Genomic DNA, 57,671 nt, shown 5'->3' with positions numbered 1-57,671 from the left:
GAACTCCTATGACATATTCTAACGTTAGTAAAAAAGAAATTGCAAAACGTAATTTAGGCCAGGATATTCCTGTTTTATTAAACTATTTACCTTCAGTAATTTCTTCTTCTGATGCTGGAGCTGGAGTTGGATATACCTATATGCGAGTTAGAGGTTCTGATGCTTCTCGAATTAATGTTACAATTAACGGAATTCCATATAACGATGCTGAAAGTCAAGGTACATTTTGGGTAAACTTAGGAGATTTTGCTTCTTCAACACAAAGTTTACAATTACAAAGAGGTGTTGGAACATCAACAAATGGTTCTGGAGCATTCGGAGCTAGTTTAAATATTTTAACTGATGCTGTTTCTGAAGAAGCAGGCGGTGAAGTATCAAATTCATTTGGTTCTTTTGGTACAAGAAAACATACTGTAAAGTTTACTACTGGTTTATTAAATGATCATTTCGAACTTTCTGGTCGTTTGTCTAATATTTATTCAGACGGATACATTGACAGAGCTTTTACAGATTTAAAATCTTACTTTTTACAAGGAAGTTATATTGATGATAACACTTTAATAAAAGCTATTGTTTTTGGTGGAACTGAACAAACCTACCAAGCTTGGTTCGGAACTCCTGAAGCTCGTCTTACTGGAGATCAGCAAGGAATTGAAGATTTTATCGTAAATAACGGATTAACTCCAGAGCAAGCAAATAATCTTAGAAATTCAGATCGTAGATACAATCATTATTTATACGATAACGAAACTGATAATTATTGGCAAGATCATTATCAACTACATTGGAATGAAAAATTCAGCGATAAAATTTCAACTAATATTGGTTTAAATTACACTCGTGGTAAAGGATATTTTGAGCAGTTTAAAGAAAATGAAAATGCTGCTGATTTTAATAATCTTATTGCCGATAATAGTGATGTAATTGTTCGTAGATGGTTAGATAATCATTTTTATGTAGTTAATGCTTCTGCAACTTATACGTTAAAAGGATTAGAAATTATTGCTGGAGGATCTTATAGTAATTACAGCAACGATCATTATGGAGAAGTAATCTGGGGAAGTGATTTAGCTCCAGGCACAAATATTCGTGATCGTTATTATTTTAGTGATGCTAAAAAGCACGACTTAAGTTCTTTTGTAAAAGCAAATATTAGTATTAATGATAAACTTAATGCATACGTAGATTTACAAGGAAGATTTGTTAGTTACAGAACAAACGGATTAACTTCAGATCGTGATCCGTTAGATGTTGACAAAGATTTTAACTTTTTCAATCCGAAATTAGGTTTAACATATCAAGTAAACGATAATAATAGTCTTTATGCTTCTTATGCAAGAGCTAACAGAGAACCAAACAGAAACGATTTTGAAGGTGGTAATTCTCAACATGAAACTTTAGATGATTTCGAGTTAGGTTGGAGATTAAATACAGGTAGTATTAAAGTTAATACGAATGTATACTATATGGATTATAAAAATCAATTGGTATTATCAGGAGCAATTAACAATGTTGGTGAGCCGCTTAGAGAAACTAGTGGAAGTAGTTACAGATTAGGTTTAGAAATAGATGCTAGTGTTATTTTAACTGACTTTTTATCGATACAACCAAATGTAGCTTTTAGTGCTAACAAGAATCGTGATTTTAGAGTTCCAATAGATGGTACTATAGAAAACTTAGGAAACACAGATATTTCTTTTTCTCCAAACGTTATCTTTGGTAATGCTTTAAACTATAAACCTATTGAAAATTTACAGATTTCATTTTTATCAAAGTTTGTAGGCGAACAATTTATGGGGAATTTAAGCGGAAGAATTTCTGATAATGAAAGACTAGATAGTTATTTTACGAGTGACTTAAATGTTATTTATGAAATAAAAACTAATAAGATTTTTGATTCTATAGTATTAACAGGATTAGTAAATAATATTTTTGATAGAGAATATGTTGACAGAGGATATTATTTCTTCTTTGATGATACTTGGTCGAATCCTGGAGTTACAACAACAGTTGACGGGGCAGGATTTTATCCACAAGCAACTAGAAACTTTTTAATTGGAGCTACATTAAAGTTCTAAGCAATAAAAAAACCGAGTGAATTCACTCGGTTTTTTTATTTATTCTTTATTTGTATTGTTCATTATTTTTTTCTCCCAAGCTACATATCCACCTTTAACATTATAAACTTCGTAACCGTTATCAGCTAAAACTCCTGCAGCGATTTTACTCCTTCTACCAGATCTACAATACACATAAACTGGTTTTTCTTTATTTAAAACCTCCAAACTTTTTGTTTCAAAATTATTCGAAATTAAATTGACTTGAATCGCATTGAAGATAACTCCATCTGAAGTTTCGGAAGCTGTTCTTACATCTAAAATCTGAATGTTTCTATCTTCTCGTATTTTGAGTTTTAAATCATCTACGGTAATAGTTTTTACATTTTCATTACTACTAGCGCAAGAAAATAAAATGCAAATCCCAATTAAACCTAAAATGAATTTTCTCATGTTTCAATTACTTTGAAACACATAACGATTGATCTCTTTGAATATTGGTTTCTTTGATCGCTTTATATCCTCCAGCTACATCAATTACATTATGAAATCCTCTAGATTTTAATATAGAAGCTGCAATTACAGAACGATAACCGCCTGCACAATGAATATAAAAGTCGTTAGTGTTTGGAAACATACTAATATAATCATTTAAATAATCTAATGGCGTGTTTTCAACGTTTTTTATGTGATCCGAGTTATATTCCCCTGGTTTTCTAACATCAAAAACTGTAACTTTTTCTTGTAATGCTTTTTCTAAATGATTTGCAGAAACTGAACGTAACGTATCAAAATCTTTATTCGCATTTTTCCAACTATCAAAGCTTCCTTCTAGGTATCCTAAAACATTATCAAAACCAACTCTTGCTAATCTTGTAATTGCTTCTTCTTCTTTTCCTTCAGGTGTAATCAAAACAATTGGCTGTTCTGTATCTCTAATTAAAGCTCCCACCCAAGGTGCAAATGATCCGTTTAAACCAATAAAAATAGATTGTGGTATAAATCCTTGAATAAAATCGGATTGATGTCTTACATCTAATATTAAAGCTTCATACTTATTTGATACATACTCAAACTCATCTACAGAAAGCGCTTTAGTTCCTCGTTCTATAATACTATCGATAGAATCGTAACCTTCTTTATTCAATTTTACATTCAGAGGAAAATACTCTGGTGGTGGCAATAAACCATCTGTAACTTCTTTTACAAACTCTTCTTTAGTCATATCTGCTCTTAAAGCATAATTTGTTTTCTTTTGGTTTCCTAATGTACTTACAGTTTCTTTACTCAAATGCTTTCCACAAGCAGAACCAGCTCCATGAGCAGGATAAACGATGACATCATCATGTAAAGGCATTATTTTAGTTTGTAAGCTTTCATAAAGAAAGCCTGCTAAATCTTCTTGAGTAATGTCTCCTTTTTGAGCCAAATCTGGTCTTCCAACATCTCCAATAAATAAAGTATCTCCACTAAAAATTGCATGATCTTTGCCGTTTTCATCTTTTAGTAAATAAGTTGTACTTTCCATCGTATGACCTGGAGTATGCAAAGCAACGATTTCTATATTACCAATTTTGAAAACTTCAGAATCTTTAGCAATATGTGACTTAAAATTTGTTGTTGCAGTTGGTCCGTATACAATTGTAGCTCCTGTTTTTTCAGCAAGTGTTATATGTCCACTTACAAAGTCGGCATGAAAATGAGTTTCAAAGATATATTTAATTGTAGCTTCATCTTTTTTAGCCTTATCGATATATGATTGTACTTCACGTAACGGATCTATAATAGCTACTTCTCCGTTACTTTCTATATAATATGCTCCTTGCGATAGGCAATTCGTATAAATTTGTTCAATCTTCATAATTCAATGTCTTTTATTTGTACGCTTGATGAATGTACTGAGCGTATTTTTTTTGATTTGTATTATCTCCTGTTTTAAAAAATGTTACTGCGCCATTTGCACGCATAAAAAAATGATCTAAATTTATAATTTCTAATAAACCACCTCTGAACAAATCATCTCTAACCGGACCTTTTACACCGGCAAGATAAAATGTTATTCCTTTATTCATGTAAAATTGAACTTGTTGTTTTAACATTTCAATTCCTGTACTGTCTACTCGATTAATGCTTTCAGCATCTAAAACAATTAATTTTAAGCTCTCTCCTTTTTGATTCACCATATGCTCTAATCGTTCTCTAAAATAACTCGCATTTGCATAAAAAATTTGAGCATCGAAACGAAAAACAAGAACCTCATTATCTAGTAGAACTTCTTTAAATCGATTCTTATTTCTATAAAAGTCGGAATCTGGTACTTTTCCTAACTCTACAACATTGGGTCGGGATGTTCTATAAATTAAAACGATAAGTGATAAACTTACTCCTATTAAAATTCCATATTCTATTCCAAAAAATAATGTTGCTAAAAAAGTAGCTATTAATAACCAAAAATCTAGAATATTTGCTTTCCATAAGAATCGAGCTTCCTTAACATTTACCAATCTAAAAACTGCTACAATTATAATAGCGGCTAAAACTGTTTTAGGCAAATAATAAAACACAGGTGTTAAATATAATAGCGTAAGTACAACTAAACCTGCTGAAATAAATGCAGCTACTCCTGTTCTTGCTCCTGCATCAAAATTGATTGCAGATCTAGAAAAACTAGATGTAGATGGATACGATTTAAAAAATGATCCGAAAATATTACTTAGTCCTAAAGCTATTAGTTCTTGATTAGGATCTATTTTGTATTCATCTTGTTGAGATTCTAAGTACTTTCCAATAGAAATTGTTTCCAAATAACCTACCATTACTAAAGTAAACGCCATAGGTAACAACTCTCTTACTAAACCAAAGTTTAACTCAGGAACTGCAAAACTTGGTAAACCTGAAGGAATACTCTCAACAATAGCAACTCCAAAGAAAAAAGTTTCAAAAGCATACATTAAAACAATTCCTAAAACAACTACTATTAAAGCATTTGGTATTTTTTTATTAATTCCTCTTAATACAATGATTATGATACTTGTAACAATTCCAATAATTGTTGTTTTTGTTTCGAGTTCAGTAATTCTAGTTAATATATCTTCAAGTAAAATATGGATTTGATCACTTTGTAGAAAATCTACTCCAAAAAAATTTTTGAATTGATTTAAACCTATTGTTATGGCAACTGCTGAAGTAAATCCTGTAATTACTGGTCTTGATAAAAAATTAACAATAAAACCTAAGCGGAAAACTCCCATTAAGAACTGAATACTTCCAACTAACAAGGCTAAAAAGATTGCCATAGCAATATAACTTTCAGATCCCATAAGCGCTATTGTAGATATACTGGCAGCAACTATTAATGAATCTGTTGCTACTGGACCAATGGCTACTTGCCTAGAAGAACCGAATATTGCATAAATCACTTGAGGAATTAAAGCTGAATACAATCCGTAAATTGGTGGTAAACCTGCAATTAAAGCATAAGCAATACCTTGTGGTATTAAAACTGTTGCTACTGTTAATCCAGCAACAACATCTCCTTTAAATTGAGATTTCTTATACTTTGGTAACCACTCTAAAAGAGGGATGATTTTTTGTATTCTCACTTAAAATAATTCTCCTTGACTAGTTCCTTTTATTCTTCCTAGATGTTTATAAGCTAAATCTGTTACTTCTCTACCTCTAGGTGTTCGCATGATAAAACCTTGTTGAATTAAAAAAGGTTCATAAACTTCCTCAATCGTTTCTGCATTTTCTGCAACTGCTGTTGCTAATGTAGTAATACCTACTGGTCCACCTTTAAATTTATCGATAATGGTAGATAAAATTTTATTGTCCATTTCATCTAAACCATGCGCATCAACATTTAATGCCTTTAATGCATATTTTGCTATTTCTATAGTGATATTACCATCTCCTTTAATTTGTGCAAAATCACGTACTCTTCTCAATAGTGCATTTGCAATACGAGGCGTTCCTCTACTTCTACCTGCAATTTCTATCGCAGCTTCCATCGAAATTGGCACGCCTAAAATTGCAGAACTCCTTTGGATAATTGTAGTTAATAATTCCGTAGAATAATAATGTAAACGGCTACTGATTCCAAAACGAGCTCTCATCGGAGCTGTTAATAAACCAGATCTTGTTGTTGCTCCAACTAGAGTAAATGGTTCTAAATTAATCTGAACTGTTCTCGCATTCGGTCCAGATTCAATCATGATGTCTATTTTATAATCTTCCATTGCAGAATATAAGTACTCTTCTACAATTGGACTTAATCGATGAATTTCATCAATAAATAGCACATCACGTTCATCTAAATTTGTAAGTAAACCTGCTAAATCACCAGGTTTATCTAAAACAGGACCTGAAGTGACTTTAATTCCCACTCCAAGTTCATTTGCTAAAATGTGTGCTAAAGTGGTTTTTCCTAAACCAGGAGGACCATGAAATAAGGTGTGATCTAAAGCTTCATCTCTTTGATTTGCTGCTTCAACAAAAATTCTAAGATTTTCCAAAGCTTGATCTTGACCTGTAAAATCATCAAAGGATAACGGACGTAGTTTCTTTTCCACATCCATTTCTTCATGAGAATAATTAGTGTTTTCAGGGTTTAAATGCTCATTCATACATTAAAATCAAATTCAGTACTGCTAATATACTTATTAGTATTATAATATGGATAACAAAAAAGCCTTTCAATTATGAAAGGCTTTTGGTTTTTTATTTCTTACTTTTTTAAGATGGTTCTTCACCGTCTTTTAAAGGTACTGTTTGTAAAACGAAATCTTCTCCATGAATATAGTTTCCGTTGTCATCAACTTTACTATAGTCGTAAGCCCATCTATGAACTTCTGGAATTTTCCCTGGCCAGTTACCGTGGATATGTTCTACTGGAGTAGTCCATTCTAAAGTATTAGATTTCCATGGGTTTTGCGAAGCTTTTTGTCCTCTATACATAGAGATAAAGAAGTTTGCTAAGAAAATTAACTGGGCCACACCTCCAATGATTGCCATAAGAGTCATGAATACGTTGATGTCTGCTAAGTCATCGAACATTGGGAAGTTTGTATTTGTATAGTAACGTCTTGGTAAACCAGCTAACCCTATAAAGTGCATTGGGAAGAATACTCCATATGCAGATATAATAGTTAACCAAAAATGCCAATAACCCATTACTTTATTCATCATTCTACCATACATTTTAGGATACCAGTGATAAACACCAGCAAACATTCCAAATAAAGCAGATACACCCATTACTAAATGGAAGTGTGCTACTACGAAATATGTATCGTGTACGTTAATATCTAAAGCTGAATCTCCAAGTACTAATCCTGTTAAACCTCCAGTTACGAATGTAGAAACTAATCCGATAGAGAATAACATGGCTGGATTCAATTGTAGATTACCTTTCCATAAAGTTGTAATATAGTTAAATGCTTTTACAGCTGATGGAATTGCAATTAATACCGTTGTGAATGTAAATACAGATCCTAAGAATGGATTCATACCTGACACGAACATATGGTGACCCCATACAATTGTTGATAAGAATGCAATACCTAAGATTGATCCAATCATTGCACGGTAACCGAAGATAGGCTTTCTAGCATTTGTAGAAATTACTTCAGATGAAATACCTAATGCTGGTAATAAAATGATATATACTTCAGGGTGACCTAAGAACCAAAATAAGTGTTCAAATAAAACTGGAGATCCTCCTTGATAATGTAACACTTGACCTGATATGAATATATCTGACAAATAGAAAGAAGTTCCGAAACTTCTATCGAATATTAATAATAATGCCGCTGATAAAAGAACTGGGAAAGAGATTACACCAATAATAGCCGTTACAAAGAACGCCCACATTGTTAATGGTAATCTTGTCATCTTCATCCCTTTAGTTCTTAAGTTTAATACAGTTACAATATAGTTTAGAGATCCTATTAACGATGATGCAATGAAAATCGCCATAGAAACTAACCATAGAGTCATACCTAAACCAGAACCTGGTATCGCTTGTTTTAAAGCAGATAACGGCGGATAAATAGTCCAACCTGCTGATGCTGGTCCAGCTTCAACAAATAAAGACACTACCATTACAACTGAAGATAAGAAGAATAACCAATATGATACCATGTTTAAAAAACCTGATGCCATATCTCTTGCTCCAATCTGTAATGGAATTAATAAATTTGAAAATGTACCACTTAAACCTGCTGTTAATACAAAGAATACCATAATAGTACCATGTATTGTAACTAATGCCAGATATGTATCTGGATTCATTACACCGTCAGTTTGTTGGTGATCTCCTAAAAATGCTGTAATTATAGAAAACGATTTTTCTGGCCATGCAATTTGTAAACGGAATAACATTGACATAAATACCCCAATGATACCCATAAACATCCCTGTGATCAAGAATTGCTTCGAGATCATCTTGTGATCAGTACTAAAAATGTACTTCGTTACAAATGTTTCTTTGTGATGGTGATGTTCTCCTGACATAATTTATTTTTTCTTAATAAATTTTTACGATTAATCTTATTTAATAACTTGAGCTAATGTTTTTTGCTCTCCTAACCACTTTTTGTAATCAGCCTCTTCTACAACTGTAATTTTCATTTGCATGTTGTAGTGAGAAGCTCCACAAATCTTATTACATAATAATAAATAATCAAACACATAAGGTTCTTCACCTTTTGCTTGTCTTATTTTATTTATTCCTTTTGCTTTTGCAATTACTTCCTCGTTATTACGCATCTCTTCAGTAGTATACTTCGGAGTAAATGCAAATTGAGTAACCATACCTGGAACACAGTTCATTTGAGCTCTAAAGTGAGGCATGTATGCAGAGTGTAATACGTCTTGAGAACGGAATTTGAATAAAACCTTTTTCCCTTTTGGTAAGTATAACTCTGTAACTTGTTTATCATCTTGAGCTTTAGGATCAGACATATCAACACCCATTGTATTAGATTTATTGATATCGATAAAATTTACATTTCCTAATCCTAATTCATTATCTGAACCTGCATAACGAGCATCCCATCTGAACTGCTGCGAGTAAACTTCAATTACTATTGGATTCTCATCGTCTCCAACATACATTACGTTGTTCCACTGCCATAATCCATATCCGATTAATAATACAATTGTTACGGCTGGAATAACTGTCCAAATTAACTCTAACTTATGGCTATCTGCAAAGAATAAAGCTTTCTTATTTTTATTACCTCTGTACTTATAAGTAAAGAAGAAAATTAAAAATTGCATAATAAACTGTACAATACCTATCAATATAAACGTAATATTGAAAAGTCTGTCATCGTGTTCACCCTCAATAGATGCACTCTCTGGTAACATGATTACATTCATTGCTAATAAACAATAAATCATCATTGCGTATAAAAATACTAGGAAACCTAAAGCAATCTTACCTTGTTTGTTGTTATCATCATCATTAGCAATAACACTACGTAAATTCATTATACGCGTGATTTGCCAAAAACTCACTCCTACTGTTATTGCGATGAAAATATAAAATAAAGCTAGCATACTTATATACTTATTTTTTTAATACTTGTTATTAATGATGAGCGTTATCTTCTCCTCTGTGTTCTATAATATAATAGTGATGAATTTCACTTTCGTGTAAAAATGGATTTCCTTTTACTACTGGGTTTGCTTTAGCAAAAGCATTAAATGTTGCAAAAATGAATAATCCAAGGAAGAATAAGAAGGCACTAATCTCACCAATTCCGAATCCCCATTGTGCACCTACAGTACCTGGCATAATCATTACAAATAAATCAACATAATGACCTACTAAAATAAATACTCCAGCAATTACTATAACCCAAGGCACAGTTTTAAAATCACTGTTTATTAATAATAAAATTGGGAAAATAAAGTTTAATGCAATCATACCAATGAAAGGAACTACATACTCTTTGAAACGTAAAGCAAAATATGTTGTTTCCTCAGGCATATCTGCGTACCAAATTAACATGAATTGAGCAAACCATAAGTACGTCCAGAATACTGAAAAACCAAACATAAATTTAGCTAAATCATGGATGTGACTGTCATTGACAAATGGTAAATGACCTTTAGATCTTAAATATAGAGTAACTAAACAAATTACAGTTAATGCAGATACTAATAAAGTTGCTAATACGTACCATCCGAATAATGTAGAGAACCAGTGTGGATCAATTCCCATAATCCAGTCCCAAGACATCATACTTTCAGTAATCATGAATAATAATATGAAAACTACAGATACATTATAGATCTTTTTGTGTAAATCTAAATCTCCATTATCTTGCTCTATAGATTTCTTTCTAATATAAAAACGGAATCCATTCCATACTAATAAATAGAAAACACTTCTCATTACCCATCCTGGTAAATTCATAAACCATTTTTTTCCATCTATTATAGGATCATAGTTTTCGCTTAGTGGATCAAAAACTCCATCAGCCATCCATGGGAATAAGTGATTCATGTGCATTGCTGTTACAATAATAAAAACTAACATGATCGCACTTACATAATGTAAGTTAGCTGTAATAGCCTCCATCACTCTAAATAATACAACAGACCAACCTGCATGAGCAACTCTTTGTGCTGCATAGAATGCCATAACTAAAAGAGAAATTCCTAAAAAGAAAATTAAAGATACATAAATAGCAGACCATGGTTTGTTTTGCATTTGGTGAAAAGCATGTTTTGCATGCTCTTCGTGGTCATCTCCATGATGAGCTGTATCATGATCATTTCCTGCATGAGAAGATGGATCAACATGAGCTTTTTCAGCCACATGACCATTTAAACTATCAGTTAAACGTGTGTCCTCTGCATGATTTGCAGCTTCTTCTTTATGAGATAAAGAATCTGCTTTAACTTCCTTTTTGTGATCATTAGTATGAGCAACATCATTAGATTTTACTTCTTTATGATCACTTTTGTGAGTATCTGATTTATGCTCTGTGTTAGCATGATGATCATTTGTTGCTTCACCATGACCACCACCATGACTTCCATGATGAGATGCTTCTTGTTTCGCTAAAATGTCTTTTGCATCTTGTAATGTTTTAGGAGTATTCATGAAACTAATAGCAGTTCCAATCAGACCTATTACCATTAAACCAATAGCAAGCATTTTTAATTTTCCTGAAAACTGGTACATATCTTAACTATCTATTATAGACTTATTTTTTTAATTCGCTTCTTAATTTCTGAACATACTGAACAACTTGCCAACGCTCTTTGTAAGTAAGTTGTGAAGAATGAGATCCCATCATATTTTTACCATACATTAAAACATGGTAAATACTACCTTCTGTGATGTCTCTATCTTTGTAGTTTGGAATACCTAAGAATTTTTCTCTCTGCATTAAAATTCCATTTCCATCACCTTTAGTACCATGACAAACTGCACAGTAAATACCATACATTTTTTTACCGTTAGCTAAATTCTTATCATCATTCTTTAAAGGATTCTTTAACTCAGCCTTAGCTTTCTCATATCCTTCATTAGAATCAGGTATATCATAAGCTACAACACCATTTTTACTAACAGTACCAGCCACTGGTAATCTGTTCACTGGAACATCTCCAGCTGATGAAGCACCATTCGCATCGTAAGGTACAGATACATACATATCTGGCATATACTGTACTTGTCGTTCACGCTTGTTGTTACAAGAGGCAAATACTGCAACTACTAATAAAGTAATAACTATTTTTAAACTCTTCATAATCTTATATTAATGCTTATCTACTACTTTAATTTCAACAGCGCCTGTAGTCTCCAAAAGTGCTGTTAATTTTTCTTCGTTATTGTGTACTGGTATCTCCATTAAAAAATGATCATCAGTCGTTCTTGGATCTGGATTTTCAGCTTCTTTAAATGGCCAAATTCTACTACGCATATAAAATGTAATTACCATTAGATGCGCTGCAAAAAATACTGTTAACTCAAATAAAATTGGCACGAAAGCTGGCATATTCTCTAGCCAAGAAAAACTAGGCTTTCCTCCGATATCTTGTGGCCAATCTGCAATCATTGTATACCATGTTAACCATGTAGCGATTGAAGTACCTGTAATACCATATAAAAATGCAGTGATTGCTAAACGAGTAGGAGCTAACCCTAATGCTTTATCTAGTCCGTGAACAGGGAAAGGTGTGTAAACCTCTTCAATATGATGATGTTCTCCTTTTACTTTCTTAACGGCATCCATTAAGATATCATCATCATTATATAACGCGTGAATTACTTTATTAGTGCTCATTGTTCTCCTCTCTTTGTTTTTTGAAATTCTCTCCAGATGATTTTAATATCGTTTTAACCTCAGCTGTTGGAATTACTGGGAATGTTCTTGCGTATAATAAGAATAACACAAAGAAGAATCCGATTGTTCCAATAAATATACCAACGTCAACGAATGTTGGTTCAAAACGCCACCATGTAGATGGTAACTGACCTTTACTTAATACGATTGCGATAATATCAAAACGCTCGAACCACATACCAATGTTAATTGCGATAGAAACTAAGAAAGAAACAACAAAACTTCTTCTGAATTTCTTAATCCATAAAATCTGTGGAATAATGATATTGAAAATCATTAACGACCAGAATGCCCAACCATAAGCTCCAGCTTCTGCTCCGAATGATAAATATGTGTAATTCTCATAAGGAGATCCTGTATACCATGCAATAAAGAACTCAGTTGCATAAGCTACAGCTACAATACCTCCTGTTAAAATAATTACGATATTCATATACTCGATATGTAAACGAGTAATGTAAGCTTCTAAGTTTGTTACCTTACGCATCACTCCTAATAAAGTCTGTACCATTGCGAATCCTGAGAAGATCGCTCCAGCAACGAAGTAAGGAGGGAAAATTGTCGAGTGCCATCCTGGATTCACAGAAGTTGCGAAGTCAAAAGATACAATCGTATGTACCGAAAGTACTAAAGGAGTAGCTAAACCAGCTAAAACTAAAGACACTTCTTCAAAACGTTGCCAATCTTTTGCTCTACCAGACCATCCAAAAGACAATAAAGCATATATTTTCTTTTGGAAAGGTTTTACTGCTCTATCTCGTATAGTTGCGAAATCAGGTAATAAACCAGTCCACCAGAAAACTAATGATACCGATAAATATGTAGAAATCGCAAATACGTCCCATAAAAGTGGTGAATTAAAGTTTACCCATAATGAACCAAACTGGTTTGGAATAGGTAAAACCCAATATCCATTCCAAGGACGTCCCATGTGAATAATAGGGAATAAACCTGCCTGGAATACGGCAAAGATTGTCATTGCCTCTGCAGAACGGTTAATTGCCATTCTCCATTTCTGACGGAATAATAAAAGTACCGCAGAAATTAATGTTCCGGCGTGACCGATACCTACCCACCATACAAAGTTGGTGATATCCCATGCCCAACCAATATTCTTGCTAAGCCCCCATACTCCAATACCTGTTCCTACTGTGTAGAAAATACATCCAAATCCCCATAACATTGCTGCTAAAGAAATGTAGAATGCGATGTACCAATTTTTGTTGGCTTTACCTTCAATTGGTCTTGCTATATCCTCTGTAATATCGTGATAGCTCTTATCTCCTAATATTAAAGGTTCTCTATAAGACGATTCGTAATGACCCGACATAATCTATTTACTTATATTAATTGTTAAGCTTCGTTTGTATTTCTTACTTTCACTTGATACACTACGTTTGGTTTTGTACCAATGTAATCTAACACGTAGAAAGCTCTTCTATCTTCTTTTAATTTACTTACTGTATCCTCAGAGTTGTTTAAATCTCCGAAAGTCATTGCTCCTGTAGAACAAGCTTGAGAACATGCAGTTTGGAATTCATCCTTCTTCACTGCTCTTCCTTCTCTTTTCGCTTTTAAAATAGTAGCTTGAGTCATTTGGATACACATAGAACACTTCTCCATAACCCCACGAGAACGAACAGTAACATCTGGATTTAACACCATTTTACCGTAACCATTATTCATGTTGAAGTCGAATTCTTGATTATCTGCATAGTTAAACCAGTTGAAACGACGTACACGGTAAGGACAGTTATTTGCACAATAACGTGTTCCTACACAACGATTGTAAGCCATTTGGTTTTGACCTTGGCGACCGTGTGAAGTTGCCGCAACAGGACAAACTGTTTCACAAGGTGCGTGATTACAGTGCTGACACATCATTGGTTGGAAAGTAACCTGTGGATTATCAGCTGGATTCTCTAAAGCATCAAATAAATCACCTTTACTTAATCCTAATACCTCTGTAGCATATCTTCTTTCTAGCTCTTGATCTGCAAATTTATGGAATTCAGTTTCTGCATTCTTTTTTGCTTCATCTGCATTATTTCCAAGTGCTGTATATTTTTCTACTAATTTAGCTTTGAATTCTGCTTTGAATTCATCAATAGTAGCATCATTTTGTACCTTAGAAGAGTAATAACGATCAATACGTAACCAGTGCATATCTCTACCTACACGTACTTCATCTTTACCTACAACTGGAACGTTATTTTCTGCATGACAAGCAACAACACAAGCTCCACAACCTGTACATGAAGATAAGTCGATAGATAAGTTAAAGTGATGACCTAAACTTCTATCATGCTCATCCCATAAGTCAACTTTTCTAGCACTACCTTCTATCTCTTGGTGATCATAAGACACCATGAAAGGCTTATTCCAAGTATGTTTTGGATCTAGAGACCTGTCATTAACATCCTTTAAAGATGCTTCTCTTAAAATATCATGACGACCAGCTAAAGTATTTTGAACCTGTAAGCAAGCAAACTTATGCCATCCTCCTAAATTCTTAATTGCTACACCTAACTGAACGTTATTTCTATCTTTATATAATGGGTAAGCATTTACCCCAACTTGCATTTCTTCTTTTAAGTTTTGAGTTCTACCATAACCTAAAGCTAAACCAACAGAACCCTGCGCTTGGCCTGGTTGAATGATTACCGGAACTTTTAATGTTTGACCTCCTAAAGTAATTTCAGCAAAGTTACCATCAATAGCACCATTATCTTTAACAGGATTTTCAAAACCTAATGTTTTTGCATCTGCTGGAGAAACTGTTAAATAGTTATCCCAAGATGCACGTGTGATTGGATCTGGAAATTCTTGTAACCAAGGGTTGTTTGCTTGATTACCGTCTCCTAAAGCAACAGATGTATATAAATTTAACTCGAATTCTGATCCTTTTACTTTAGCTATAGTTCTAGCAGCTTCAGCAACGGACAATCCTTTAGTTTCCTCATCTCCTTCTTCTGTTGTAACTTCTTCATTAGCTACTACAGCTTCAGCAACTGGTGATGGGGCAATAAAAATACCATCGTGTAATGCTTGATTCCAAGAAGCTCCATTAAGTATATTTGTACTCCAGAACTCTTTTAATGTATCGTAATAATTTTTAGTTGCTCCAGACCACTTTAATAATACATCTTGTACTTGACGTGAGCTAAATATAGGAGCAATTGTTGGTTGCATTAAACTATATTTACCTTCAGTAGCCATTACATCACCCCAACTCTCTAAATTATGTGGAGCTGGTAATGTATATTGGGTAGTTACAGCAGTTTCATCATTTTGAGTAGATAACGCAACAGAGAAACCTAATTTTTTAACCGCATCTCCGAAACCAGCAATTGAATAAGCTGGATTTACATTATAAGTAATTAAACCTTTAGCCTTACCTGAAGTAATATCTTGTACTAATGCAGCAACTTTTGCATCGCTACCTTGACGTAATAAGTTTACATTTTCTGTATCGATAACTATACTTCCTAAAGCTTTATTAATAGCTAAAGCAATAGTCTGTGCATTTACATCATTGATACCAGCAAGAACCACAGCCTTTTTTCCTGCTTTCTTTAAATCTTTAGCTAACTTTTTAACTTGAGCATCAATTGGTGTTGCTTGTGTTGGCAAGCTAGCACCTGTAATTGCATTGTATAAAGTTACTAAAGCATGCATTTGTGCAGATGGTTTAGCAACTAATCGCTTATCTGCATTTGCACCAGCTAAAGACATATTTGCTTCAATCTGCACGTGGTAAGACATCTTACCTGAATCTACATTTCTTCCTTCTATGTATGATTTCTCATATCCACCTTGCCAATCTCCTAAGAAATCTGCACCAAAAGAAGCAATAACTTCTGCCTTACTTAAATCGTAATTTGGTAAAGCACGTTTACCGTACATTGCTTCAAAAGCATCTGCAGTTGCACTTTCTGAAACTGCATCATACACTACGTGTTTTACATTAGGATATTTAGCGATAAAATCCGAAATAACTTTTTCAGTTGAAGGACTCGCTAAAGTTCCTGTCATTAAATATACTAATCCGTTAGAAGCTTTTAAACTTTCTAACTTAGCTATAATTTCTTTGTCTGCGTCTGCCCAAGAAATTTGAGTTTCACCTTTTCTTGGTGCTTTAACTCTTAATTTCTCATCATATAAAGATAATACAGATGCTTGAACTCTCGCTGTAGTAGTTCCTCCTACCTCTTTGTTAGGCATGATTTGTATAGGACGACCTTCACGAGTTTTAACTAATACGTTGGCAAAATCGAAACCATCTGAAATCGTTGTCGCATACCAATCTGCTACACCAACAATAATGTCGTTAGGTTGAATTACATAAGGAATCGATTGTCTAACTGGACCTTCACATGCTGCTAAAGAAGCTGCTGCTGTTGTGAAACCTACATATTTCAAGAAATCTCTACGAGAAGTTGATGAATTTTCAAGAGTTTCTTGATCTCCTAAAAACTCGTCTGTAGGAAGCTCTTGAACAAACTCTTTACCACGTAACGTTTCAACAACTGAACTATCTTTTAGTTCTTCAACACTTTGCCAGTATTTTTTGTTTGAAGCCATTTATTTGTTTTTATTGAATGATTGAAAGCTTTTACACTCTCAATTATAGAATTCTTAATTAATTATTTTTTAGTAATGACACTTACCACATTCTTTACCACCTAGCTGAGCGATAGTAACTTTATCTACCCCATACTTCTTAGCTAATTCCGCGTGGATTTTAGCATAGTATTCATTACCCTTCAAGTTCACATTAGTTTCCTTGTGACAATCGATACACCATCCCATAGTTAATGGAGAGTGTTGATATAGCTCTTCCATTTCTTCTACTGGACCGTGACATTTTTGACATTTAACACCTGCAACTGTTACGTGTTGTGAGTGATTAAAATATGCAAAGTCTGGTAAGTTATGAATTCTAACCCAATCGATAGGCTTTTCTTCACCAGTATATTCTAATTTTTCAGGATCCCAACCTACGTGTTCATAGATTTTTGCGATCTCTTTATCTAATTCTGCTTTACCTACAACTCTACCACCATCTTCTAATACTACTTTTGTTCCTTCTGCAACTTCAGCAATATTTTTGTGACAGTTCATACAGATATTTAAAGAAGGAATACCAGAGTGCTTACTATGCTTTGCAGCAGAGTGACAATATTGACATTCTATTTTATTGTCTCCTGCGTGAATTTTGTGTGAAAATAAAATTGGTTGCACTGGTTGATAACCTTGGTCAACACCAACTTTAAATAAAGTTCCGAAACCTACGTAAGCAGCTATTAGCGCTCCAAAGATTACAAACAACACATGTAAAAATGTATTTTTCTTAACTCCTTCCCACAATTCTGCAGCTTGCCCCATTAAACCAGGAGTTTTAGGCGCACCTTTTAATTCACTAACCGTTTTAAGTAAACTCGCTATAATTAAAAAAGCAACAATGATAGCCGCTGCTAAAATCCACAACACCCATGTCGGAGATGATGCTTGAGTTGGCACTGGAACATCATCAGTTCCACCAGGACTACCCGTAGGTTTTATTTCACCAACAGTAGTATAATATAAAATATTATCAATTTGCTCATCTGTTAACTGAGGAAAAGCTGTCATATTTGCCTGTCCCCACTCTTCATAAAGAGCAATTGCATCAGCATCTCCAGAAGCTCTTAAAGCAGCATTGTTACGGATCCATTTCTTCAACCATGCATTCTCTCTTCTACTCTCAACTCCAGCTAAAGCAGGACCAGTTGATTTTTTATTTAACTTGTGACAAGAAGCACAATTTGCATTAAATAACTTTCTACCTGCTTTTTGTCGATCCATATCGACATCTTGAGCATTTATAGAAAAGCTTACTAAAAAAACGAATAAGAAAGTAAGGCTGTTAAGAAGTACTCGACTAAGTTTACTGTGATAATTCACACTTTTCATACTATAAAAATTTCGTATCTATTTGTATAACGTTTACACTTGACGTAAAAACTACCATGTGTTTAAACTCCGACAAAATTACTACATATCTATAAAATGTGAAATGTTAAGAGATTCCTAATTGGTAATTTATATCGATTCTAAATAAATAATTTTGACAATCTATTCGATCACAAGTCGTTACTTTTGTAAAAACTATAAACAGAATATGATAAACGGAAAAATTTTTGCTTTTGTAATGTTTTTAACATTAGGTCTTTACATTGGAAATTCACAATCTAATTACACTAATGACCAAAGTATTAATTCACTGTTAGCCAAAAAGAGAAAATATAACAAAAAGCACGGTAGTGGTTATAGAATTCAGTTGTATAACGGTAGTGAACAAAGAGCTAAAAATATAAAACACAACTTTATGATGAAGTTTTCTGAATTTGGTAAACCGAAGATGAGTTACGAATTACCAGAATGGAAAGTAAAAGTTGGTCGTTTTAACACCAAATTAGAAGCTGATCGTGCTTTGAATAAAATTAAAGAAAAGTTTTCAGGAGCCATTGTTATCCCTTATTAAAAACTTCGATTATAATAAAAAAGGATCAAACGGTGTTTGATCCTTTTTTTATTTTGTTAAAGCTTTAATTCTCAACTGTAAATATTGAGAAACAATATCTTTTAAACTTAAATTTTCATCTTTAAAACGCTCATGATCTGTCATTATATTCATAATAAAAGCGTTATCCATGGCTAACAAAAAAGTGATATTAAAATTCGTAAAAACACCTGTTTTCATTCCTTCCTCATAAATTAAAGAAAAAGTAATTAAAACTTTATCGGTAATACTTTTAATTTCAGTCCAAATTTGCGGGAAATTAGTTTGAATTTCATCTAAAAAATGAATTGAAATACCTTCTACTGCATCGCTTATTTTTAACAGAATGGATTCATATAAAACGACTAAATCTGCTTCATTAGGTAACTCATCAAAAACTACTTCTTGAATATCATTCAAAATCATAGCTACCATAGTTTGATATATCTCTTCTTTAGTCTTAAAATAGGTATAAATTGTACTTTTACTTTTTTGAATAAGAGCTGCTAAATCATCTAAAGTTAATTTATTAAGTTTTTCATATTGCACTTTGTAAAACAGCTCTTTTACCCAAACTTCTGCTTTTTTCGACAACTGTTTTCTTTCTCTATCTATTGCTTTTCTACCCATAACTTAAAACCAACCTTTTACCATTTCATTCTTAGTTAATCTTAGTACGGCAAGATATGGATTATAGTTTGGCTTTAATGATTTTCCTTTCGCTAATTGATGTATTTGATAATCATAAAAACCAGCTTCAGCAAAATCTTTCATCTTCTTAATTTTAAACTCAAAAGTAGCATCACTTACTCTATAGTTTTCATCCTCTAGAAATGCCTTTGGAAAGTTTAGATCTGTGATAAACGGACGTGCAAACCCGATCATTTCTAATTCTTTATTCGCTAAAACATCATTACAGAACTTTTGAGATCGAAATCCGCCTGTAACCATTATTGGTAGTGTTGTTTCTGATTTGATCTTTTTTGCAAAATCAAGAAAATACGCTTCTCTTTTTCGAGTAGATTCACGTTCGTATCGTTCTGTTAGAAAGACAATATTTTCATAAGTTCCGCCAGATATTTCAAGTAAATCAATCTTTAAATGCTCTAACTTTTTAATTACAAACATTGCGTCTTCTTCGTTAAATCCACCTCGTTGAAAATCGGCGCTATTCAATTTAACTGATATGGGAAAATCAGCTCCTAAAATTTGACGAACTCGTTTAACTATGTCGAAAAGTAATCTGGCTCTGTTTTCAATATGACCACCATAATCGTCTTGTCTTTTATTTGTTTTTGGAGATAAAAACTGACTCAATAAATATCCATGAGCAGCATGAATTTGTACTCCTGTAAAACCTGCTTTTTTTGCTAAAACAGCAGTGTTTACAAAACGGTTTTCAACGTCTTTAATTTCATCTAAAGACATTGCTTTAGGTTTAGCAAACAGCATTAATTTTTTAAGCTGAATCGCAGATGGAGCTATCGGTTTAAAAGTTGAAAAGATAGACGATTGACGACCTGCATGATTAATTTGAGCCCAAAACTGTGTATTATTTTGCGTTGCTATTTTTGTTACTTCTTGTAAAGCTGCAATACCACTTTCATCTTCTAAAACAATATTTGCTGAAGCTTCTTTGTAACGTTTATCTACCAAAATATTTCCTGAAATTAATAATCCTGCTCCATTAGAAGACCAATGTTGATATAAATCAGCAATCGCTTTAGTAGCGTGTTGTTTCTTATTTGCTAAACGCTCGGTCATTGCTGCTTTTGCAATTCTGTTTTTAATTATAACTCCACAAGGAAGTTCAAATTCTTCTAAAATCGGTTTTGGTTTCAATACTATTTATTTTGTTGGTTGAGTTTCAATTTTATTTGGAATTTTAGACATAGCTAATTCTGAAATAGCTGTAATCGACAACGAAGGATTTACTCCAGGATTTGCAGAAATCATCGATCCATCACATACAAACATATTCTCGTAACCAAAGACTTTATTGTTTTTATCAATAACTCCTTCTTCTTTAGTTTCTCCCATTACAGCTCCACCCAAAATATGAGCTGTAGTTGGAGTTCCTAATAATACATCAGCAAAATTCGAAAATGGAATCGCTTTTACTTTCTGACCTAATATTTTTGCCAGTTTAGATGCTTCAGGAATAAAACCACTTGGTGCTTCGTTAGATTCTTTTTCAGTTTTCAACTGTGTTACTTTTCCTAACTTTAACCGTAATGTGCTATCTAAAGTTTGCATAAAAAGTAATACTGTTGTTCGTTTGCTATAGGCTTTTGTAAATATTGTTTGAAATAATTGAACCGGTGATTTAAACAACACACCAAAAACTCCTAAAATTCGAACTATTGCATATTTATGTTGCACTGAAGGAATTGTTAGTGTTCTAAAAAACCCAGAACCTTTGCCATAACGAACAGGTTCAAGATGACTATTTTTATCGATATGTAGGATCGAACCTATTGCTATTCCTTTTGAATAATCTTTTGATTTCTTCTCTGTTGATGTTAGTAATAGTAACGACTCATTATTTGTTCTAATATTTCCACCAACCATTTCAGATAAATTGGGTAATGATTTTTTTTGTTTCAATTTTAACAATAAAGGCACTGTCCCTAAAACTCCTCCAGAAAATACAACTCCGTTTGCTTCAACTTTCTTTGTTTTAGAAAATATCGATGTACTTTTTTTGAAATGAATTTCATATCCAGATTTTCCATTCACATTATTTTTAGGCAACACATCTAACACTTCATGTTCCGCTATAATTTCTACGCCTAGCTTTTGAGCAAAATAGAGATAGTTTTTATCCAACGTATTTTTAGCATTGAATCGACAACCTGTCATACAAGCTCCACAATAATTACACGCGGCTCGATCTGGACCTTCGCCATTAAAATATGGATCTTTTACTTTTTCTCCAGGTTTGCCAAAATGAACTGCAACTTTAGTCGTTGAGAAATGTTTTTCTCTATCTAAATCTTTCGACAAATCTTTGATTAAATGATCAGCTGCACCGAAGTAAGGATTCTCTTCAGCACCTAACATTCGATACGCTTCTTTATAATGCGGAGCTAGTTCTGTTTCCCAATCTTTAAGTCCATTCCAACTTCCTGAGGTAAAGAACTCTTTTTTAGGAATAGGCAACGTATTAGCATACGTTAAAGAACCTCCACCAACTCCAACTCCAGAAAGTATACTCACATGATTCAAGTATGTCATTTTAAAAAAACCAAACAATCTTAAACGAGGTTCCCAAAGCCACTTTTTTAGATTCCAGTTTGTTTTCGGGAAATCTTTTGGCTTAAACCATTTTCCTTTTTCGATTACCAAAACAGAATATCCTTTTTGAGCTAATCGTAAGGCACTCACCGAACCGCCAAAACCACTTCCAATGATTACATAATCGTATTTATCTTTCGTCATATGTTATGAGTTGAGTTTAATATCTGATTTAGGTTTACACATACATGTTAGTATAAAACCTTCATTCTTTTCGTTTTCTAACAATACAGATTGTTCCTCCGTTTTCCAAGCTACTTTTCCTTTCTTTAACTCACACTTACAAGTTCCACACTGTCCCATACTACATGCATAAGGAATTGCAACTTTATTTCTTTTTGCGCCTTCTAAAATTGTTTCAGATTCGTAAACTGAAAAGTGCTTGTTATTTATTGACACCTTGTAAGAATTCCCAAAAGGTTTAGCTTCTTGATATGAGAATTCTTCAATAATGATATGATCAGAAGTAACTCCTTTTTTATACAAAACCTCTTTTGAAGCTTCCATCATTGGAGTTGGTCCACAGATATAATAATTTGCTTTTTCGAAATGACTCAATAATTCAGTTTGATAAGCATTGGTTAACAAATCATAAGTCAATTTCAATGAAAATTGATTTGGATACTTATTTTGAAGATCAATTAATTCTTTATGGAACATGATATCTTTTTCTGATTTGCATCCATAAATCAAACTCACATTAGTTATTCCATCTTGAAGTATTTTTTGGAGTATTGAAATAATTGGTGTTATTCCACTTCCGCCAGCAATAAAGACATGATGCTCTACATCTATTTCATCTTTGAATTTAAAAGTTCCAAAAGGACCCGCAACATTCACATATTTACCTTCCGATACATGATCTAATATCCTGTTAGATAATTTTCCTCCGGAAACACGTTTCACTCCAATTTTTAGTTCCCTTAAATTAGGATTGGAACAAATCGAATAACATCGGCTCACTTTTTCTCCATCAACTAACATTGAAATGACCACATATTGTCCTGCGTTAAATTGATATGGAATGTTTCCTAAATTTTTGAATTGTATTTCTGCGCTATCGTGAGTTAATTTTCGAACTTGAGCTACTTCTAAAGAATATCTCCATGTTTTACCTTCTAGTACATCTGTATACGTATTCTTAGAATTCAAAACTTTTAATTCGTTCACTCCAAAACCTTCAATTGGAGATTTTTCATTTCTCAACTCTTGCTCTACTAATTGATATTTTTTCTTGTATAAATAAAAAGGAACTCGAGGATACAAATGATGTATTAAATGATAACTCTGGAAAAATGATAAAAATTCCAAACCAGGAATAGTTACTATTCTTGTGTTATGATATTTATCCATATTATGATGTGGATAATGAGGAAGCCAATCGAAAGTAAAACCTAAAATAGGCGCAGCAACCAAAGCTGGTAATAAGAATACCATTATAAATTCATACCAAAAATTAAATGTAGAGACTCCAATTGTGATAATTGGTATTAGTGAAATAAAAATTAACGTTTGGTTTCTAGTTTTTCTTATAGCTTCATTCTTCTTACTCTCAACTCCCAGAGAAACTACGTAATAATGTCCGATTAAAGTCAAACATTTAAAAAATATGGTCAGCATATTTTTTCCTCTAACATAACCATCTGGATCTTCTTCTGAATCGTTTGTATGCGCATGATGTTTCAGGTGAATTATTTTAAAAGCGCTAAATGGAAAAAAAAGAAAACTAGCAGAAATCCAACCTACACACTTTTCTAAAATGATGAATTTTGAATTTCCTCTTGAAATATTTCCATGACTAGCTTCGTGAACTACAGTAAACATACTGTAAGCTAAAAAAGCACCAATTATAACCGTTAAACTTTCATTTATAATTCTAGTATCGAATAAATAATATAAAAGTAAGTAAGAAACTGATAATCCTAAAAACAATAAAACTGTTGGATATGCTATTTGAGTTTTGCGTTTCGAATTCATAAATCGAACTATTTTTTCAAATATAGTTCGATTTTTTAATAAAATCAAATGTTTGCTAACATACTGGTTATAAATCGATTTAATTATTGTTCATTCTTAACAATGAAACTCATCAAGATTTGATTGTTGCAGAAAATTATGTAGTTTTATCTAATTATTAACTATTTATGTTTTGATTAAATACAAAACGTAAGTGTTCAGTATATAAAAGTAATGTTGTGAATCCCCATTCATTAATTACTACATTAACTATAAATAATAGTTCTAAAAATTGACTAAAGATCCGATGAAGGATCTCAATTTAGGTAACTATAGTAAACCAAAATTAATTAATGAAAGCATTTCGAAATTTAATTTCAATAACCATCTATTTGTTCTTTACTGTAGGAATTTTAGCTATTAGTAGAGTTGTTGTTGAAGAAATTAAAACTGGAAATGCTTGTCCGAAAGTACAACAAATTCCTGTATGCTATGTTATGTTATCTTGTTTTGTAACTGCATTAACAGTACACATTTTAAACAAGAAACATTATCTATATTTTATCACCATAGGATTTGCTTTTTTGGCTGCTACACTGGCCTCAATTATGCATATAAAAGGCGAGTTTGTATGTCCTAAAACTATTATACGTGGGACACCTAAGTGTTATTACGCTGTTGGCCTATTATTTAGTTTACTATCATTGAAAGCAATTCATATTAGAGACATTGAAAAAGATTTTATTAAAAAATAAGGTCTTTTACTTTTTATTAACTGGAGCATTATCGTGATAAAACTTAGCATACTTAAGTGAGAAATAATCTTCTATCTCTTTTTCAGATTTCTTATTCATGATCATAGAGAAAACTTTATCTAAATACTTCTCTTTAAACTCTTTTAACAATCCTTTATCATTTATAACATCTTCATAAGTTAAACTTACTAATTGCTCTTGCATCCAGGTGTGTGCTTTGTATTTCTTTTCTCTTGCTAAAAGATCTTTCTCATCACTTTCGAGTACAAAATTCCCCATTTGTTTTTCTGCATTCACTAAGTTTCTTAACCTAATATAATCTTGTTTTACTCTTTCATCTAGAGCGACAGCTTGTGTATATAACTTTTGTAAACTCTTAAAAGCAATATCATGATAAGTATCAGAAAAATCTTTGTATTTGTATAATAGGTCTAGATAATTTATAGCTGTTTTCTTATACTTTTTATTACTTCCATTTTCATGCTCTTTCATATCTATAGCCAACAGTTCTAAATCATTTAAAACTTGCTTTAATCCTTTGACTGTTTTAAATTCTTCTTGTTCAACTAAAGTTTTAATCTCTCTGGTAATATTTTCATGTTTCCCTTCAAAAGTATGTTTCCTGTATGAAAACTTAAACACTTTCTCTTTTTTGATTTTTGGTGTTTTAACTTTTTTCTCTCTAGGTGTTCGATTGAATTCTATTTTAGGTTTAGAAACATCGAACGCATAGCTGTAATTAAACGTTAAGGTAAGCTCGCTTAAATCTGAAACGTTCGTCGTATTTCTAAATAGTTGAATTGCGTTTAAACTAATATTATGTTTTTTTGCTAAAACTGTTCCTGCACTTGCTCTAAAGTTTAAAACTCCTGTTTTAATCTCTTTGTTTATACTGTTATTGTAAGCGGCTCCTAAAGTTGTATTCAGTTTATTTTTGAAAAATAGTTTATTTAAATTCAACGAAGTTCCCCAAGCATTACTGTTATCTCTTCCGATGTCATTATAGCTATAATTGACCGAAGAAGAAACTGTTAGAGAATTCTGAGGAAAGCCGATTGTATATACTGCATTTCCATTATGAAAATTGTTTGCTTGTCCAACTCTAATTATTCCGTTTTCTTCATTTGCAGATGAAGCCAGTGAATAATTTAAATTTACCGTTTGAGTACTATTCTTCTTTTTAGAAAGCACCCAATTTAAATTTGCATTTGCGTTTTGCGATAACTGTCTATAATTTAAAGCTTCCTGTTCTTCATCTGTAAGATCGTTATCGTTTATATCATCGAATTGATTTAAGTTTTGATTTGTAAAAGATGTAAAGTTAGAATACATTCCTGTTAAAGTAATGGCATCTGTGACTTGATAAGTCGCATTAACACTTCCTACAGTTCTTCCTAAAGATTGAGTTTTTTGATTGTTTAAGTTATCTCTTTGATACCCTAAATTGAATGAAATATTTACTTTATTGTTAAATAAAGTTCTAGCTAAGTTTAGTGTAATATTTTCGAAATCGTTATTAAAATAATAGGCTCCTAGAGTTTCATAATTCGGATCAATTCTTTCATATCCTAACCCGACTTTCATTGCTCCTAAGTTTAAATCTATTCCAGCGCGTAAAGCGTTATAAAATTCAGTTGATGTTCTATTATTGAAAAATAAACCTGCTAAATTATTTGGTGAAATAGTACTTTTATCAGCTCTTAAATCTTGAGTAATAGCTGTAGATGCGTATTCTGCTCTTATAATATATTTTCTTGCTATTGTAGTTTCTCCGCTTAAACTAATTACCAAATTTTCTTTAGGCCTTATATTTCTTTCCTCTGGAATTGGTAAAATTGAGTTTATATTGTCTTTTGCATAGAAACCAATAAGTCCTAATTTATAACGAGGTTTTTCCCATGATAACTTAGCTCCATATCCTACTCTTTTATATGCTGGTAAGGTTTGTTCATTTCCGTCATCTTCTGTAGCTCTTAATAATCTTCCATACATCGCGCTAAATTTTAGCGGAAAATTAGGTGTTAATTCTACACCTCCACCTGTAAATTGATGTCCGCTTAACGTATATGGAGAAAAATTCATCGTTACATCACCAATATGAGCTTGAATCCATTTGTAACGAGGATGTAAACTTAATCGGTTAAAATTGAAAGGAAGTTGATAATCAAAGTTTTCTCCTTGATTTGAATAACTGTAAGTAAAAGGTACATTGAATGTTAACCAGTTCAAATTAATAGTACCTTGCACAAAATACGTAAATGGTATTCTTGCATTTCTCGTGTTTGAATTATAGTAAATCGCATTCGCATTGATATTACCATTCACCTTTAATTTTGTTGACTTTGTTATTCCTTCAATATCTAAGTTTTGTGCATCAACTCTCTGCGCAAATACAAACAATATAAAGACAACTATACTACTAACTACTCTTTTCACCTTCTTTCCTTTAAATGCAATTTTTATAAATCTTCAAGTGTGATGTAAACTAACTTCTTTAAGTTTTTATCAATTGTCGTCCTGAACTTTGTCACTTTAAATTTTTGTCCATTTTGATATAATACTTCTCTTTCATTCATTGTATAAGAAAATGTAGGACCATGTCCAGACGCATTCTCTATATCGAAACCATTTTTACTTTTAACTGTAAATATTACTCTTACCTTTCCTTCAGACGTTTGATTTGTTGAGAAATTTTCAGCAGTGAAATCATCCTTACTTGTAGACATATATCCTTTTTCTTCATGAGGAGTTTTATTTTTATATGCCTTCTTATATTTATCTAATAATGATTTTTCAACTCTAGCTCCTCTGTAAGTTGTTTGACTATATTTTGGGAATTTATTTAATGTCTTTTTAAGTACATTATCAAACACTTCAAGTTCATCTGTCATTGGCTCAATACCTCTTAGTGCTTTGTTTAAAGATTCATAACCATAAGATCGTGAATAATGATAAACAGCTGTAAGTTCTTCTAGGGATAAACTTGGATATTTTTCTTTTAACTTAACTCTTCTCTTAATTACCTCAGACCACGAGTGTAACGCTTCTTCTCCTTTTAAGAATTTTAAGAAGTTAGCATCCATTTTTTGAGAACCATTAAACTGATTCATTAATACCCAACTATCAATTAAATCAGGATCTTTTACAATGGCGTTAATAGTATTTTCAGGTGCACTTTTTAAATCTTTAATTAAAGCTTCTCCTATTTTAGGCTCAAGAGATTCTACCTTTGAAATTATTACATTAATTTCTTTGTATACATTTACTTTAAGACCAGTGAAAATTTTTCTAGTTTCTGTTCTAAGAAGATATTCTGGTTTGGTAAAAACTATTTGAACTTCATCTGTTCTATCTACTATGAAAATTGGTTCCCCTGTAAAACCATTCCTTTTAGCTAGTTTTCCTGAAGGTGTTTCAAAAGCAGCTTTTTCACGACCTAAGTGTAAGTTATTTAAATACTCTTGTAGGTTGGTAGATTTTCCTCCTTCGTAGTAGTTAGTCTCTATCCAAACTGCCTTAAATTCTTTTGGCTCGTGTTTTTGAATTACTAGTCTGAAAACTTCTGATGTTATTCCTTGTCTTTGTAAATAACTAGCTAATTTGATGTCTAAACCTAACTCACCTATTTTTGATATTTCATAGTCTCCGAATACTTCTTTTTCTCCTCCTACATAAACAACATCAAATGATTCATCAACCATTTCGATACGTTCCCATAGTTTATTTTCTTTACCCCTAGGTGTTAGTTTCCATTTTTTATATCCACCTACAGCACTTAAAATTTTATAAACCTCTTTTAAATCTGGTATGGTTAATACAAATGGCTCTCCTTTATGAATATCATATATACTTTTCCAAGCCTCTATTAATTCAGGATTTTCTGAGATTTCTTTTAAAAGTTCTTTACTAAGATTAGAAAAATCATCAATAAAATCTTCTAGCGTTTTTTGATTAAATTCAAGCTCTTTAACTTTTTCTTTTACTCCGTTTGAGTTTTCTCCAAATACTTTAATTATCGCATCTGAATCTGAACTTCCATCTAGTTTTCCTAATTCAATAGGAGTCCCTTTTCCTGGAGTTGTATTAGGTGGGATTTCTCCTAAATCACTTCGCGCTCCTCTATGATATCTTTGAAATGGTGTATCGTGAACAATTACTCCGTCTGGATATAACTTTACCACTCCATGAGAAGCATAAAAAGGAACATCTGTAAGCTTTGATATTTCTAAGGCAGCTTCATGAGAATTACATGATAGGATACGAACTTTTTGATTTGCTGGAACTTGATCTAACACTCTTGCTAAAGCTAAAGCTGATAATGTTTTCTCTTGTCCTTCTACATTCATTATAAACTCACCTTTAGCATTAGAATGAATGATAATATCGATGATATCATCGTTATTAGTTCCTAAATTAAAATCTAATAAGTCTAAGTTTTTAGGGAATATTCCAGAATTATCCTCTAAAATCTTTTTAATTTTATTTTGAACATCACTAGTAGTTGCAAAACTTCTTATACGAGGTAATTTATTTAACTCTTTTGGTACAGGATAGAATGTTCCTATTTTTCCATCTGAATTTAATTTAAATCTGATTTCAATTTTTCCGTCTTTTGAAAAACCATATAAGAGTTGAGAGTTTGGAACATTGTGATCTGGTACTGGACCGTGATTATTCTGTATCGCATGAATAGCATTCTCTAGAATTTCATCATCCGACATAGTGTCTGGGAAAAATGTAGAAAGTCCTCCTACTTTTTGACCTTTACCAACACCTTTGTGATACATTAATTTCCCCGTAACTTTCACGTACTCTTTCCCTTCAGAATATAAGATAGGAACTCCTTGATACACTCCATTAGCATCTCCTTTTCTATTTTCTATAGCGTAATCTCCTCCGTATTTCTCTATATAATCTTTTAATGACTTTTCTGTATGAACACCTATAAACCCTTCTAATTCGTACTCTTTATTATTGAAAGTTTTATTTACTTTTCTGAATTGCCCTGGATTATGAACTACTCTTGTGATGTGTTGTGATACATTATTAACTTTAGTCGTAACATCATCTATTTGAACAAAATTTGGATTGACAGAGCTAACTCCTCCATCAACTTCCTTGATTTTAACTGTCCAAATATTTGTTTCCGTTGACAATTTCTTGTCTACTACTTCGTAGAGTACATTTCTATCAGTTAGAACTTCAAATTCATCTGGATTTATATCCATTAAACTTGCTCCTGTTTTAGATTTTAATTCTAAAATTACATTACTACGATGTATTTGCCTAAAGTCTTCTGCTACGCCATACTCTGTAGAAAATGATTTATAAGCTCCTTCAAAATCAAAACGCTCACCTACATTAAGTGCTAGAATTTTTGAGGCTTCTTCCCTTTGTAAACCTCTATAAATTGTATTTGTATTTTTAGGTAACTTTGAATAACCTGTACCTAAAGACTCCAATAATGGTTCTAAAAATAACCTCCACTCTTCATCAACTTGTTTACCTATTGAAAAGTCATATATATAGCCATTGAATGAATCTTTATAATATACAAATGATGCTTCTTCTTGAATAGTCAATCCATATTTCTCTAATTTTCTCAATGATGGATTACTAACTAAATTATCATAGATATTCTTGAATGTTCCTTGCTTTAAAAGTGCTTCTAATTTTGAATCGATATTTCCTCCTAACTGAACAAAATTACTAAGATGTTCACTAGTTGGTGCCTTTGGTGACTGAGCTGACTTTTGTTTTACAGTTCCATCTTTTTGTTTTGTAAAATCTTTCCATTCACCAACTGGTTTATTAGATTCTCTTGGCACAGTTGTAACACCTCCATCTGAGTGAATTCTCACGATATCATCAACTGCTCTTACTGTGTAACCTTCTGGTAAAAGTCTTGCAAAATCTTTCGCTAAATCTATATTTGCACAAGTTAATAACCTGAAGTTTTTTACATTCTTATAAGCCTTATCATTCTTTATATAATCTACTAAGTTTGAAGCTTCGAGTTCATTAATCCCATTAGGAAGATCTAAAACAAATTTATTTTTAGAACCATGAACAACAATATCTATAAATCCATCATTATTTATCTTATTTAGCTCTATTAAAGCATTCGCTATTTTTTCTTTAGAAACTAAATTTGCGTCTACAACAGATTTGTATGTAATATTTAATTTTTCAAGTCCTAATTGATCTACTTTAGCAATAGCTTCTCTAACTTTTGCAGCTTTGAAACCTGGAAAATCTCTTAAATATTTAATTTCATTTTCTAAAATTTCTTTAGTAACATCAATTTGTTCCTTAGTTATAGCTGATAAATCAAACTCCTTGTTTAAAATTCTCTCGGCAAAATTATTTACGTTTTCAACTTGATTGTTCGTTGACTTTAAAACATCTTTATGAATTACATCTCTTAAAACAACATCAGACTTAATTACATCTACTAATTTTTCTTGAGTACTTAACCTTGTCATTTTTTTAGATAAGCCACCCAAACTTGCTATACCAGAAACTAAACTTAAATGATTTGAAAACTCCGTAAGTGTCGGGTCTGTTTCTTTAAAAGCAGTTCCTACCATACTAGAAACAGAACTTACCTTATCTGCATAGTATACAAACTTCCCGAATGTATTCAATGAAGCTACACCTCCACTTGGTAAAAATGCAAGTAAATCTATTGTTGTTATTATAATATCTGACTTGGTAGTTAACCTGTCAGTTTCACTGGCATAATGTAATGTAAAAGCAGGAATGAAAAGTGCTTGAGGATTTCCCTGCTCATCTTTAGCTGTAAATGATTTTAATAAATTATTCTTAGATATATTAATGAATGATACTAGTTGAAATGGTGTTAGATCTTCATTTTTTAATGTCGTACTATTGAATAATCCCCATTTAACTTTTTGTCTAACATTTATTAAATCTTGATCTGTTATTTTAGTATCTACACTCTTGTATAAATCTTCTTCATCATAAATAGTTATTCCTCCTACTCCTTGAGCTGTAGCTTCTATATCACTCCAACCTCTTCTAAAAATATTCTGATAATCATTTTCATATGTAAAGAAACTATCATGTAATGACTTTAAATCTTTAAAAGTCATTGATGTTAAGAGTTCAGGATTAATATTCTCTTGCAATTGTTTTACAAAGTACTCTTTAGACCCTAAAAATATTTGCCCTATAGATCTTACAATACTTTGTCTATTATCTTCTCCTACAACAAAGATTTTATCTTCTACATTTTCAAATAGTGCTCGCCACACAGGTAATGAATCTTTTTTAGTGTGTACAGCATTATTTGTTTGTACAGACCAAGTATAATTTACCTGTTCATTTTCTAAATATTTTAAAGTTTCAGTGTATGAATTCTTATTCTTGCTAATTGCTTGAAGTAACCTAGCGATTTGTATTTCTTTTTCGTCTGGTATCTCTCCTCCACTATTCGATGTTGATAGTATCTTTTTAATAGCTATAAGTTGCTTTTTTACTGGAAGATCTCTTAGTTCAAATTCACTAGCTCTAAGAATACACTCATATAATTCGTGCTTATTTTTATTCTCGAAATCTTCACTTAAACAAGCGATATTAGCTTCTGCTTCTTTTTTAACAAACTCAAATAATTCAATTAAAAACTGCTGATAAAAGTCATATAGTTCATCATTTGATTCTGTTAGTCTTAAATATTTTTTCCAAGTATTATATTTTTCACTTGGAATTGAGTCTAATGGTATATTTTCTTTATCCCATTTACCAGGATTAAAAGATATTTTGGTTTCAAAGCCTAATAAATCCCAATTATTGAAAAACTTTGTGAATTCCCTGAAAATCTCAGGATACCTATTATATATTTCTGCTATCTTAATAATTAAGAAAACTTCTCTTCTTTCATTATGAGCTATTGTGTAGCTTTCTCTTCCTGAATTTGATAATAAATCTTTAAACCATTGTTGTTCATCACTATTGTAATACCCACTTAATAACTTAATTTCTCGATCGGTTACTTTAATCTGTCCCTCCCCCAAAATTTTAGTCGGATTTACATATTTTATGGCTTTAACAGATTTTAAATCGTTGAATAAACCTAAATTTTGAAGATCATCTGAAAGGATGCTTAAAATCGGTTTATCTTGACCTGTATATTCAGTTATTTTTTTGTTTTTAAATTTGTAATTCTTCCAATGACCATTATCAAAATCTGGGGTTCCATATGGTAGTCCAACGACAAAAGAGTAGTCATCTTTTATATCTGGCTTTTTGTACTCAAAATCTGAATATCCTAAAAACTCATCATTTATAATTGTGGCACTATACTTTTTCTCTTGTGTCTGTCCTTGAGCGTCTTTAAACTTTTTCTTGAAGCCAATTAGAGTACCTGCGACTACGTTATTATAGGTATCGTTAGAAATTCCATGAAAAAATATAGGCCTGTATTCTTGTGATAAAATAATTCGCTCTCCAGATGGAGTTAAGTAACCATAATAATATTTATCATTATGTTTCTTTTCATTAATAGATAAAGCTATAGGCATCGTTGTAGACACACTTTGTCCATCATTATCTTTATCAAAAATACCTAAACGTAACTTCGGATTATGGATTTCTTTCCAGTGAACATATGGTATTTTTTCTCCTTTCCCATAATCTAACAACCAATTTGTCTCTTGCTCGTTATAACCATAGCTTTTGATAGAAAACGGATGTTTTAATTGGAATGCTCCGTGCCCTAATTCGTGAGCAACTGTTCTTTCATCAGCTCCGTTGTTCATGTAAATATAACCGAACTGTCTACCTAAGGGCATTAAACCTTTTTCTTCTTTTGTTGAAGGCTTCTTACTTGTAAGAATTAAATAATATGCACTTTGATTAAAATCATTTCTACGTTTCAGCTCTTTATTAATTGCTCTTTGTTGTTCTGTATATTGAGCTGCAAAACCACTTTCTCCACTATCTATAACATCATCAGGAACTACATTTGCTATAACATCTGTAAAATCGTTAATTTCTTTGATGTTTAGTTTTACTAATGCGCTTTGGTAAATGTTTTGAAGTTTTTCTTTTATCTTTTGTGTGTTACTATCAGACGCATTTACTAAAACTACATCTACTTCTTTTATTTTTGCTTGATATTGAATAAATGCTCCTGCTACTTCATATTTATCACCTTGTTTAATTAATGCTTGAGATTCTACATCTGCATCTGTGTAAATTCCTTTTAACTCAAGAGTATAAGAAGTAGCTGTGCTATCTATTTTTTGTATAGCTATTCCATCTTTAGTTTTAAATATGATGTCTTGAGGCTTTATAGAAGTATCTGAAATATTAAGTTCAGCTATAATTTTTTCTGTTTGCCCATTAGCTACAGCTTTATACGGAATAAAATAATCATCATTTAATTTTTTGTATAAATCTTTTGTTCCATCACTCTTCTTTTCATGTGCATCAAAACCATATAATGCTTCTGAAGCCTGTTTAAAAGTTACCACAACACCTTTAGCTGTAATCGCTGTTGCTTCACCTTGATTGTTTACTCCATTTGTATTTTCTGTATTCGTAGCGCCTCCTTCAGCAACTTCTCCAGATTGAGTTACATTTCCTTCTTCATCAACACTCCAAGTTTGCCCATCACTTCCTGTAATTAATTGATCTTCTCCTCCTGGAAGTTCAACAATTTCTCCATTGGTTCCAATGACAATAATATCTCCATTAGGATCCACTTGTACATCTTGTATTACAAAATCTACTGTAGTTGAACCAGACGCACCTTCCCCACCATTAAAAGCGTCATTAACGTCGCTTACTCCTCCCCAAGTAGGATCGTAAGTTGTTTTAATTACACCTTCTACTAATTGATAATCTTCATTTATTTTTATAGAAGAAAATGTAACTGCAATTTTTGTATCTGCTAAATAAGGAACTACAATAAATCCTTTTCCAGAGTACACTCCGTTTCCTCCTCTAATTTGCTTTACAGTTACAGGAAAATCTCCAGCAGTAAAGGTTTCATTGATTCCTATATTTTTTAATGGTTCTAAATTTTGAATATCAATTTCAGGAATAATTCCACAGTTGTAAGTTGCCTCTTCCTCTTTACTTGGCATAGTAAACTGGCTAATTGTACTGTAAGAAAATGCTTGTTGCGGATCATTTAATTCATTACACGATCCTCCAACTCTAAACAAATACGTTTTTCCTTCTTTTAAATTTGAAATTTGTGCTTGATTGTTGAATGTGTAAACATCAAACCACTCTGCATCTGGTATATCTTCTCTTTTGTATTGAAGATGAAATTTTTTATGATCAAAACTTCCTTGCCATGTAATTTTTACTCCTTTGCTATTTAATGCTTCTGATAAGATAAAAGAAGGTGCATCACACTTATTTGTATATGTGAAATAAAAGATTTCGCTAAATCCATCATTTTTGAAAACAGAATTTTCTGTAATTCCTGTTAATGACTTTGCTTTTACACGCCATCCATACAGTTTTTTAGGTAATAAAACTGGCTTACTAATATCATAGAGTAAAGTTGTATTTCGTAGTGTTTCAGTGTAATAATTAGGCGATGCTAAAAAAGCAGCTTGTGGATCTATATTTCTATCCCATATTTCTCTTAATTCAAAATCATAGCTAACATTTGTTGCATTAACATGTCTTGGTGTCCATTGGAAAATTATATTCATTGGATCTTTAGCTACCAATTGATCTCCTTTAAATGGTAAGTTTAGAAATGGAGGATCATTTAAGATTAAGAAAACATCTGAACAACCAGCAGATGGATTATTTATTTGTTGGTTGGTAATTACGTCTATAACTTCCCAACAAATTGAATATACGCCTTCAGGTAATGGTTTATTATAATCTTGAGGAGAAATTCCAGATAAATTATTCAATTGAAAAAATGCTCCCAGCTCTAAATTTGTAAACTGTTGTAAAACTCCTCCATTTAAAATTATTTGAGGAGCACCAGACACAACTTCTCTTGATCTAATATCTAATCCATTTCCTCGTATTCTTAATTTTAAACGAACTTGTCTATTATTTAAAACAACATCGGTTAATAATATATTTAAACGAAACTTAACGTTTGTTGCAGTAGTATAATCACTTAGTTTTGTTGAAAATGGTGGCAATACAGTTTGCGTAACTTGTACAGGGTATCGCTGCGCATTTAAGGAAATACAACATAAAAAAATGCTTAGTTTTATAAAGAGGTTGATTACTTTTTTCATCTTAGGGCAATTTTTGAATTTTTATATCACAAACCATATAAGAATCATTTCCATTCGCTACAAATTCTTTAATTTTTATAGCTCCTTTTCTACCATCTTCTGTTTGAAACAATACAATTCTAGGTATTGTTGTAGCATCGAAATGCAATGATCCTTGTGATGTTGTTGTTATGGTTAAATTTTGTAAAGGTTGATCGTTTACCATAGTATCGAATTGACTTTCTGAAAAGTTAATTCCGCAGTTACAATTCTCTAAGGAATTGATAATTTTAGTTTCTGTAGCATTTGGAATTGCTACAAATCCGTTTGTTGCTACTTCTGTAGGACTAATGAACTTATTAAAACTAAAAGAACTATTTAAACCTAAAAAGGCGATATCGATCTTACTTCCATTCTCAGCTGTAACTTCATTTGCTTTTAAAGTTTTTCTTAATTCACTTGAAAAGAAAGCTCCTTTTGTATTTGTATTATGAGCAATGTTAATTCCTAACTCTATGTTTTCAAAAGTTCTAAGGTTTGTATTTGGTATAACTGTAATTAATTTGGTCTCAGTTTTTGTCTCTTTTCCGTTTGAAGCTTCTAATTTTATGGCGTGGGTACCTGGAGAAGAAAATAGTACTTTAGGATTTTCTTCTGTGCTTGTTGCTGGTATTCCTCCTGTGAATGTCCATGAATAAGTAAGTGCACTAGTTGATTTATTATTTAAAGTAATATTTACCGGTGCTTGAGCATCATCATCGAAACGATCAAGTTCCCAATCAAAATCTACTTTTAATTCAGGTAATACTTCTATCGTTTTTGTTTTCTCTACAGTTTCAAATCCGTTAGAAACTTTTACTTGAATTGTGTGTTCTCCAACTTCCCTAAAAACAATATTCTGTGGATTTCTTTCTGATGAACTATTGGGTAATCCTCTTTCGAAAGTCCATTCATATGTTAGGTTATCTCCAATGGTTTGGTTGTTAATTTCAACAGTTACTGGAGAAAAATTATTTTCTATAATATTTGTTGAAAAGTTAATATCAATAGCTTCTAAAACTGCTATTTGCTTTTCGAATATATCTTCTTCTCCATCTACATTTGTTGCTTTTAGAGTTATGGTATAGGTACCAGGCTCATTGTAAATTATGGTTTGCGGATTTCTTTCTGATGATGCTGTTATATTTCCACCTTCAAAAGTCCATTCAAACTGATCTGCTCCTTCTGTTTTATTAGATACTTTAATCGCTACAGGTACAGATTTATCTCCATTCACATAAGAAACATCAAATGATGAATTTACAGTAATTGCTGTTTCTTTGTAACACGACACTAGTAGTATAGATAGCAAAATGAATACTGAAAATTTTAATTTAAGGGATGTGGTTTTCATAATTTCTTAATTAACAATCATTCGTTTTACTTGTGTTTGCTTTGGTGTTTCTAACACAACTATATACATCCCTGAAGACATAGAAACATTAAATTGAGTTTGATGTTCATCGAGTAATGCTTCCATTTCTCGTTTTTTCATTAGCTCTCCTTGAATATTAAATATTCGAATTGCTATTTTACTTGGGTCTGCTAATTTTACATAGGTTTCAAAAACTCCAGAATTTGGATTAGGAGATATCGTAAACGACTCGATAAATGGAGGTGGATTATCACCTTCGTCTATAATTTGATTCGCTTCTTCTATAACAATTGTTTTATAGGTTGCTTGCGAGCATTCCCCTTGCTTTGAAATTAATCCGATTTCATAATTTTTAACTTCGGTAAACTTCACAACTATTGAGTTTGCTCTTTCTTCTACAACTACTGTATTTTCTGGTAAAATCCATTCAAAAGATTCTGGATCGTGATCACTTCCATTAAAAATTACTACTTCTTCATTAACATAAGCTTGTGAAGACATAATTAATTCTGCATCTATATTCAAATCTCTGTATGTGACAATTACCGTATCTGAAGCAACACAGCCATTTTCAGAAATCGCAGTAATTGTATACGTTCCTTCCCTTGTTATTTCTACTTCCGATTGATCACTAGAAAAACCATTATCTGATGTCCATTCATATTTTGCATTTGCATCTTCAATTGCTCCATTTAAAAGATATGATTGTCCGTTACATAAAACTTTATCCTCTCCTAAATCGATCGTGATTTCCTCAGGATCATTTAATGTAAATTCTACAACTGCATTACAGCCGTTTGCATCTTTTAATGTGAAAATATAGTTTCCAGCTGTTAAATTTGATAATGAAGTTGTTGTTTCACCTGAACCCCAAGCATAAGTATATGGTGTAACACCTCCAGAAATTTGTAATGAAATTTCTCCATCATTGCCTTTAAAACAACTTGGATCATTCTTTACTAATGTATCAATTACAATACCTCCAGGTGGACTTAATGTAATATTGCCAGTTGCTTGACAACCTCTTGCATCTGTAACGAAAACAACATAATTTGTTGCAATTAACCCTGTCGCTGTTGGTGTAGTTTGCTGGTTTGACCATTCAATCGTATACGGAGGAATTCCTCCAAAAATTTCTACTGTAGCGGTTCCATCATTTCCTGCATCACATGAAATTTCTGTAGCTGTTAGGGCTACAGTAAGTAATTCAGGTTCTTCAAAAGTAAATAACTCATCCGTTGGACTAATTAAATTTAAACTACTGTATTCTCCTATAACAATACCTCTACTATCTTCAACATTTAACGCATAGTTTCCATCTGATATATTTGAAAGGATCGCATTATTTACTCCTAAATCTTCGTAAACTCCTGCACTATTTTCTTTTTTCCAAATGTATTTATATGGAGCTCCTGTTGTAAATGGTAAACCTCCAGTTACTACTACTTTTAAAGCTCCATCTGAAAAAGGATTGTTAAACGTATTATTTTGATTACAAGATATTGTTGTTTCTACACTAATAGTTGCTTCTATAGGATCGTAAAGATTAAACTCTTCATCTAAGCGAGTACAACCATTCTTGGTCGTAGCTATAGTGTAATTTGCATCTTCAATAGTTAAAAAGTAATTTCCTTTAGGAATTCCATTTAAAATTATTTCAAATTTATTATTAATGAATTGAGCTGTAGTTTGTGCATTTAACAAATTTCCAGATTCATCTTGCCAGTAATATGTATATGTTCCAGAAGTTGTAGGTGTACCTCCTTCTATTTCAGCTTTTATCCAACCATCACTAGCATCTTTTGTAGATGGCGTAGCAAATTCTGAAAAAGTAATACTGATAGGTTGCTTGGGTTCTTCTATTAAAACTTCAATGTCTACATTACAATCTCTAGCATCTTTAACTCTTAATTTGTATGTTCCTTTTGCCAAATCACTTATAAAAGAAGTTGTTCTGCCATCTTCCCATTCATATGTGTATGGTGCTGTTCCGCCTTTTACTACAGCTTCTGCCCAACCATCGCTTCCTCCAATACAATAAGCATGCTGTAATTTAATTGCTACTTCTAATAATTCTGGCTCTTTAATCTCTTGAATAATATCTTTTTCTTGAACTAAGACATTGTTTTGATATTCTCCTAATACTATTCCGTTAGCATCCTTAATGTTTACAGCATAGTTTCCTTCACCTAAACCAGAAGCAATATTGGTAGTTTGCGATGTTAATTCTGTCCAAACACCAGGACTTGTTTCTTTTTTCCACGTGTAAAAATAAGATAGTCCACTATTTTGTGTAGGCTGTAATTTTATTCCTCCTGAAGCAAATACTTCTAATTCTCCATCTGAAAAAGGATCTCCGTAAATATTACTTCCATTACATGAAATTGGATTATTTATTCTTATGAAAGCTTGTAATGGTTCTGGATCGTCTAATGCATATGTACTTTCAATTATTGTACAGTTGGGTTTATCGATAGCTAAAGGATAATTTTTATCTTGGATAGTTAAATTATAAATACCTTCTCCTAACCCTGTTAATCTGAGTACATATCCTGCACTTGTTACTGTTGAAGTAACACTAGCTTGTAAATCATTTCCTGAACTATCTTTCCAAATAAAAGTATATTCTCCTGAATCTAGAGGAGTTCCTCCTGTTACTGTTGCTTCTATCCATCCATTAGTGGCTCCTGCAAAAGTTGGTTCAAAAAACTGATAATCAATTTTTAGAGGATTATCTGGCTGTTCTATCTGAATTGTTTCTTGAGCTTGACATCCTTTTTCATCTGTTACAGTAATGGTATAACTTCCTGCTGTTAAATTATCAATATCTTCAACATCTTTGTTATTACTCCATTTTATTGTATAATTTCCAGTTCCTCCATTTATGGTAACATCTATAGCTCCATCTGTTCCATTATGACAAAATACATCTTGCTTGGTATAGCTTATAGTTAATAAATCTGGAGGAGTTAAATTAAAAGTTGCATCCTGAGCTGTATCTAAGACATTATTGATGTATGTTCCAACAATTACTCCATTTTTATCTTTGATATTTACAGCATATTCGCCTTCTTCTCTGTTAGATAGTATATTTCCATTTTCACCTGTGATAATTTGATAATTTCCAGAAGCATCTTTTTTCTTCCATGTATATTCATACTCATATTTACCATCAATTAAAGGATTAAATTTAATTCCTCCCATTGCTATGGCCTCTAATTCACCATCATCTGCAGTATTTCCAAATGTATTTGAAGGATTACATGAAATTGGATTTGTTCTACGAATAGTAACAGTTAATTGTTCTGGCTCTGTTAACTTATTTGTTGCGTTTATTACTGTACATCCATTTTTATTGGTTGCAGCACTATGATTTGCATCTGTAACAGTTAAGGAATAATTTCCATCTATACCATTTTGTAATGTTACAAACCACCCTTCTTCTCCTGCAACGGTTTCTTCTGTAAAATTGGTCCAATTGGTAACAATTCCATTTTTTTCGTGTGTCCAAGTATAATTATATCTATTTCCTGAAAGTGGTGTACCTCCTGTTATATGTGCTACAATTTGTCCGTCAGAAAACCCAAATCCAGTAGGTTCCTTTTTAAACGTAAAATCTACTTTTAATGCTTTATCTGGTTGTTTAACTTCTATCTCTTTTTCTGATATAGCTCCAAGTCCAACAATCGCCCCACTCGAATTCCTAATCACATCTTTAGCTTCACAACCGTTAATATCTCGTATTCTAACTTTATACTTTCCTTCAATTAGATTTCCTATGGTTTGAGTCGCTTGATAAGAAGGCCAACTTCCTGTATTAGTAAAGTTTTGCCAATCACTTTCTTGAATTGGACTAGTATCATTTACATTTTTAAAAACGTATTGAAATCTACCACTTCTTCCTCCATTTGCTGTAATTCTTACTTCTCCATCGTTACCATTATAACAGAAAACATCTGTTTTATCTACTGAAAATTCAATGGGATTTGGATTATATAAAGTCACATTTGTATAATGCTGACTTCCGCCAATAAACGTATTAAAACCTCTGTAAAAACCAAATAAGTCAATCTTATAACTTCCTGCTTTTAAACCAGTGATGAGTATTGAATTGTCTGGATCAAAATCTGCTCGCGTTAAGTTTACATATGTTCCTGGGAAATTACCATTTGTACTTGTAATACTTAATTGTTCTCCATTTTCTAATTGTCGATCTAATCTTAATCTAACAGTACCATCATTTCCATCATAACATTTTGGATTACTTGGAGTTCTTGATAAGATGTGAGGTGCTGAAGGTATTATATCATAGAATACAACATTTTCTGATGTGTTAGGATTTCGCCTTCTGGTAGTTATTCCACAAGTACGGACTCTAAAATAAATTCGTTTACCAATAACATCTGGTCCTAAGAATCTTGACGGCTGAACTGATATTACTCTTCTGCCTTGTTGATTAACAACTATTCCTACGTTTGGTACGCTTAGCCAATTTCTTCTTCTAGGTGTTCCTGTTTCTACTATCTGGTATTCCCAATTATAAAGAGAGCTACTAAACCTAGGACTATTATTAAAATTAATAGCTACTCTAAAAGGATCATCATATCCTACTGTTGTATTGGTAGGTTGATCTATGTAAATTAATGGTTTTGAACTGTAATTAAATTGAAAACTAGGGTTTAAACCACTATGCCTGTAAATATGAAATCCATTTCTTAAACATCCATTAGTAATTGGAAGATAAGCTGCAAACTCCGCATCACCTGTACTACTGTAATTGATAAAACCTGTAATTCTGATACCAATTGGTTGCTTATCTCTAACTACATTATAATTAAAACCTGGTTCATTATAATCGTCTCTAATTTGTCTGTCATAAACAGACTCTTCACTACCATCAGAAAACCGAATCCTAACATGAACATTAGATGAAGTTCTATTTTTCACGTTTCTAGTAACCCTCAACTTAAGATCATCTATTCTAATTCTATAGCGTTGTCTTGCTTGAGTATATCCTTCTAGTATTGATAATAAAAGTATTGTGATTATTGCTATCTTTTTCATCCTTTAAAACTTTACTTCTATAGTTTTGACTTTTGAAAACTCACCGTTTACTAACGATGCTCTTATATGATAGATGTAAGTTTCATTTGGACTTACTTCTTTATCTATTACCTTTTTTATAGTACTGGGTAAAACACGCCAAGTACTCGGTTTTTCTTCCTTTAATTGTTTGTAGATTGTATATTCTGAAACTTTATCTTCATTTGCTCTCCAAAAAACTTCGATTTGATTTGTTTCTCTGTTTACTATATAGTTTAATCCTTTCACTACTGAAGAAACTTCCTTGTATTCTGCCTGAATTGTTAACGGTGAAGACGGTTTTGATTTTAAACCTGCTTTATCAATAGCCTGAATATAATATCTATACGTATGATTATTTTGTAGTTGTTTATCTGTAAATTCTTGAATTGTATCTTTAGTTTTTAAAATGGTTTTCCATTCAGAATTTTCAGTCAAATCTTTTCTTATGAGCTCGTGAGTTACTTCTCCTTCTTCAGAAGATCGAATCCAATTTAATTTTATCACTCCATCTTCAACTAAATAATCTGAAAAAACTGGTGAGGTTGGTGGAACTACATCTGGCTTTTCTAATACCAATATTGTTGATTTTTCAGAATGATTAAATCTTTTATCTACTGCAACTACCTGATAATAGACTTTAGAGTTTAAACTCTTTACTTCTACTGAATCTGTAAATGAATTATTTTCAAATGGTGTTTCTGTAATTTGTGAAGGTTCTTCTTTCTCTGTAAAACCTCTAAATATTCTATACCCAAGTAAATCTCTTTCTTCATTTTGTTTCCATGTAAATCGAACAACTCCTAAACTATCAATCTTTCCTTCTAAACCTATTGGTGCAACTGGAGGGATTGTATCTACCGGTTGAACTAATGTTGAAAAAGAACTTTTCTGTTGCTTTTGATTTTTGCCAACTGCTTTAACTTTTATATAATTAGAAGCTGTTAATTCATTAACCAAATATTTACGCTGATTTGGTAATATATTATCCGCTCCAACTCTATACGGTCCGTCGTCTTTATTTGCCACAAGTAATTGGAATTTCTGAATAATAGGTTCTCCTTCTTTCGGAAAATCCCAAAAAATTTCAGCTTCATTAGGATTATCAGTTAGTTTAACGTCGATAATTCTAGGTGTATATGGTAAAATTGGACTTCCTTTTCCCGATATTATTTTAGAGTATTCTCCTTTTTCACCAAAAGATGTACGACCATTTACTCGATAATAATAAGTTTTATCATTAGTTGCTAATGAATCAATGTAAAACATTCGTTTTGCAGGAGCATTAGGTTTATCGTTTAAATTTACAATAGGCTCTTTGCTTAATGGTTTAAAATTAATTCCATCTTCGGAACGTTCTAAATTATAAGACGTATATATTCTTTTGAATAATTCGTATTCCCATGTAATAACAACATTTTTATCTCCAAAAATCCCTCTTAAATCTATCGGAGCTGGTAAAGGTTCGTAATTTTTAATAGAAACTATGGTAGCTGTTCCTTTAATTGAACTTTTATCTGAAGTTATTGCTGGCTTTATTCTATAAACGTACTTTTCGTTTATTTTCACTTCTGTATCTACATAACCCCAACCCGCTTTCTTAGCTGCATCGAAATTTGCATCTGCCGCCAATAATGAAAAAGAGAAACGCTGTGTGATTTCATTAGATAAGTTGTAAATATCGGCTAATTGCGTACTTTTTCCTCCACTAACATAAAAGCTATCTCCAAAAATAGCTTGTGCTATCACTGCAGCATTATTATCATTATTAACCATTTCTTCCCAAGTTTCTATTGGATCAGCTTTTATTGTTTTTTGCCAAACTTTTTCAATAGAAGCTAAACGTTTTCCGTCTCTTGCTAATACATATTTCTCTAAAATAAAACCTGTTTTATTTGTTGATCTCCATGCACTTGGTGTGCTAGCAGCCCATCTTAACAAAACTTTATCTTTTTGTGCTCTTGAAATAATTTGTATTGTAGGTTCTACCTCGTTTGTTTTTTCTTGTCCAAAAACAAAACTTATAGTCAATAAAGTTATTAAGAGTATTAAATTGCTCTTTTTATATGATATACTGTTCATTTTATTCTTTAAATAGGGGATTATCTATTATCTGAACTTATTTGGATTTTTAAACTTAAATATGGCTTCTGATCCTTTTTTTCCTCCAGGTAGATTATAAATCAATTTGGTTTTATAAAAACCGTAACGCATGAAAAGATAATCTTCATCTAAAAATTTTAATACAGGATCATTGGCATTAATATAACCGTCGATATGTGCGTTAACTAACTGTGCATGAATATCAACCCAATCTTCTTTATATGCTAAACCTAAGTTGTATCTAAATGGAAATGTAGTTTCTAACTCATTTTTATTAACATCGTATTGAAGGTTGTTTAAATAACTTTCAATTATTGGTAATGCATATTTTGGTGGAGATCCTAAAATATTCTCATCTCTATGCTTGAATCGATATCCCGACATAGGATACTTGGCATAAAATGGAGGATTGATATCTTTAGTGAAATAATCGTCATCTAAAGTTGCTTCTATAGTTACCAATGGTTTGTTTTCTGTATGTGGTCCTCCTCTTAAGTCGATAAGATCGAAAGGTTCATGATTTTTAATCATGTTATTCATGTAAATCACATCAGAATATACCACTCCCCATCTGTAATCGTTAATTCTAATTGCATTAATCTTTTTCTTTAATGTTTTATATTCTGAAGTTGCAAAATCATAAGACAAACGTTCAATAGTTCCACTTTCTTTAGATAAATTTTGAGCTTTAATTTTTTGTATTTCTACAGAGTTTCCTTCAGAAGTGTTATCTATGTTAGCTTCATCATAAGAATTATTACTTGTATTACTTGATGAATTATTTCCTTTTTTAGGTTCACTAACTATACTGATATGATATTTAGCTTTTTGTGAAAGGTTTGGTAAATCATAATTAAGAATATTATCTGCTGTATTATAGCTAAAGTTTCTTTCGTCTACTAACTTTTCTGTGTCGTAATACGCTAAATAACTTTTCCATTGGGTAGTATCAAACAAATAATCTTGACCTCTTTTTAGTTGAATATATCCTTTTTTATGCTCGTCTTCTAAAAAGTACTTTTGATCTAAAACTGGATACGCATATGTGATATTATGCAAAGGAATATTACTTGGAGCTTCTCCTGTTGTAAATGTTCTTTCTTCTATTTCTACAGCTGGCTTACCATCTACCATGATTTGTCTAAAAATTCCATTTATTTTTTCTTTGAATGAAACTTCTACTTGTACTGTTATTTTTTCGCGTGGAGGTAAAATATCTGTCGACACAAAGTTTGCTCTATCTTTATGTAAAGACCATTCAAGTTTACCTGGAATTTCTTTTCCTTTATGTAAAACTTTATATTTCTCTAAAATGATCTTATAGGTTTTATCTCCTTCGTCTTCTGGTATTACAATTGGTTCTCCTACTTTCATACTAAAAGTAGCTTGCGGAATTGCAAATACATCTATTTCTGTTGCATCATTTTTTGGTGTTACATCAGAGATAATTTTTAGTCCTCCTAAAGGTGCTCCATTATCAAAAACACATTCTTCCCCTAAACTCATTTTAAAACGGAAACCTCCTTTTACCAGACCTCCTAAAACACTAAATTCTCCTGCCATATAACCACGCATCCATATAGGATTTGGTGCTTTTGCTTGTAAAAGTATTGCGGCAGCTCCTTTTATAATTGGTATTTTCTTTTTTATAAAGAACAATTTAATTCTTAATCCGAGTTCACCTTGCATGGCTGCATAAGCTTGTCCGTTTGCATACCATCCATTAATTCCAACTTGTTTTCCTGTATTAGAACATTTCGCTTCTCCATAATCTCTTAACATAATATCGAAACCTGCTTCTGCTCTAAAACTTGCATAAAAAATTAAGAAACGTAAATCTCCTGTATCTATTGATAAGCTAGTTCCAAATGCAAAACCACCTCCACTGGCTAGTGCATTTTCATCTCGCATATAATCTAGCTCTTTCTGATCTACTTTAATTATTTCGGCTACTAAAGGCGGTGGTGGCGGTGAAGGCAATAATTTTGATCCTGTCATAAAATATCCACCTGTTTTAATTCTTACAGAACCTACTCCTATTTGTAAACCTAATCGATCTTCTGGTGTACCTACATAGATATACCACTCTTTTGGAGCAAAGTGCAATACTGCCCAACCTGCTCTACCTCCTGGTCCTATTCCTTTTACAAATCCACCAGCAACATTCACAAAAGAATCTAACTCTCCATGAAGTACTTTATTTTCAAAATCATAAGTAATTGAAACTTTAGCACTAATTGCCATGTTATCTGTAGGAGTTTGTGGAAATTCTCCAGAAGCTTTATCTAATAAATTTTTTCCTACCCATGAATTTGAAACGTTTTCATCAGTTACTCCTAAAAACTTCGTTTTTGCTGCCGTATTCGCTTTCAATTTATCCATAAGGCCACTTACTTTATCCATTCCTGGTATTTTTACATCCATGAATGTTGCTTGACCATAAAACCCTAAGAAATTAACTCCTCCATTTCTATTAAAAATAATTTCAAAACCGGCTCCTCCTTTTATAACTTCTTTTTTTATTGCATTGAACATCACCATTGCTTTTACTCCAAGACCAACTTTACCATCTGGTGTATATCCAATTCCTGAAGGGGAGAATGAAGAACTAAAATCTGTTCTTCGCATTCGATAAGACGCTCCTCCAGAGAAACCTTCTAGATTTATTAAACCTGTTCCTATGTTTAAACCGTCTACCATAGCTTCAAACTGCCAATATCGAAAATCTTTTCTTCCGAAAACTCCTTTAGCTTGAACTTGTACATTACCAAGTGATTTAAACTTGGCTTTCAAGCTTGCGGCAAAACCATCTCCATATTCTGGATCATTATTCATTAATTTTAGGCTTCCTTCCATGGAAAATCCTCCCATGTCTGCCTTTAAATAAATGGCTTCTAACTTTAATTCTTTAAATTTCCATCGTTGCTTATAGTTTCGTTCTTCAAAAGATCCAATTATGGCTAAGCTGGTATTTGCAGCAAAACCATTATTTTCTCCCATCAGATTAACTCCTATATCAAAATATAGATTGGCATTAGTTTCATTAGCTGTTATTCCTATTTTAGATATAGATACGGGGAAATTACCTAGAAGACTTTGCCCTTTATATCCCATATAATCAACAGAAAAAACAGTTCCCTCTGTTTTTAAAACAAGATTTTGAAATTCTATTCCTTTAAATTCAACTAATTGCTTTTTTCCTGAAGCATCTTCAACTACTTGACCTTCGTTTTCTAAGCTTTCTTTCTGACTTGCACTAACTGCCAAACGACCATGAAGTACTGCTTTAGGTCTAAATTCTCCATCTTTAACTTTTAATTCAATTGCGCTATTAGGTAATAACTCTCCTTTTGCTCTCCATAAATTAAAATCTACTACTGAATCGTTACTTACAGTTAATGAATATTCTTCTTCTGAAATTAACCCTTTATAATTCAGACCAACTCTTTTATCGTTCTTTGATACTGGTAACTGTATTTTACCATTGAATGATGCTTTTTTTAGTCTATTAGCATCTAATGTGATTTCTATACGATCTAAAGAGTAAGCCCATGATTTTTTCTTATTGGTTCTTCCTTTATCTATTGTAAAAATGTTCTCAGCATAAAATGAACCCGACACTCCATAGTTATCTAACAATAAATGATGGGCTCCAAAACCTATCCTTTTATCTTGCCCAATAGTTTCTGAAGTTTTAAACTCTTTAGGCAACTTAACTTCTATGGTGTTTATATACACACCTCTCCAAGTTTCTGGACTCGGAAGCAATAATCCTTTTTCTTGATAGCTATTTGGAAAAACTACTTTTGTATCATTTCTTAAATCACTGAAATCTAATACAGCCTCGTTTACATGAAATTGGAAATTACCGTCGTAATTTTTCTGATTTCTTTTTTTAGCTAAAACAAAAGGTTGTAAATCTATACCAACCAATAAATCATTCCAGTCTGAGGCAACTATTTTAAAACCTCCTTTTACTCTATATGGAACTTGTACTGAAAGTGTTCCATTTTCAGTTTCTATTTTCTTTGTTACTTCTGTTTTTGTTTCGTTTACCTTACCGTTTGTTTCTACAGGTAAAATTAAACTTCTAGAAAACTCGACTTCGCCTTCAATAGCAAGCTCTTTGACTCCATCACAAGAGATTGTAACATAAGTTTTATTTTCAGTTTTACCAGATTTATAATCGAACCCACCATTAAGAGTTAACATCCATTTTCCAGAGTTTAGTGGAATATGCATATCACCTAGTAAAACTAAATTTGCATCACCAATGATTCCTCCTTCATGTGATAGTTTTACATTATTGGCTCCAAAAAATAATTCTATCGGAATACCATTTTCATTAGTTTGGGGCAATCGAACTCGAGCAAATACAGTTAACTCAGTATAATTTTTATAAATACTAGCGTGTGTAATACCTATAGCATATTGGATATTACCTTTTGTGTATTTTACTCCAACTGGTAACTCTTGAATGTCTTCATTAGAAAAACTATCTACCCAAGACTTGTGTTCTTCAATGACTTTGAAAGAACTCGAAGCTTTGTCTCGATCTTTTACTATAGTATTAGTTGTTGGATACCATTTCTCTATATTGTTCCATGTGAATTTCTGTGATTCAATTTTACTAGGCTCAATACGATATATGTTATTCTCTTTTTTATTAAGAACTTGAAGTGAATCTTTGGTATGACTTACAGCGCCAAAAGACACAAAACATATATAAAGAAAGGTAAATAGGAGCTTTCTTTTCATAAAATTTATTTGGTTGATGTTGATTCAAATGTACAGAATATAAACGTTTTAGATTTCTATTAATCCATAATCGACCATTAACAATTTATTTCCGCACACATTCTGTTAATATCGAAAAAGTTCATTAAAAATTGTATGAAAAACAAAAAAGACAAAATAATATTAGTTTTTGATTTAAAAGTACATACTAAACCATAACTACAAGAAAACAAGTAAAATAAAAAAGCCTGTTAATTAGATTAACAGGCTTTTTTTATGATTTGTAGAAACTATTATTTCAGTTTCTTTTTAACAGCTACTTCAATGTAGACTTCTATTACATCGTCTACTTTGATATCGTTATAATTCTTTATTTGTAAACCACAATCGTATCCTTTAGTTACTTCTTTAACGTCATCTTTGAAACGTTTTAACGAAGTTAACTCTCCATCATGAACTACAATTCCATCACGTATGATACGAACGTTGGCATCTCTTGTAATTTTTCCATTCATTACCATACATCCAGCAATATTACCAACCTTAGAAATTTTATAAACTTCTCTGATCTCTACATTACCAATAACCTCTTCTTTCATTTCAGGAGATAACATTCCTTCCATTGCGTCTTTAAGGTCATTAATAGCATCGTAAATAATTGAGTATGTTCTGATATCTACTTCTTCTCTGTCCGCTACAACTCTAGCATTTGACTGAGGACGTACATTAAATCCAATAATAATTGCATCGGATGCAGAAGCTAATAATACATCAGACTCTGTAATGGCTCCAACACCTTTATGTAGGATATTTACTTGAATTTCTTCAGTAGATAATTTCTGGAAAGAATCTGTTAATGCTTCTACTGATCCATCCACATCTCCTTTTAAGATGATATTTAACTCTTTGAAGTCTCCAAGTGCAATACGACGACCAATTTCGTCTAATGTTAATGTCTTCTGTGTTCTAACAGATTGTTCACGTTGTAATTGAGAACGTTTAGCTGCAATCTGTTTTGCTTCTCTTTCGTCTTCAAATACGTTAAACTTATCACCTGCTTGTGGTGCTCCGTCTAAACCTAAAATAGATACTGGTGTAGAAGGACCTGCTACTTGTACTTTGTTTCCTCGCTCATCGAACATGGCTCTTACTTTACCGCTATGCTTTCCAGCTAGTAAGTAATCACCAATTTTTAATGTTCCTGCTTGTACTAAAATTGTAGAAACATATCCTCTACCTTTATCTAATTGAGCTTCAACAACAGTACCTACGGCATTCTTATCTGGATTTGCTTTAAGTTCTAATACTTCAGCTTCTAGTAATACCTTTTCTAATAACTCATCAATACCTTGTCCTGTTTTAGCAGAAATCTCTTGTGATTGAATATTTCCTCCCCAATCTTCTACTAATAAATTCATCGAAGAAAGTTGCGTCTTAATATTATCAGGATTTGCGTTTGGTTTATCTACTTTATTGATTGCAAAAACAATTGGCACGTTAGCTGCCTGTGCATGAGAAATTGCTTCTTTAGTTTGTGGCATTACGTCATCATCCGCTGCAATCACAATAATTACTAAATCTGTCACCTGAGCACCACGAGCACGCATTGCTGTAAAGGCCTCGTGACCTGGTGTATCTAAGAAGGCAATCTTTTGACCGTCCTCTAAGGTAACTCCATATGCACCGATATGCTGCGTGATTCCTCCACTCTCTCCAGCAATTACATTCGCTTTACGAACATAATCTAATAAAGATGTTTTACCATGATCTACGTGTCCCATTACTGTAATAATTGGAGCTCTTGGTAATAAATCTTCCTCTTTATCTTCAACTTCTTCAATTGATTCTTCAACTTCAGCACCAACGAATTCAACTGTATAATTAAACTCTTCTGCAACAATCTTAAGTGTTTCAGCATCTAAACGCTGATTCATTGTTACCATCATTCCTAACATCATACATGCAGAGATGATGTCGGTAACTGGTTTATCCATCATCGTAGCAACTTCACTTACAGTTACAAATTCTGTAACTTTAAGTACATTTTCTTGTGCTGCTTGCATTTCTGCTTCAGCTTGCTGACGATGTTGATCTCTTTTCTCTCTACGATATTTTGCTCCTTTACCTTTGTTAGATTTCCCTTGAAGTTTTTCAAGAGTTTCTCTAACTTGTTTTTGGATTTCTGCTTCCGTTAGCTCTTCCTTCTTAACCTCTGGTCTTCTACCTCTTCCTCTATGGTTTCCACCTCTTCTGTTTCCACCTTGTCCGCCACGGTTATTTCCTTGACCTCCTCGGTTGTTACCTTGTCCGCCACGATTATTTCCTTGACCACCTCGGTTATTGTTGTTACCTTGTTGGTTATTATTTCCTGTACCAGGTTTTGTAATTCTTCTACGCTTTCTTTTGTCGTTGTTGTTAGAATTATTACCGTCTTTATTTTCTGGCTTTTTCTTTTTAGGTCTTTCAAATTGCTTTAAATCAATTTTCTGACCCGTCATTTTTGGTCCGTCTAACTTCTGATACTTTGTTTTTATCTTTTCAGCATTCTCAGGAGTTACTTCTTTTGGAGCTTCTTTCTTTACCTCTTGCTTTTTAGCAAAATCTTTTTTCGCTTCTGGTCTGTTTTTTGCAGCATTTGAAGCTTTATCGATTGGCTTTTGCGGTATTGGTTTCACAGGTGCCTCTTTTTTTATTTCAACAGGCTTTTTTTCTTTAACTTCTACCTTAGGAGTTTCTTTTACCTCAGCCTTAATAGGTTCTTTCTTTACCTCTGCTTCAGCTTTAGGCTCTTTCTTCACCTCGTCTGCTTTAGCTTTTGGTTTGTTTATATCTATTTTACCAACAGTTTTAAGCTGTGGTTTTTCGGCTTTAGCTTTTAAAACTTCTTGCTTTTTTGCTTCTTCTTGTAAACGCTTAGCTTCTTGCTCTGCTTCGAGTCTCTTACGAATCTCTTCTTTTTCTTTTCGCTTTTCTTCGCTTACCTCTTGAGAAGCTACTCTTTTAGATTTATCTGTCTGAAAACCATCTAAAAGAATTTGGTATTCAGCATCAGAAATCTTAGTAGTAGGGCGTGCTTCTATCTCATGTCCTTTTTTAGACAAGTGTTCCACCGCTCTATCTAAAGAGATATTTAGTTCTCTTAAAACTCTGTTTAGTCTTAATTTTTTAGCTTCAGCCATAAATAGTTATTATACTTTATATTGATCATGTTTTCTAGTTCTTTTTAAGAAAACATGCTGTTGATTTTTGAGGAATCAACAAACCTTATGATTTATCTATTCTTCGAATTCTTCTCTAAGAATTCTTTGAACATCGACAATTGTTTCTTCTTCTAAATCAGTTCTTTTTACAAGCTCAACTACATCTTTCTCTAAGACACTTTTAGCTGTATCTAAACCGATTTTCTTAAATTCTTCAATTACCCATGCTTCTATTTCATCAGAGAATTCTGTTAATTCTACATCTTCCTCTTCAATTCCTTCTCTTTGTACATCAATTTCATATCCTGTTAACTGACTTGCTAAACGAATATTTACTCCCGATCTACCAATTGCTTTAGAAACTTCCTCTGGTTTTAAAAGTACATTTACACGTCCTTTCTTACCATTTTTCTCCTCATCGAACTTAATAATCTCTACAGAAGTAACTTTAGCAGGACTTAACGCTCTTGATATGTATAACTGCTCGTTTTTTGTGTAATTGATAACATCTATATTTTCGTTACCTAACTCACGAACTATTCCATGTATACGAGAACCTTTTACTCCAACACAAGCTCCAACAGGATCAATTCTATCATCATAAGAATCTACTGCTATTTTTGCTTTGTCACCAGGAATTCTTGCCACACCTTCGATTGTAATTAAACCATCAAAAACCTCAGGTATTTCTTGTTCAAATAGTTTTACCAAGAAATTCGGTGAAGTTCTAGATAAAATTATTGAAGGTTTGTTTCCTTTTAGCTCTACCTTTTTTATTACTCCTCTTACAGCATCTCCTTTTCTAAAGAAATCAGAACGTATTTGTTCTGTTTTAGGCAATACAATTTCATTTCCTTCATCATCGAGTAAAATTACTGCATTATGACGAATATGATGCACTTCTGCACTATAAATATCTCCTTCTAAATCTTTAAACTGTTTAAATACATTAGTACTATCGTGCTCGTGTATTTTTGAGATTAAATTTTGACGTAATGCAAGAATTGCTCTTCTTCCTAAATCAATTAACTTTACCTCTTCAGAAACATCTTCTCCTATTTCAAAATCAGGCTCGATTTTTCTCGCTTCAGAAAGTTCTATTTCTTCATTATCATCTTCAGACATTCCATCTGCAACAACAACTCTATTTCTCCAAATTTCTAAATCTCCTTTATCTGGATTTATAATAATATCAAAGTTATCATCAGAACCGTACTTACGTTTTAATGCTGAACGAAATACCTCTTCTAATATAGACATTAGTGTTACCCTGTCTATACTTTTATTGTCTTTAAAATCTGAAAATGACTCAATTAATGCAATGTTCTCCATTTTCTTACGGTTAAAATATAATCTTCACTTTTGCTTCTTTAATATCTTTATACAGTATTTCTGCTATTTTCTCTACTGTATGTTTTCCTTTACCAACTGGTTTAGGCTCTCTTGTTTTCCATTTCAAGATAATGTTATCTTCATTCACTTCAGACAACACACCTTCCACTTCTTTATCTTCTGTCTTTACCTTTAATGTTCTGTTAAGATTTTTATTGTACTGTCTCTTAACTTTTAAAGGATGAGATATATCTGGAGAGGTAACTTCTAATGAAAAATCTTCCTCTTCTCTATCTAGATTGTGCTCGATATTTCTACTAATTCTAACACATTCACTTAAAGGAACACCAGAATCTCCATCAACTATTACCTTTATCTTATTATTAGCAAGAAATTGTAATTCGATAAGGAATAATGTTGGATTCTCATCTAACGCTTCTTGTAATAATTCTTTTACTTTGTCTTGATTCATTTTAGGTATAAAAAGAGGGGACTGTGTGTCCCCTGCAATTATCTTATCGAGAATTTCTGTGCAAATATAATAACTTATAATATACTAAGCAAGTAAAGAAAAACATTAGCTTTTAACTTATTTTTCAGGGATTATCCTGTTTCTTTTTTAGGTTTTTCCTAACAACCAACTAATATCTAAGCCATATTTTTACAGAAAAACAAAATTAATTGATATGATTGTATTATTAGATAATGGTCACGGAGGCTTAATTAATGGGGAATATCAAACTCCAGGAAAGCGAAAAGATTGGGGTAATAAAGGTATAATTTATGAAGGAGAATTTAATAGAGCTATAGTAAGTGGAATCGCCCAAGAATTAACTAGATTAAAAATACCCTATGTAAATATCACTCCTGAATATCGCGATGTTACTTTGGAAACTAGAGTAAATAGAGCTAATAAATACCCTAAAAACGAATGTTTCTATTTAAGTATCCACTCAAATGCTGGTGGTGGACACGGAAGTGAAATCTTCACTTCACTAGGAAATACTAGAAGTGATGCGATTGCAACTATTTTTGGGGAAGAATACCAGAAAGAATTTCCAAACAGAAAACTAAGAACTGATTTTAGTGATGGTGATCTTGATAAAGAGGAAAAATTTTATGTATTAATGAAAACTCAAATGCCAGCAATACTTACCGAAAGTTTTTTTATGGATAATTTTGAGGAGTTTAGCACTTTATTAAATACAAGGGAAGGAAGAAATCGTATTGTAGATTATCATGTAAAAGCTATTTTAAGAACTAACAAATTATTCTAAAATAAAAAAAACCGACTCTAAAGTCGGTTTTTATTTGATTTCTATTTAATAGGTTGCTCTATAATTTTCGCCATATCTTCGGCTTTATCTTCTTCACAATTGACCATAGCATAATAAGATACTTTCATTAGTTTCTTTTTTACTTTTCGGTTCCAAGTCAGTTCTTTTTTATGAAACAACCAAACTGAAAAAGAAACTAAAACTGTTGTTATTATTGCTAAGATATAGTATTCTCCTTTACTTAAATCTGCTGCTGGTTGAAAAGCCCAGTACAACCTTGTACTTAAATACAGCAAAAAAACTTTGTGTATTAACTTTACACCTAGATTACTTTTTTTACTTTTTGTTGTTAAATACAAGTGATATATAACATAGAATAACAATAGAAGAGTCGGGAAAAAGCTGTATGCAAACATTTTAAAATTTTTAAATCCTAAAAACTTATCACTTTCAACAGACTGATTATACTCTAATCTTGACTTTTTCAAAGTTTGGTTCGCCTGTAAATATTCACTGTAAAGTTCTGGATTATGTTTTTCTACATATGCTTTTATCTTAGCCAACTCTTTTGAGTTTTCTTTTTTATCTACTAGTGCTTGTTTCTTCGCGAGAATTGTTGCATTACTTTCTCCTTCTAAAAACTCAAAAGCAAAGAATAAAGAAGCTATAGTAAGACCTAATAAAAAGTACATCACTACAGATCTAATCTTCATCAAGGTCTGGCTCTTTGTCTCCTCCTTGATTTTCTGTGATATCATCTTTTTTGACTGCGTGTTGTTCTGAGTCAATGATTTGTCCATTATTGGTAACTATTTCTTGGTTTTCTGTACATGAAACAAAGCTTAATAAAGTTACTACTACTAGGGTTTTGAATAAATTTTTCATAATTAATGTGATTTAAATTTTATAAACCACTAAAATTAAAAAAATTAAAGCCCTATTTACTTTGTTTATCCTACATTGAATTTATGTTTTATCGCTAACACCACTAATCCTATTTTCCTTTTGACTTTTAATTTTTTTGTCATTCTGGAAATCAATGTATTAAACGAACTTTTTGTTATTCTCATTTCATCACATATATCACAAGTTTCCATATTATCGGTAAGCATTTGGAGTGCTTGTGCTTCTCTTGGTGATAAAATACTCTGTAGAGTTATCAGATTATCTTGCTCTAATTGTCTGGAAATTATTACATCAATAACAGAATCTGTATAAAAACGTTTTCCTTGACTTAATTTCAAAAGAGCTTCATCTAATTCTTTACTAAGCTCTACTTTAGACAAATATCCCGAAGCTCCCAACAAAATTGTTTCTTGAATTTGTTTGGCATCATAAGATCCTGAAACAATTAAAAATTTTGGAGCATTTTCTCTTCCAAAAACCTTTTTTAAAACTTCTAATCCAGACATATCTGGAAGTTTTAAATCTAAAATCACAACATCACATTCATTATGATCTAACCAATGTAAAAGTTCTGATCCTGTTTTTGCTGAGCCTACTACTTGATGAACCGAAGTTTTAAGAACAGCCTGTATGCCATCAATGATTAACTCATGGTCATCAGTTATAAATACTTTCATTTTTCTTTTAAATTTATTACTGTACAAGTACAGCCGGAGGTTAATTAATTTAAATGTAGGACAAATATAATAAGGTAAATTAAATTATTTTGTAGACAAAACCCTTAGATTTTAAAGATAATTTAATTAAAAGTAGATTTTTATATAATTATTGTACTTTTTCTTTAAGTTTTATTCAAATAAAAAATCCTTCAAATATAATTTGAAGGATTTTGTTGGCCTACAAGGACTCGAACCTTGAATATCGGTACCAAAAACCGGTGTGTTACCATTACACCATAGGCCAATTTTGTGGGTGCAAATATAAAAACAAAGTTTGTATAAAAAAACACAAACTTCATTTTTTTTGAAAATTTTACACTTTAACTATTCTGAAATAAAAGTTCCTTTATACTTATAACCATAATCATCTACTACAATATACTTATACACTCCTTTTGTTGTTAAATTAGGACTACAAGCAACCTCTCTCTTTTCTATCCCTTTTGTTTCTATTTTTTTATAGTAAACTTCTCTTCCTAATAAATCAAAAACTTTTAAACTTACTTCATTAGCCTGTTTTGGCAACCTTATAGTTGTCATTGTTTTAAAGGGATTCGGATAATTAATCAATTTTGAGTTATTCATTGTAGTGTCAAAATCATTAATTGATAACGTTAAAGCATTTTCTTTAAAAGCTAGATTTTTGATACTCACATCGTATGATACTGTATTTTGATAATCTCCCATAATTGAAAAAACAATT

The 57,671-nt window shown here is 32.0% G+C and carries 33 protein-coding genes and 1 tRNA gene (2 of these 34 running past the window's edge); 4 read left to right on the top strand and 30 right to left on the bottom strand.

The features are described 5' to 3' along the window. On the top strand, positions 1 to 2,078 hold the 3' portion of the coding sequence (locus tag AQ1685_RS03925; RefSeq protein WP_394341871.1) for a TonB-dependent receptor. It extends 337 nt beyond the left edge of the window; only the last 2,078 of its 2,415 coding nucleotides appear in the window; its start codon lies beyond the left edge, outside the window; it ends in the stop codon at positions 2,076 to 2,078. A gap of 39 nt (positions 2,079 to 2,117) precedes the next feature. Here the strand turns inward: AQ1685_RS03925 and AQ1685_RS03920 are convergent, their stop codons facing one another. The 12 genes from AQ1685_RS03920 to AQ1685_RS03865 form a co-directional block, all read right to left on the bottom strand. After that, positions 2,118 to 2,510 carry a rhodanese-like domain-containing protein gene (locus AQ1685_RS03920; protein WP_095069650.1) on the bottom strand — a complete coding sequence of 131 codons (393 nt, stop codon included), beginning with the start codon at positions 2,508 to 2,510 and terminating at the stop codon, positions 2,118 to 2,120. Between the two features lie 7 nt (positions 2,511 to 2,517). Next, the gene (locus AQ1685_RS03915) at positions 2,518 to 3,918 is read right to left on the bottom strand and encodes an MBL fold metallo-hydrolase (protein WP_095069648.1); all 1,401 of its coding nucleotides are present in this window, start codon (positions 3,916 to 3,918) and stop codon (positions 2,518 to 2,520) included. A gap of 13 nt (positions 3,919 to 3,931) precedes the next feature. After that, positions 3,932 to 5,659 (bottom strand): SulP family inorganic anion transporter, encoded by a 1,728-nt coding sequence (locus AQ1685_RS03910; RefSeq protein WP_095069646.1) that lies wholly within the window; start codon positions 5,657 to 5,659, stop codon positions 3,932 to 3,934. Then, positions 5,660 to 6,682 carry a Holliday junction branch migration DNA helicase RuvB gene (gene ruvB, locus AQ1685_RS03905; protein WP_095069644.1) on the bottom strand — a complete coding sequence of 341 codons (1,023 nt, stop codon included), beginning with the start codon at positions 6,680 to 6,682 and terminating at the stop codon, positions 5,660 to 5,662. A gap of 109 nt (positions 6,683 to 6,791) precedes the next feature. After that, a complete protein-coding gene (locus tag AQ1685_RS03900; RefSeq protein ID WP_095069643.1) occupies positions 6,792 to 8,570 on the bottom strand; it encodes a cytochrome c oxidase subunit I in 1,779 nt (592 codons plus the stop codon). A 36-nt stretch (positions 8,571 to 8,606) separates the two neighbouring features. Further along, entirely contained in the window at positions 8,607 to 9,620 is a 1,014-nt protein-coding gene (locus AQ1685_RS03895; protein WP_095069641.1) for a cytochrome c oxidase subunit II, read from the bottom strand. Positions 9,621 to 9,651: 31 nt separating this feature from the next. After that, positions 9,652 to 11,256 (bottom strand): quinol:cytochrome C oxidoreductase, encoded by a 1,605-nt coding sequence (locus AQ1685_RS03890; RefSeq protein WP_095069639.1) that lies wholly within the window; start codon positions 11,254 to 11,256, stop codon positions 9,652 to 9,654. A gap of 22 nt (positions 11,257 to 11,278) precedes the next feature. Beyond that, on the bottom strand, positions 11,279 to 11,827 hold the full coding sequence (locus tag AQ1685_RS03885) for a c-type cytochrome (RefSeq protein WP_173862340.1): 549 nt from the start codon (positions 11,825 to 11,827) through the stop codon (positions 11,279 to 11,281). Between the two features lie 9 nt (positions 11,828 to 11,836). After that, positions 11,837 to 12,364 (bottom strand): DUF3341 domain-containing protein, encoded by a 528-nt coding sequence (locus AQ1685_RS03880; protein ID WP_095069638.1) that lies wholly within the window; start codon positions 12,362 to 12,364, stop codon positions 11,837 to 11,839. Then, the gene (gene nrfD, locus AQ1685_RS03875) at positions 12,354 to 13,754 is read right to left on the bottom strand and encodes an NrfD/PsrC family molybdoenzyme membrane anchor subunit (RefSeq protein WP_095069636.1); all 1,401 of its coding nucleotides are present in this window, start codon (positions 13,752 to 13,754) and stop codon (positions 12,354 to 12,356) included. The genes AQ1685_RS03880 and nrfD overlap by 11 nt, the downstream gene beginning before the upstream one ends. Positions 13,755 to 13,777: 23 nt before the next feature. Next, positions 13,778 to 17,008 carry a TAT-variant-translocated molybdopterin oxidoreductase gene (locus tag AQ1685_RS03870; RefSeq protein WP_095069634.1) on the bottom strand — a complete coding sequence of 1,077 codons (3,231 nt, stop codon included), beginning with the start codon at positions 17,006 to 17,008 and terminating at the stop codon, positions 13,778 to 13,780. 69 nt (positions 17,009 to 17,077) lie between these two features. Continuing rightward, positions 17,078 to 18,379 carry a c-type cytochrome gene (locus tag AQ1685_RS03865; RefSeq protein ID WP_095069633.1) on the bottom strand — a complete coding sequence of 434 codons (1,302 nt, stop codon included), beginning with the start codon at positions 18,377 to 18,379 and terminating at the stop codon, positions 17,078 to 17,080. A gap of 208 nt (positions 18,380 to 18,587) precedes the next feature. On the opposite strand from AQ1685_RS03865, the gene AQ1685_RS03860 reads away from it, so the two are divergent. After that, a complete protein-coding gene (locus AQ1685_RS03860) occupies positions 18,588 to 18,950 on the top strand; it encodes an SPOR domain-containing protein (protein ID WP_095069631.1) in 363 nt (120 codons plus the stop codon). Between the two features lie 48 nt (positions 18,951 to 18,998). Here AQ1685_RS03860 and AQ1685_RS03855 read toward each other — a convergent pair whose 3' ends face one another. Genes AQ1685_RS03855 through AQ1685_RS03840 form a run of 4 tightly spaced genes read right to left on the bottom strand, consistent with a single transcriptional unit; the run spans position 18,999 to position 24,242 of the window. Next, a complete protein-coding gene (locus AQ1685_RS03855) occupies positions 18,999 to 19,598 on the bottom strand; it encodes a TetR/AcrR family transcriptional regulator (protein WP_095069629.1) in 600 nt (199 codons plus the stop codon). A gap of 3 nt (positions 19,599 to 19,601) precedes the next feature. Then, positions 19,602 to 20,810, bottom strand: coding sequence for an NADH:flavin oxidoreductase/NADH oxidase family protein (locus AQ1685_RS03850; RefSeq protein ID WP_095069627.1), 1,209 nt, complete (start codon positions 20,808 to 20,810; stop codon positions 19,602 to 19,604). 6 nt (positions 20,811 to 20,816) lie between these two features. Then, positions 20,817 to 22,409: a GMC oxidoreductase gene (locus tag AQ1685_RS03845; RefSeq protein ID WP_095069625.1), complete on the bottom strand. Its 1,593-nt coding sequence runs from the start codon at positions 22,407 to 22,409 to the stop codon at positions 20,817 to 20,819. A 3-nt stretch (positions 22,410 to 22,412) separates the two neighbouring features. Beyond that, positions 22,413 to 24,242 carry a fatty acid desaturase gene (locus tag AQ1685_RS03840; RefSeq protein WP_095069623.1) on the bottom strand — a complete coding sequence of 610 codons (1,830 nt, stop codon included), beginning with the start codon at positions 24,240 to 24,242 and terminating at the stop codon, positions 22,413 to 22,415. Between the two features lie 332 nt (positions 24,243 to 24,574). Here AQ1685_RS03840 and AQ1685_RS03835 point away from each other — a divergent pair, with 332 nt between their 5' ends. Next, a complete protein-coding gene (locus AQ1685_RS03835) occupies positions 24,575 to 24,976 on the top strand; it encodes a hypothetical protein (protein ID WP_095069621.1) in 402 nt (133 codons plus the stop codon). A gap of 6 nt (positions 24,977 to 24,982) precedes the next feature. Here AQ1685_RS03835 and AQ1685_RS03830 read toward each other — a convergent pair whose 3' ends face one another. The 9 genes from AQ1685_RS03830 to rimP all read right to left on the bottom strand — a co-directional run bounded on the left by AQ1685_RS03830 (position 24,983) and on the right by rimP (position 54,538). Then, positions 24,983 to 27,412, bottom strand: coding sequence for a TonB-dependent receptor (locus AQ1685_RS03830; RefSeq protein WP_157730080.1), 2,430 nt, complete (start codon positions 27,410 to 27,412; stop codon positions 24,983 to 24,985). Between the two features lie 23 nt (positions 27,413 to 27,435). Then, positions 27,436 to 36,219, bottom strand: a complete 8,784-nt coding sequence (locus AQ1685_RS03825; protein WP_095069617.1) for an ADP-ribosyltransferase — start codon at positions 36,217 to 36,219, stop codon at positions 27,436 to 27,438. A 1-nt stretch (position 36,220) separates the two neighbouring features. Then, complete coding sequence (locus AQ1685_RS03820) at positions 36,221 to 37,591, bottom strand: PKD domain-containing protein (protein ID WP_095069615.1); 1,371 nt, start codon at positions 37,589 to 37,591, stop codon at positions 36,221 to 36,223. Between the two features lie 6 nt (positions 37,592 to 37,597). After that, positions 37,598 to 42,676 carry a T9SS type A sorting domain-containing protein gene (locus AQ1685_RS03815; protein WP_095069613.1) on the bottom strand — a complete coding sequence of 1,693 codons (5,079 nt, stop codon included), beginning with the start codon at positions 42,674 to 42,676 and terminating at the stop codon, positions 37,598 to 37,600. Between the two features lie 3 nt (positions 42,677 to 42,679). Continuing rightward, the gene (locus AQ1685_RS03810; RefSeq protein ID WP_157730079.1) at positions 42,680 to 44,776 is read right to left on the bottom strand and encodes a fibronectin type III domain-containing protein; all 2,097 of its coding nucleotides are present in this window, start codon (positions 44,774 to 44,776) and stop codon (positions 42,680 to 42,682) included. Between the two features lie 27 nt (positions 44,777 to 44,803). Then, positions 44,804 to 49,555, bottom strand: coding sequence for a hypothetical protein (locus tag AQ1685_RS03805; protein WP_095069609.1), 4,752 nt, complete (start codon positions 49,553 to 49,555; stop codon positions 44,804 to 44,806). 272 nt (positions 49,556 to 49,827) lie between these two features. After that, positions 49,828 to 52,713, bottom strand: a complete 2,886-nt coding sequence (gene infB / locus AQ1685_RS03800) for a translation initiation factor IF-2 (protein ID WP_095069607.1) — start codon at positions 52,711 to 52,713, stop codon at positions 49,828 to 49,830. A gap of 96 nt (positions 52,714 to 52,809) precedes the next feature. After that, entirely contained in the window at positions 52,810 to 54,066 is a 1,257-nt protein-coding gene (gene nusA / locus AQ1685_RS03795) for a transcription termination factor NusA (RefSeq protein ID WP_095069605.1), read from the bottom strand. A gap of 10 nt (positions 54,067 to 54,076) precedes the next feature. Next, entirely contained in the window at positions 54,077 to 54,538 is a 462-nt protein-coding gene (rimP, locus tag AQ1685_RS03790) for a ribosome assembly cofactor RimP (RefSeq protein WP_095069603.1), read from the bottom strand. A 214-nt stretch (positions 54,539 to 54,752) separates the two neighbouring features. Between rimP and AQ1685_RS03785 the strand changes: the two genes are divergently transcribed. Further along, on the top strand, positions 54,753 to 55,343 hold the full coding sequence (locus AQ1685_RS03785; RefSeq protein ID WP_095069601.1) for an N-acetylmuramoyl-L-alanine amidase: 591 nt from the start codon (positions 54,753 to 54,755) through the stop codon (positions 55,341 to 55,343). Positions 55,344 to 55,384: 41 nt separating this feature from the next. Here the strand turns inward: AQ1685_RS03785 and AQ1685_RS03780 are convergent, their stop codons facing one another. The 5 genes from AQ1685_RS03780 to AQ1685_RS03760 all read right to left on the bottom strand — a co-directional run. Continuing rightward, positions 55,385 to 56,056 carry a hypothetical protein gene (locus AQ1685_RS03780; protein ID WP_157730078.1) on the bottom strand — a complete coding sequence of 224 codons (672 nt, stop codon included), beginning with the start codon at positions 56,054 to 56,056 and terminating at the stop codon, positions 55,385 to 55,387. Beyond that, complete coding sequence (locus AQ1685_RS03775; protein WP_095069597.1) at positions 56,046 to 56,228, bottom strand: hypothetical protein; 183 nt, start codon at positions 56,226 to 56,228, stop codon at positions 56,046 to 56,048. Before AQ1685_RS03775 ends, AQ1685_RS03780 begins: the two co-directional genes overlap by 11 nt. Before the next feature lie 65 nt (positions 56,229 to 56,293). Then, a complete protein-coding gene (locus tag AQ1685_RS03770; RefSeq protein WP_157730077.1) occupies positions 56,294 to 56,926 on the bottom strand; it encodes a response regulator in 633 nt (210 codons plus the stop codon). Between the two features lie 215 nt (positions 56,927 to 57,141). After that, a tRNA-Gln gene (locus AQ1685_RS03765) sits at positions 57,142 to 57,212 on the bottom strand. Between the two features lie 80 nt (positions 57,213 to 57,292). Then, a protein-coding gene (locus AQ1685_RS03760) for a DUF4114 domain-containing protein (protein WP_095069593.1) crosses the window boundary here: on the bottom strand, positions 57,293 to 57,671 show its 3' portion. Its footprint extends 2,066 nt past the window's final position; the window shows 379 of its 2,445 coding nt (coding positions 2,067-2,445); its start codon lies off the right edge, out of view; its stop codon occupies positions 57,293 to 57,295.

The sequence above is a fragment of the Tenacibaculum jejuense genome, assembly GCF_900198195.1.
In the GTDB taxonomy this organism is placed as follows: domain Bacteria; phylum Bacteroidota; class Bacteroidia; order Flavobacteriales; family Flavobacteriaceae; genus Polaribacter; species Polaribacter jejuensis.
Note: the sequence above shows the minus strand (reverse complement) of the source record. Positions and strands in the feature narration are given on the sequence as shown.

What these genes read in the sequence shown, in the direction of transcription:
- infB (WP_095069607.1), bottom strand. Translation starts at nt 52,713, where the DNA reads ATGGCTGAAGCTAAAAAATTAAGACTAAACAGAGTTTTAAGAGAACTA.
- AQ1685_RS03870 (WP_095069634.1), bottom strand. Translation starts at nt 17,008, where the DNA reads ATGGCTTCAAACAAAAAATACTGGCAAAGTGTTGAAGAACTAAAAGAT.
- AQ1685_RS03855 (WP_095069629.1), bottom strand. Translation starts at nt 19,598, where the DNA reads ATGGGTAGAAAAGCAATAGATAGAGAAAGAAAACAGTTGTCGAAAAAA.
- nrfD (WP_095069636.1), bottom strand. Translation starts at nt 13,754, where the DNA reads ATGTCGGGTCATTACGAATCGTCTTATAGAGAACCTTTAATATTAGGA.
- AQ1685_RS03835 (WP_095069621.1), top strand. Translation starts at nt 24,575, where the DNA reads ATGAAAGCATTTCGAAATTTAATTTCAATAACCATCTATTTGTTCTTT.
- AQ1685_RS03885 (WP_173862340.1), bottom strand. Translation starts at nt 11,827, where the DNA reads ATGAAGAGTTTAAAAATAGTTATTACTTTATTAGTAGTTGCAGTATTT.
- AQ1685_RS03920 (WP_095069650.1), bottom strand. Translation starts at nt 2,510, where the DNA reads ATGAGAAAATTCATTTTAGGTTTAATTGGGATTTGCATTTTATTTTCT.
- rimP (WP_095069603.1), bottom strand. Translation starts at nt 54,538, where the DNA reads ATGAATCAAGACAAAGTAAAAGAATTATTACAAGAAGCGTTAGATGAG.
- AQ1685_RS03825 (WP_095069617.1), bottom strand. Translation starts at nt 36,219, where the DNA reads ATGAAAAAAGTAATCAACCTCTTTATAAAACTAAGCATTTTTTTATGT.
- AQ1685_RS03770 (WP_157730077.1), bottom strand. Translation starts at nt 56,926, where the DNA reads ATGAAAGTATTTATAACTGATGACCATGAGTTAATCATTGATGGCATA.
- AQ1685_RS03900 (WP_095069643.1), bottom strand. Translation starts at nt 8,570, where the DNA reads ATGTCAGGAGAACATCACCATCACAAAGAAACATTTGTAACGAAGTAC.
- AQ1685_RS03865 (WP_095069633.1), bottom strand. Translation starts at nt 18,379, where the DNA reads ATGAAAAGTGTGAATTATCACAGTAAACTTAGTCGAGTACTTCTTAAC.
- ruvB (WP_095069644.1), bottom strand. Translation starts at nt 6,682, where the DNA reads ATGAATGAGCATTTAAACCCTGAAAACACTAATTATTCTCATGAAGAA.
- AQ1685_RS03780 (WP_157730078.1), bottom strand. Translation starts at nt 56,056, where the DNA reads ATGAAGATTAGATCTGTAGTGATGTACTTTTTATTAGGTCTTACTATA.
- AQ1685_RS03810 (WP_157730079.1), bottom strand. Translation starts at nt 44,776, where the DNA reads ATGAACAGTATATCATATAAAAAGAGCAATTTAATACTCTTAATAACT.
- AQ1685_RS03880 (WP_095069638.1), bottom strand. Translation starts at nt 12,364, where the DNA reads ATGAGCACTAATAAAGTAATTCACGCGTTATATAATGATGATGATATC.
- AQ1685_RS03845 (WP_095069625.1), bottom strand. Translation starts at nt 22,409, where the DNA reads ATGACGAAAGATAAATACGATTATGTAATCATTGGAAGTGGTTTTGGC.
- AQ1685_RS03915 (WP_095069648.1), bottom strand. Translation starts at nt 3,918, where the DNA reads ATGAAGATTGAACAAATTTATACGAATTGCCTATCGCAAGGAGCATAT.
- AQ1685_RS03775 (WP_095069597.1), bottom strand. Translation starts at nt 56,228, where the DNA reads ATGAAAAATTTATTCAAAACCCTAGTAGTAGTAACTTTATTAAGCTTT.
- AQ1685_RS03820 (WP_095069615.1), bottom strand. Translation starts at nt 37,591, where the DNA reads ATGAAAACCACATCCCTTAAATTAAAATTTTCAGTATTCATTTTGCTA.
- nusA (WP_095069605.1), bottom strand. Translation starts at nt 54,066, where the DNA reads ATGGAGAACATTGCATTAATTGAGTCATTTTCAGATTTTAAAGACAAT.
- AQ1685_RS03805 (WP_095069609.1), bottom strand. Translation starts at nt 49,555, where the DNA reads ATGAAAAGAAAGCTCCTATTTACCTTTCTTTATATATGTTTTGTGTCT.
- AQ1685_RS03815 (WP_095069613.1), bottom strand. Translation starts at nt 42,676, where the DNA reads ATGAAAAAGATAGCAATAATCACAATACTTTTATTATCAATACTAGAA.
- AQ1685_RS03860 (WP_095069631.1), top strand. Translation starts at nt 18,588, where the DNA reads ATGATAAACGGAAAAATTTTTGCTTTTGTAATGTTTTTAACATTAGGT.
- AQ1685_RS03785 (WP_095069601.1), top strand. Translation starts at nt 54,753, where the DNA reads ATGATTGTATTATTAGATAATGGTCACGGAGGCTTAATTAATGGGGAA.
- AQ1685_RS03840 (WP_095069623.1), bottom strand. Translation starts at nt 24,242, where the DNA reads ATGAATTCGAAACGCAAAACTCAAATAGCATATCCAACAGTTTTATTG.
- AQ1685_RS03890 (WP_095069639.1), bottom strand. Translation starts at nt 11,256, where the DNA reads ATGTACCAGTTTTCAGGAAAATTAAAAATGCTTGCTATTGGTTTAATG.
- AQ1685_RS03895 (WP_095069641.1), bottom strand. Translation starts at nt 9,620, where the DNA reads ATGCTAGCTTTATTTTATATTTTCATCGCAATAACAGTAGGAGTGAGT.